This window comes from Microbacterium maritypicum MF109 (genome assembly GCF_000455825.1).
Classification (GTDB): Bacteria; Actinomycetota; Actinomycetes; order Actinomycetales; family Microbacteriaceae; genus Microbacterium; species Microbacterium maritypicum_A.
The window spans coordinates 56562-105820 of sequence record NZ_ATAO01000181.1 but is presented as its reverse complement, the minus strand read 5'-3'; the positions used below and the strand labels follow the sequence as shown (position 1 = coordinate 105820).

Below are 49259 nucleotides of genomic sequence, written 5' to 3'. Positions count from 1 at the left end.
GGTGGGTGCGGAGGGGCGTCAGTGCCGCACGTACTCCTTGATCGCGTCCTCGTCGACGGTCACGCCGAGGCCGGGACCGGTCGGGACCAGGAACCCGCCGTCGGCACGCACCTCGAGCGGTGTCGTGAGCAGGCGGTTGGCGACCGGGAGCGTGAACGGCTGGTACTCGAACGCGAGGAGCGAGGCGGCGCTCGCCGCGACGTGCACACCGGCGGCCATCGCGATGCCGAAGGCCGCGGAGTGGTGAGGCGCGACCTGCACGTGGAACGCATCGGCGACAGCCGCGATCGCGAGGCCCTCGGTGATGCCCGTGCGGCCGATGTCGGGCTGCGTGAGGCCGACAGCGCGGCGGGTGAGCCAGTCGGTGAACTCGAAGCGGCTGCGCATCGCCTCGCCGACCGCGATCGGCGTGGCGAGCGCGGTCGCGAGGTCGCGGTGCCCCTCCACGTCTTCGGGAGCCAACGGTGCTTCGAAGAACCACGCCCTCCGGTCGTCGAGCTCCCGACCGAGGGCCCGCGCCTCGCCGAGCCGGTAGGTCCAGTGCGCGTCGAGCGCGACGTCGAGGTCGGGGTGCACACCCCGGACCGCGTCGTAGGTGGCGAGGTCGGTGCGGATGTCGACGCCGAGGTGCAGCTTGATGCGGCGCACGCCGCCCTCGACGAGCTCGGCCGCCTTCTCCGCCCGCTCGACGTCGTCGACACCGCGGATCCCGGAGACATAAGTCGGCAGCACTTCGTGGAAGCGTCCCCCGGCGAGCTCGGAGACCGAGAGGCCGGTCGCATGGCCCCAGAGATCCCACAGGGCGATGTCGACGGCTGCCATGGCGTCGGCCTGGTGGCCGGTGAGGTGCCCGCGCTCGCGCATCGACTCGGTCATGCGGTGCCAGAGCGTGCGCACCGAGCGTGGGTCCTCACCGAGGATGAGGGGGGTGAGCAGGTTGTCGACGATCGCCGCGGCGACGACGGGAGCGACCGGTGCCAGCGCCTCGCCCCAACCCACGAGACCCTCGTCGGTCTCGATCTTCACCAGCAGGGTCTCGTAGCCGGGGGAGTAGAGGCTCCGCCACGGCGGGCGGATCACGTAGCCGCGGTGGTCGACTGCGGTGTCGCCGGCGTAGGAGTTGTTCGCCTCCTCCTTCGACAGGTAGAGGGGGAAGGTCTGGACGCGCGTGATTCTCACAGGGGTCTCCAAAGACATCGAGGGGCGAGCGGCCGGCGGCTGGTGCCGCGGTCAGGGATCAGGATCGGATCAGGGGGCCGCGTCGCGGCGGAGGAGTCAGAGCGCGGCGAAGGCCGACGCGGTGCGGGACGGGCTGTAGCCGAGAGCCACGGAGATCTCGTCGGCGGCTTCGATCAGCTGCAGCGCGAGTTCCTGGTGCGGGGCGTGCAGGTCGAGCACCGAGAGGGGACCGCTCGCGGAGAGCCCGGCGACGATCTCACCCGCGCGGTTGCGGATGGGGGCGGCGATGCACGCGCGTCCGAAGGCGAGCTCCTCGATCTCGGTCGCATAGCCCCGGCTGCGGGTCTCGTCGAGGGCGAGCTGCATGGCTGCACGGTCGACGATCGTATGAGGGGTGAAGCGCTGAGGCGTCTGGGCGAAGTACTCGTCCACCTGCTCATCGGTCATGCCGGAGAGCAGGGCCTTGCCGAGGCCGGTGGCGTGCAGAGGGCCGGTGCGTCCGGCCATCGCGAAGGACTTGGGCGCGAGCGCGCCTTCGAAGTTGCAGAGGTAGGTGAAGGTGAAGCCGCTGAGCTCGGCGACGTTCACGCCGATCTCGATCTTGCGGGCGAGATTCTGGGCGATCTGCCGCGACGCGCGGAAGATCGGGGAGCCGTTGAGGGCGATCGTGCCGAGCGCCACGGCTGCCGGTCCCAGGCGGTAGAGGCCGGTGCGGGCGTCCTGCACCACGAACTTCATGCGGTCGAGTGCCGACATCATGCGCGAGACGGTGGACTGGCCGAGCCCGGTGAGGGTGCACAGCTCGGAGACCCTCAGCTCGCCGGACTCCTCGGTGAAGCATGCGAGCAACGACATCGCCCGTTCGACGGTCTGGGTGCCGCCCACCGATTCCGATGCCATGGTCACTCCTCCTCAGTACTGCCGCCGCGGATGCGACGCTGCGGCTGGTCGCCGCTGCCAGTCATCTTATGCAGTGAAATGGCTTCGAGCAACACAAATGTGGGTGTCTTATGCATTTTGTGGATTTCGCATCCGCATTGTGGTTAACTGGCCGCACGTCGACGTTGACGACTGTGACGACGACGCGCAGGGCCCCCGGGGGTCGTCTCTACTGGAAAGTGACTGCAATGCAACAAGCCATACTCGAGCGGCCCGCGGAGAGCGAGCAGAAGGCCGTCGAGCCACGCTCCGGGCGACGCTCCACGCTGGGCGCGAAGGATCGCACCTTCGGTTTCATGATCGCACTTCCTGCGGTCCTTCTGTTCCTCGTGATCGCGATCTTCCCCCTCGTGTCGAGCATCTTCACGAGCCTGTTCGATCAATCGCTCCTGCGTCCCGAGCGCACCTTCGTGGGTCTGGACAACTATGCGGCCGTGTGGGAGGAGTTCTTCGCCCGGCTCGGCACGACCCTCGTGTTCGCGTCGCTCTCCACGGTCTTCCCCCTCGTGCTCGGTGTGGCCCTCGCCCTGTTGCTGAACGCCCGCATGCGCGGACGCAACATCCTGCGCGGCGCTCTCATGCTGCCCTGGCTGCTCCCCGGCGTGGTCGTCTCCTTCCTCTGGGCCTGGATCTTCAACGACAGCTACGGCGTCGTCAACCACGTGCTCTCGGTCTTCGGCCTGCCGGAGGTCAGCATGCTCGGCACCCCGACCGGCGCGATGGCCGCCGTGGTCATCGCCAAGACCTGGCACTCGTTCCCGTGGATCATGGTCGTCGCCCTCGCGGTGCTCCAGACCCTCCCGAGCGAGCAGATCGAGGCGGCCACGATCGACGGTGCGACGCGTGCGCAGCGGTTCCGCCACATCTCGCTGCCGCACATCGCCGGCCCGGTCACCCTCGTCGCGGTGCTCGAGTTCATCTACAACTTCGGCAACTTCGACACGATCTTCGTCATGACCGGCGGCGGGCCCGGCAATTCGACCACGACGCTCGCGGTCAGCCTCTACGACCTGGCCTTCGGCAGCTACGAGCTCGGCAAGGCCTCGGCCATGGGCACGCTCTGGCTCGTCCTGCTCGCGATCATCACGACCGGATACCTGTTCCTCAACCGACGGCTGGAGAAGTGATGCGCCGTAGTCGCGATGTGGGGGAGTCGATCATCCGCCCCCACCTGTCCATCCCGGGGCGCGTGCTGCTCCTGCTCCTCGCTCTGTTCGGCCTGCTGCCGGTGTACTGGCTCACGGCGACTGCCTTCACGAAGAAGGAGGACGTCTTCTCCCTGGACCGTCCGTTCTTCCCGGTCGACCCGACTTTCGAGAACTTCGTCGGCTTCTTCCAGAACGACCTGCTGCTGAAGAACCTCATGAACAGCATCATCGTCTCCACCGGAACCGCCCTGCTCGCGGTCCTGGTCGGCGGCCTGATGGCGTACTCGCTGTCGAAATTCCGCTACCGCGGCCGGAACGCCGTCATGTTCATGTTCCTCATCGGCCAGCTGATCCCCGGCGCCCTTCTGCTCATCTCGCTGTACCTGATGCTGAGCTCGGCCGGGCTGCTGTACACCTACACTGCGCTGATCATCTCGTTCACGACGTTCACACTGCCGCTCGCGGTGTTCCTGTTGAAGGGCATCATCGACGCCCTCCCCGACGACATCATCGAGGCGGCGAAGGTCGATGGCCTGTCGCGCACGGGCACGATGTTCCGCATCGTGTTCCCGCTCGTGGTCCCCGGTCTCATCACCGCGGGCATGTTCGCGTTCATGCGCGGCTGGAGCGATCTGCTCTTCGCCCTCACGCTCGCCGGCCCCGACAAGCAGACTCTGCCCGCCGGACTCACCCAGGCGTTCATCCGCGAGGGCACGGCCGACTGGCCGGCACTCATGGCGGCGTCCCTCATCACCTCCCTCCCGCTCGTCATCATCTTCATCCTCCTGCAGCGCTACTTCGTCTCCGGCCTCGCCGCCGGAGCGGTCAAGGGCTAGCGATGCACCGCAGAACAGCTCGTCCCCCTCATCCCGAAGGAGCAGTCTCATGAACATCTCGAACTCGCAGCTGAGCCGCCGAGCCTTCCTCGGAGGCGGCACGGTCCTCGCCGCGTTCGGCGCTCTCGCGCTCGCCGGCTGTGCCACTCCCGCCGCCCCCGGCACCGGTGCCGGAGCCACGGCCGCCGGGGCCACGAAGGCCAAGACCATCAACTTCTACGGCAACTCGCTCGGCGAGGAGGCCCTGAAGTCGGCATGGCAGGGCATCCTCGACGGATTCTCGAAGCAGGAGGGCGTCAAGGTCGCCCCCGTGATCTACCCGTACGATCAGGCGGCCACCCAGCTGGCGCTGACCGGACGCTCCGGCAACCTCATGGGCGTCGGACAGTCGGGCGGGTGGCAGGTGCTCACCCCCATGAACGTGCTCGCCGACCTCTCCGACCTCGCGAAGGGGCTCGGCATCCCGCAGGGTGTGCTCGACTCGTACACGATGGACGGCAAGCTGCTCGTGCTGCCCCTGACGGCCGCCGGCATCGGCATCATCACCAACGGAGAGATCGCGAAGAGCGTCGGCATCAAGTCGGGCATGACCGTGGAGCAGTTCGCCACGGCGCTCGAGAAGATCAAGAAGCAGGACTCCTCGCTGATCCCGTACGCCGCCGTCACCAAGAACCCCGACCTCAAGGACGCCGTCCCGTGGATGTGGGGCTTCGGCAGCGACGTCGTCACCGACGATCTGAAGTGCACCCTGGGCGACGCCGAGAGCGTCAAGGCCGTCACCTGGTACAAGTCCCTGCAGGACGCAGGGCTGACGCAGACGAACGTGGCGCGCAGCGATGCCCGCATCCTGTTCGCGAGCGGACGGGCGGCCCTGTACGACGACGCCCCGCTCGCATCGACCTTCGTCAAGACGAACGGTGCCGCCCAGAACATCATCGACAACATCGGCGCGATCTCGCGTCCGACCGCCGGGGGCAAGGATTCGTTCAACCGGGCCTGGGGCAGCGGTGTCTTCGCGACGGCGGGCGAGGGAGAGCTCACGAGCCGTGACTTCATCCTCTACGCCGCGACCAATGTCGAAGCGGCGACCGCGCTGTATGAGAACTCCGCGGTGGCACCTGCCGCCAAGAGCGTCGCCGACAAGATCCCGGCCCTCGCGGCAGACAAGTTCCAGGGCGCGTTCCGCACCGAGGTCTCCGAGCACGCCCGTGGCGCCGCCTGGGACCGCGTCGCGGTCACCGCGCAGATCGATGCGGCCATCGGAGCGGGGGTCGCGACGATCCTCGCCGGTCAGGTCGAGGTGCAGGCCGGCCTCAACGCGCTGAAGAAGGAAGTGCAGGGTCTGCTCGACGCGAACGCCTGAGCGGATCGCAGAGTCAGAAGGCCGCGTCCCGATGGGGACGCGGCCTTCTTCGTGGGAACGAGCGGCTCAGAGCCAGCGTTCCCGCAGCACCGGCTTCAGCCAGGCGGCGGGCGAGGAGATCGACAGACCGCCGTCGACGGCGATCGAGGTGCCGGTGACGAAGGATGCGGCGTCGGAGGCGAGGAACGCCACGACCGAAGCCACCTCCTCCGGGCGCCCGATGCGCCCGAGCGGGTAGCCCTCGCTCTCTCCGGTGTCGACGGCCGAGATGCTGCCAGGCTGCACGGCGTTGACGCGGATGCCGCGGGGGCCGTAGTCGAGAGCGAGCTGGCGGATGAGGCCGTCCACACCGGCCTTCGCGGCCGCGTAGGCCGGGAGGGCAGGAGCGGCGAGGGACGAGTTGACCGAGGTCACCGCGACGACCGACGACCCCGATGCGAGGCGGGGGAGAGCGGCTCGTGCCACGAAGAACGCCGAGTCGAGCGTGGCGCCGAGCGCGCCGCGCCAGTCTTCGTCGCTCGTCGCCTCCGCGCGGGCGATCGGCATGCGGCCGGCCGCGAGCACGACGACGTCGAGTCGGCCGAGCGCCTGCTCCGCGTCCGCGACGGCGCGGTCGGCGGCCTCCGGTCGGCTGCAGTCCGCGACGAGGTACCGCTCGAAGACGGGATCGTCGGAGTCTTCGAGCCCCACCCCGACGACGGCGTCTCCACCGTCGACGAAGGCGCGGGCGATCGCGAGACCGATGTCGGAACTGCCGCCGATCAGCAGCACGCCGCGGCGGGTCACACGCGCACCGTGGTGGGGATGGGCGGAAGGGCGAGCTCGTCGATGACCAGCTTGACCGATGCACGGCTGCCGGCATCCAGGCGCGAAGCCGGATAGCGCACCGTCGCGTGGTCGATCGCGCCGCGCGCGACGAGGACCTCCTTGTGCACCGCCCACGCGATGCCGCCCTGCAGACCGATCAGCACGAGAGGGAGCATACGACGGAACTCGGCACGGGCTTCGTCGACGCGCCCCTCCGTGAACTGCGCGAGCACCGGACCGAGGAGGTCGGGGAACTCGCAGGCCGGCATCGTGCCGACGGCGCCCCTGGCATACTCCTCCAGGCAGAATTGCGCATTCTGTCCACCGAGCACCGCGAAGTCCGGATCGTCGATCGCCGAGACGACCGCGCCCACCTTGGGCGCGGTCGGCGGGGCTTCGACCTTGACGGAGTCGACGCCCTCGAGGCGGGCGATCTCGGCGATCAGCGCAGGGGCCATCACGACGCCGGTGACGCCGGGGGCATCCTGCACCATGACCGAGAGGGAGGTGGCGTCGGCGACATCTCCGTAGAAGTCGACGAGCGTCCCGGCGGGCGGCTTCACCATGAACGGAGGAAGCACCATGAGGGCATCAGCGCCCCCTTCCTCCGCGAGGAGGGCCTGCTCGATCGAGGTCGCCGTGGACGTGCCGTTGACGCCGGCGATCACGGGCACCCGGCCCTCGACCACACGGACGACATCGTCCAGGATCGTGCGGCGCTCCTCGGTGGTGAGCGCGAAGCCCTCGCTCGCCATTCCGAAGACGGCGACGCCGTCGACTCCGGACGCGAGCTGGAACTCGACCAGTCGGCGCAGGCTCTCGCGGTCGAGGGCACCCGACTCGTCGAAAGGCGTCGCCAGGATGGGCATCAAGCCGTGGAGTGTCGGAGCCATCAGCTGTTTCCCCGCTTCATCATCGTGTATCCACATTTCTCGCAAGTGTTATGCATATTGTGAGATAGTCTGCCACATAACGGTTATGACCTACCAGAGAAGGATGACCCTGATGTCGCACCCTCAGGCCGCCCGCACCGTCGAGATCCTCTCCGACGCCCGCTACGTCCAGGCCGAATCTCCACGCTGGGATGCCCGTGACGGCAGCCTCCTCTGGATCGACATGGCGACGGGTTCGCTGCACCGCGGACGCATCGAGGGCATCACGGTCGTTCCCGAGGCCGCGGTCGTCGTCGGCGCGCAGATCGGTGCCCCGATCCCGCTCGCGCAGCCGGGCACGGGGTGGCTGGTCGGCGTCGACCGCCGCGTCGTCCACGTGAGCGACGATGGCGTCGTCTCGCCGATCACCGACGACATCGCGGGACCCGGCGACTACATGAACGATGGCGGGGGCGATCCGTCCGGGCGCTTCTGGGTGGGGAGCCAGGCCATGCCCCGCGACCCGCACTGCACACTGTGGAGCCTCGGTCCCGACGGGGAGCCCGTCGCGCGCCTCGGCGGCATCACCGTGTCGAACGGCCTCGCCTTCGACCGCACCGGTGCCACGCTCTACTACATCGACACGCTCCCGCATCGCCGCATCGAGGCGTTCGATGTGGCGCCGGACGGAGAGCTCTCGAACCGCCGCACGGTGTGCCGGGTCGAAGGAGGCAACCCCGACGGCATGACGATCGACCTCGACGGCATGCTCTGGGTCGCGGTCTGGGACGCGTCCGAGGTGCGCCGCTACTCGCCGGCCGGGGAGCTCCTGGAGACGATCGTCCTTCCGGCGAAGCGGCCGACAGCCGTGGCTCTGGTCGACCGGCTGCTGGTGATCACCACCGCGAGCATCGGACTGACCGATCCCGCCGACGCCGACGGGGCACTGCTCGGCGTGGAGGTGGAGGTCGGCGGCGCACCCGCGTTCCCATGGCGAGGCGCGGTGCCGGCGACGACGGCGGCCGGTTCGATCGAGGAGGGGGCCTCGTGAGCACCGTGGACAACGCGCAGCTGCAGGAACGCCTGCGCCGCACCCGACTCGTCGCGATCCTGCGGGGGACGGATGTCGACGCCACGGTCGGCGCGGCGCGGACGCTGCTCGCGGCGGGCGTGCTCACCCTCGAGATCGCACTCACCCTGCCTGACGCGGAGGAGGCGATCGCCCAGGTCGTGCATGATGCCCCGGCCGAGGCTCTGATCGGCGCCGGTACCGTCCTCGACGAGGCCGACGTGGAGAGGGCCCTCGCCGCCGGCGCGCAGTTCATGGTGACGCCCACGCTCAGCGCTTCTGTCGCCCATGCGGTCAGCCTGGGCATCGGCGTGCTCCCGGGCGTCTACACGCCCACCGAGATCCAGCGCGGCCACGACCTCGGCAGCGCAGCGGTGAAGCTGTTCCCCGCATCGGCGCTCGGGTCCAGTTTCATCCGCGCCGTCCGCGATCCTTTCCCGCAGGCGCGGATCATCCCCGTGGGAGGGGTGCGCGTCGACACTGTCGCCGAGTACCTCGCCGCCGGGGCGTTCGGCATCGGGGTGGGCGGGCCTCTCGTCGGCGATGCGGCGAGTCCCGGCGGCGATCTCGACGCGCTCGCCGTCCGCGCCGGGGCATTCATGCAGGCCGTGCGCGCGGGGTGACCGGCGCACTCCATAGGTTCCTCATCATCGGCCCCTCGATCTCGCATATGCGCGATTCCTAACGTCGATCTCGCCCCGCGATGGCCGCGGCGGAAGGAGAGAGATGTACGGAACGTATCTGCGGCGCGAACTCGCCGGCCGCAAGAAGCAGACGATGATCGTCGCGATCGGGCTGGCGATCGCGATCGCCCTCGTGATCGTCGTCAACGCCCTCACGGCGGGAGTGCGGGACGCGCAGGCGCAGGCCCTCGCCTCCGTCTACGGCGTCGGCACCGATCTCACCGTGACGGGCGAGCCCGCCGAACCCGGCCAAGGCGAAGGGCCGCGCTTCGACTTCGACGCGGATGCAGGTCAGAGCGACGGCGAGACCACCACGCTCGCGCAGTCCACACTGCGGACCGATTTCCTGCGCGGCACGCTCGACTCATCGGTACTCGACACCGTCACCGCCACGGACGGGGTCGCCGCGGCATCCGGGGCGCTCAGCCTCACGAACGCCACCTTCTCCGGTGAGGTGCCCAGCGGTGGATTCGCTCCGCAGGACGGCGAGCAGCCGGCCGCGCCCGAGGAGGGGCAGACCGCACCGGACGCCGGACAGGGCGGCGGAGGAGGATCCTTCGGAGTCGACTCCTTCTCCGTGCTCGGCATCGACCCCGCAGCGACCTCGGTCGGTCCGCTCGCGTCGGCCGAGGTGACGGACGGACGCGGGTTCGACGCCGATGATGCCGAGGCGCTCGTCGCCCTCGTCGACAGCACCTACGCGGGTACCGACGAGATCGCGGTGGGAGACACGATCGATGTCGCCGGCTCCGATGTGGAGGTCGTCGGCATCCTCGGTTCGACCTCGGACAGCGCGGATACCGCCGCGAACGTCTATCTGCCGCTGCGCACCGCGCAGACGCTCGCCGGAGTGGACGACGTCATCTCCACCGTCTACGTGCAGGCGGATTCGGCCGATTCGATCGAGGCCGTGCAGTCCGCGTTGGCCGACGCGCTCCCCGATGCGACCGTCACCTCGCAGTCCGAGCTCGCCGCGACCGTCTCCGGTTCGCTCTCCAGCGCGACCGCACTGATCACGAACCTCGGCACCTGGCTCTCGATCATCGTGCTCGCCGTCGCCGTGCTGCTCTCGGTGCTGCTCACCCTGTCGGGCGTCGGGCGTCGCACCAGGGAGTTCGGAACGCTCAAGGCGATCGGCTGGTCGAACGGCAGGGTCGTCCGTCAGGTCGCCGGAGAGTCCATGGTGCAGGGGCTGATCGGGGGAGCGGTCGGCCTCGTCCTGGGTATCGCCGGCATCGTGCTGATCAACGTCCTGAGGCCCACGGTCGCTGCGAGCGGTGCGAGCCAGGGCGCGGGTCCCGGTGCCATCGGCGGGGGCATGGGCGGGGGACCGACCGGAGGTGGAGGGATGCTCCAGACCGCCGCGGCGGATGTCGTGCTCCAGGCGCCGTTCACCCCCGGGGTGCTGGTCGCCGCCGTCGGTCTCGCGGTGCTCGGCGGACTCGTCGCCGGAGCGTTCGGCGGCTGGCGCGCCGCGCGTCTCAGCCCGGCGGAAGCCCTGCGGTCGGTCGCATGATCACCGCACGCGCGGGCGACGTCCGGCACGACCCGCCACCCCCGATCCGAACAACCCGGAAGCCGACGACCCACGAGCAGGAGACGCACATGACCATCGCAGACCTCGATCAGACGGCGCCCCGAGGCGGGCACGAGCAGCCGATCTACCGCGTCACGGGCGTGACCCGGACGTACACGCAGAAGGGGCGCATCGTGAAAGCGCTGACCGGTGTGGACCTCGACATCATGCCCGGCGAGTTCGTCACGATCCAGGGCCCCACCGGCGGCGGCAAGTCCACGCTCCTGCAACTGCTCGGTGCGCTCGACACGCCGACGACGGGTTCCCTCCTGCTCGACGGCCGCGAACTCGCGTCGGCCTCGGCGAAGGAACTCGGACGCCTCAGGGCGGAGGAGCTCGGATTCGTGTTCCAGGGGTTCAATCTGATCCCCACGCTCACGGCCACGGAGAACGTCGACATGGCGCTCGAGCCCCTCGATCTCGACAAGGGAGAGCGGCGCATGAGGGTCGCTGAGGCTCTCGCCCACGTCGGTCTCGACGACAGAGGCGACCATCGGCCCGCTGAGCTCTCCGGAGGTCAGCAGCAACGCGTCGCGATCGCGCGCGCCCTCGTCAAGAGGCCGCGGGTGCTCCTGGCCGACGAGCCGACGGGCAACCTCGATGAGAGCATGCGCGACGAGATCCTGACGCTTCTCGAATCGCTGTGCGCCGAGGGGATCACGATCATCGTGGTGACGCACGACTCGGCGGTGGCGCGACGCGCGACACGGCGTCTGCGCCTCACGAAGGGTGTCGTCCAGGACATCACGAGGTAGGCGGTGGGATGGCACCACCATGGTGCACGAAGGGCCGGGTACCTCGCGGTATCCGGCCCTTCGACGACGGGACGTCAGTGCGTGTCTTCCGCCTCGATCTCGGTGCGGTCGCCCGACCACAGCGTGTGGAACGTGCCCGGCTTGTCGATGCGCTTGTAGGTGTGCGCACCGAAGAAGTCGCGCTGTCCCTGCACGAGCGCGGCGGGGAGGCGGTCGGCGCGGATGCCGTCGTAGTACGACAGCGACGACGAGAACGCCGGAGCCGGGATGCCCGCCTGGGCCGCGGTCACGACGACGCGACGCCACGATGCCTGGCCACGCGTGAGCGCCTCGGCGAAGTACGGTGCGGTCATCAGCACGGGCAGGTCGGGGGTCGCCGCGTAGGCGTCGGCGATCCGGTTGAGGAACTGGGCGCGGATGATGCAACCGCCGCGCCAGATCTTCGAGATCGCGCCGAGGTCGATGTTCCAGCCGTACTCGGCCGCCCCCGCCCGGATCTCGTCGAAGCCCTGCGAGTAGGCCACGATCTTGGAGGCGTAGAGCGCCAGGCGCACATCCTCGATGAACTGCTCGGTGTCCTCGGTCGAGACCGTGAACTCCTCGTCGGGGCCGGGGAGGCCGCCGGCGACGGCGCGCTGCTCGGGGTGCGACGAGAGCGAGCGGGCGAAGGTCGCCTCGGCGATGCCGGAGACGGGGACACCGAGCGAGAGCGCGGTCTGCACGGTCCAGGCTCCGGTGCCCTTGGCGCCGGCCTGGTCGAGGATCACGTCGACGAGCGGCTTGCCGGTCTCGGCGTCGACCTGGCGGAGCACCTCTGCGGTGATCTCGATCAGGTACGACTCGAGCTCGCCCTTGTTCCACTCGGCGAAGATCTCGGCGATCTCGGCCGGCGACTTGCCCGTGCCGCGGCGGATGAGGTCGTAGGCCTCGGCGATGAGCTGCATGTCGGCGTACTCGATGCCGTTGTGCACCATCTTGACGAAGTGCCCGGCGCCGTCGTGGCCGACGTGCGTGACGCACGGCTCGCCCTCGGCGATCGCGGCGATCGACTTCAGGATCGGTCCGAGCGTGACCCACGACTCGTCAGAGCCGCCGGGCATGATAGAGGGGCCGGTGAGGGCACCCTCCTCGCCGCCGGAGATGCCGGCGCCGACGAAGTTGATGCCGGTCTCGCGGACCGCCTTCTCGCGACGGATGGTGTCGGGGAAGTACGCGTTGCCGCCGTCGACGATGATGTCGCCCGGCTCGAACACCTCGACCAGCGCGTCGATCACCGCATCGGTCGGGCCGCCGGCCTTGACCATGATGATCGCGGTGCGCGGCTTCTGGAGCGAGTCGGCGAACTCCTGGTAGGTGTGGGCTGGGACGAATCCGGCCTCGGGGTGCTCGTCGAGGAGCGTCTGGGTCTTCTCGTAGCTGCGGTTGAAGATCGCCACCGTGTTTCCCTCGCGGCTGGCGAGGTTGCGGGCGAGGTTCGATCCCATGACGGCGAGTCCGACGACTCCGATGTTCGCTGATGCTTCGGGCACAGAAGGCTCCTCGATCGTGAAGAAGGGGTGGTTTCAGCGTATCGCTGTACGGGAGGTCAGTGGCCACCTGTGTCACGAGAGGCGATGAAGCGTCGTGACACCGCGATGTCGCGGTCTCCGAGCCCGGCGGCGACCAGTTCGTCGAAGGCCGCACGCAGGGTGGGCAGCAGGACGGGCGAGGTGCCGGTGGCTTCGGCGATGTCGGCCGCGAAGCCGAGGTCCTTCACCATGTACTGCGCGATGCCGCTGGGGGAGTCGTCGCCGGTGACGAGCTTCTCGCGACGACTGTCGAGCAGGCGCGAGCCGGCGTAGCCGCCCGAGAGCAGCGACCAGAGCGCATCGAGGTCGAGTCCGGAGCGCTCGGCGAGCACGGTGGCCTCGCCGAGCGCCATGATCGTCGCCGACACCACGAGCTGGTTGCAGGCCTTGGCGACCTCGCCGGCCCCGAGTGGTCCGAGCAGCACAGGGGTTCCGCAGGGCGCGAGCACCTCGGCGGCGACGGCGGCATCGTCCGGGTCGCCGCCGAGCATGATCGAGAGGGTCCCGGCGACCGCTCCGTCTTCCCCACCCGAGACCGGGCAGTCCACGATCCTGACCCTGCCGCCCGTCTGCGCTCCGACGCGGTCAGCGAGCGCACGGACGGCGGGAGCAGACGAGGTGGACCCGATGAGGATGAGCAGGTCTCCGGCGTCGGCGAGCAGCCCGTCGGGACCGTCGAGCATGGCTTCGAACGGGGGGAGGTCGGGCAGCATCATGAGCAGGACGTCTACTCTGGAGGCGAGCTCGCGTGGTGTCGGCGCCCACGAGGCGCCGGCGGCCAGCAGTTCCGGCTGCGGGCGGCGCGCATGGATGACGAGCCCCCCGTGGGCGGCGAGCAGGCGGTCGGCCATGGGGCGGCCCATGGCGCCGAGGCCTACGACGCCGACGGTGACGGGTGAGATGCTCATGCGCACACGGTAGCAACAATCCAACAGATAGAACAGTGTCCAACAGGATGGAACTGGGCTAAGGTGAGGGATCCAGACTTCCCGAGGGAGGGGACCAGTATGACGGGGACCGAGAAGAAACTGCGCGCCGTCGTGGCGGTGCCGCTGCCGGAACGCCTGTGTCGACTGATCGAGGAACTCGAGCCTCGCCTCGAGGTGGTCCGCGATCACACGCTCGTGCCGCCGATGCGCGGACCGGCCGACTGGTCCGGCGACCCGGAGTACGTACGCACGCCGAGCGCGCAGCAGGCGTTCGATGAAATGATCGACTCCGCCGACGTGCTGTTCGGGATCCCCGACGTGGACGCGGCGGCGCTGGCCCGCACCGTGGCCGCGAACCCGCGTCTGCGCTGGGTCATGACGACTGCCGCCGGTGGCGGGGCCTCGGTCAAGGCCGCGGGTCTCGAACGGGCGCAGCTCGACCGCGTCGTGTTCACCACCAGTGCCGGTGTGCACGGGGGCCCGCTCGCGGAGTTCGCGGTGTTCGGTGTGATGGCGGGCGCGAAGAACCTCCCGCGCCTGCTCGCCGATCAGGGGACGCGTACCTGGCCGGACCGCTGGGAGATGCGTCAGCTCGACGAGATGACGGTGCTGGTCGTCGGTCTGGGCGGCATCGGCACGGAGTGCGCGCGACGCTTCCATGCGCTCGGCGCACGGGTGTGGGGGACGACGCGCTCCGGGCAGCCGGTGGCGGGAGTGGATCGCCTGGTGCCGCTGGACGAGCTGACCGACGCGGTGGCCCACGTCGACGCGATCGTCGTCACCCTTCCGGGCACGGCGCAGACGCACCATCTGATCGGCGCCGACGTGTTCGATGCGGTCAAACCCGGTGCGATCATCACCAACGTCGGCCGCGGCACCGTGATCGACGAGAGCGCTCTGCTCGGTGCGCTCGACGACGGCCGCGTGGCCTTCGCCGCGCTCGACGTCTTCGAGCAGGAGCCCCTCGACGGTGCGTCGCCGCTGTGGTCGCATCCGAACGTGCTCGTGAGCCCGCACACCGCCGCCCTCAGCTCCAAGGAGGAGGAGCGGATCGCCCGTCGCTTCGCGGAGAACGCGGCGCGCCTGCTCGATGGCGAGCCGCTGACCGCCGTGGTCGATACGGTCGAGTTCTACTGATCGGCCCACAGGTGATCGAGCGCCTGTGGCTCCCCGCTGTCGGAAGGTGCGGCCATGGATGATGACACCCGCGAAGGGCGCGACCCCGCACCTGCCGTGACCCGCAGCATCCGCCTGCTCGGCATCCTCGCCGAGTCCGGGGGTCCACGAACGCTCACCGAGCTCGCGGGGGAACTCGGGCTGGCGAAGTCGTCGACGGCGAACCTCTGCCTGGCGCTCGAGGCCGGGGGCATGATCGATCGCACCCCGCAGGGCTATCGTCTCGGGGTGCGCACGGCCGAGCTCGGTGGTGCGTTCGCTGCCCAGTTCAACCAGGTGCGGGAGTTCTACAGCGTGTGCGAGGCCTCGCCGCAGCTCGCCTCCGAGCTGGTCCAGGTCGCGATGCTCGATGGCACCGATGCGCTGTATCTCGCGCGACATGAGGGGTCGCGCTCGCTCCGGCTGGGCACCCCGCTCGGCTCGCGGCTTCCGGCGCCGCTGTCGGCCACGGGGCGCGCGCTCCTGGCGGCGATGAGTGACGCGGAAGTAGTCGAGCTCCTGGGTGAGGATGCCGTCTTCCCGCAGCTCACCGAGCGGAGCGCGACGACCATGCCGGGGCTGCTGGAGGTGCTGGCGACCGCCCGTCGACGGGGCTGGGCGCTCGATGCCGAGGAGTCCTTCCGCGGCATCGTCGGCGTCGCGGTGCCTCTGGAAGGCTGGGCGCCGACGGACCCGCCGCTCGCGCTCGGTGTTGCGATCCGTGCCGCCGAGGCCGACTACGAGCGCATCGAGCGGGTGGGTGAGGCGCTGCGGGAAGCCGCCGCCGCGCTGACGAACCCCTTCAGCTCAGCCGTTCGGCACTGACGCCCTCCTGTGCCCCATCGCGCTCGCAGGGCGCGGTGGTCTTTTTGCGTGCCTGCATCGGGACGCGAAGTCGGTCCAAAGGGTTGAACACAATCCAACGGGCTGGTACAGTCGGGGAACGCCGCAGGCGAAGCCGATCGAAGGAGATGGCCGTGACAGACCCCCGCACCTCACCCCGAGCAGCGTCCGATGACCCGGAATACGCGGCGAACCTGCGCCGCGCGACCCTCGCGTCGAGCATCGGCAGCGCGCTGGAGTACTTCGATTTCGCGCTCTACGGCCTCTCCACGGCGCTGATCTTCAATGTGCTGTTCTTCCCGCAGGATGACCCGGCGATGGCGACGGTCGCCGCGTTCGCGACCTTCGGCGTCGGATTCCTCGCGCGTCCGTTCGGCGGCCTGTTCTTCGGCGTCCTGGGTGACAAGCTCGGGCGCAAGTGGGTCCTGGTCGCGACCATCGTGCTGATGGGCGGCGCCTCCACCGCGATCGGACTGCTGCCCACCTACGCGGCGATCGGCGTGTGGGCACCGATCCTGCTGGTGCTGATGCGGCTGCTGCAGGGTTTCGGAGCGGGTGCCGAGCAGGCGGGGGCGACGGTGCTGATGGCCGAGTACGCGCCGGTGAAGCGCCGGGGCTTCTTCTCGGCACTCCCGTTCGTCGGCATCCAGGCGGGCACACTGCTCGCCGCGGTGGTGTTCGGCCTGATCACGCTGCTCCCCGAGGACCAGCTGCTGAGCTGGGGATGGCGCGTGCCCTTCCTCGCCTCTTTCGCACTGATCCTGCTCGCGCTGTTCATCCGGATGCGGCTGCGCGAGACGCCGACGTTCATCGAGCTCGAGAAGCACGAGCAGATCGCCGACCGCCCCATCAAGGAGATCTTCACCCACGGCCTGCCCGGCGTGATCGTCGGTGTGGGGCTGCGGATGGCCGAGAACGGCGGCTCGTACATGTTCCAGACGCTCGGTCTCGCCTTCTTCGTCACGGTCGTCGGCGACAACGCCGACAAGAGTCTGCTCACCTGGGGCGTCACCCTCGGGTCGCTGATCGGCGTCTTCTCCGTGCCGTTCACCGGCCACCTCTCCGACCGCTTCGGGCGCCGTACCGTCTACCGCTTCGGAGCGGTCTTCATGCTGATCTACACGTTCCCCGCGTGGTGGCTGCTGTCGCTCGGGAACTACGCCGTGGCCATCGGTGTGATCGCGATCGGCATCGGCGTCGCCGTGAACAGCATGCTCGGACCGCAGTGCGCCATGCTTCCCGAGCTCTTCGGAAACCGTCACCGCTACCTGGGCGTGGCGATGGCCCGCGAGATCTCGGCCGTGCTCGCCGGTGGCCTCGCCGGTGTCCTCGGTGCTTACCTGATCGCGGTGAGCGACGGCAACTGGGTGCTCCTGGCCATCTACATGGCTGTGCTGGCCCTCATCACCACCGCGTCGACATTCCTCGCTCCCGAGACGCTCCGCCGTGACCTCACCCGTGTCGACGACGCGATCAAGGTCTCGCGCGGGGAGGGCGGCGACGACGTGTTCGCCACCACGGTGTCGATCAAGGCCGTCGGACGATGACGGCGCTGCCGGCGGGACTCGCCGCTTTCGATCTGACCGGGCGCACGGCGCTCGTCACCGGGTCGAGCCAGGGGATCGGCAGGACTCTGGCCGAGGGGCTCGCAGGCGCGGGCGCGACCGTCGTCGTGCACGGGCGGGATGCCGCGAAGGCGCAGGCGGCGGCGGGAGTGATCGCACAGGGCACGGGAGCCGTCGTGCACAGCGTCGTCTTCGACGTGACCGAGGCGGCGGCGGTGGATGCCGGCATGGGCGAGGTGGAGCATCTGGTCGGCACTCCCGACATCCTCGTGAACAACGCCGGTGTCCAGCGCCGTGCGCCGATCGCCGAGTTCGCCGACGAGGATTGGGATGCCCTCGTGCAGACCAACCTCTCCAGCGTCTTCCACCTGTCGCGACGGGTCTCCGCCGGGATGATCGCGCGTGGCTCGGGCAAGATCATCCAGATCGGCAGCGTGCAGTCGCAGCTCGCCCGCCCGTCGATCGCGGCGTATGCGGCGACCAAGGGCGCGATCGTGATGTTCACGAAGGGGCTGTGCGCCGATCTCGCCCCGCACGGTATCCAGGCCAATGCGATCGCGCCCGGATACTTCGCCACCGAGCTCACGAAGGCTCTCGTCGCAGACGAGCAGTTCTCCGAGTGGGTCCGCGCGCGCACACCCGCCGGGCGCTGGGGTGACACCGCGGACCTCGTCGGGGCCCTGCTGTTCCTCGCCAGCGGCGCGAGCGACTTCGTCAATGGACAGACGCTGTTCGTCGACGGCGGTATGACGGCGGTCGTCTGATGCGCCTCGGACGCGTCGCCACCACGGGAGGCCCCCGGTGGGTGCGGCAGGCGGCCGACGGCTTGATCCCGGTGACGGATCCGTTCGTCGCCTTCGCCGAGGGGCAGGAGCCGGAGGATGCCGGGCCGCGCATCGAAGGCACGGTCATCGCGCCGGTGGATCCGCTGGTGATCGTCGGCATAGCCCAGAACGGACCCGCCCACGTCTCTCCCGTGCAGGCGTGGCTCAAGAGCCCGCGGACGGTGACCGCCGGCGGTGTCGACGTCGTCCTGCGCCGCGATGCGGGCGGCCAGGTCGCCGAGGGGGAGATCGCGGTCGTGATCGGCCGCCCGACCCGGGGGCTGACCGCGCAGACCGCGCACGAGTACGTGCTCGGGGTCACCGCGGTAAACGACCTCTCGAGTCCGGAGCGCGCGGCGTTCGATCCGCGAAATTTCGAATCGAAGTCGGGGGAGGGGTACACGCCGCTCGGCCCCTGGATCGACACCGCAGCCGGGATCGACGATGTGCGCCTCCAGGTGGAGGTCGACGGACGCCCGGTCGCCGAGACCGGAAGCCGGCAGTTGCCGATGTCGATCCGCGACTGCCTCGCCTACGTGGCCGCGTGGTCGCGGCTCGGCCCGGGCGATGTCGTCATGACGGGTGCTCCGCACTCGCAGGCGCCCGTGGGGCCGGGGCAGATCGTGACCGTCAGAGTGGCGGGGATCGAGTTGGTCACGGCTTTCGTGTGACCGAGGAAGGAGCGCGGTGAACAACCTCGCCGTGGTGGCGCACGCCGCCGAAGACCTGCGGATCGAAGACATCGGCGCCCCGGCGCCCCGATCGGACGAGGCCGTCGTGGGCATCGCCTACGGGGGCATCTGCGGATCCGACCTCCACTACTGGCAGCACGGCGCGGCCGGTGCATCCGTGCTGCGCGAGCCGATGATCCTCGGGCACGAGGTGTCCGGGGTCGTGGCCGTCGCTGCGGCCGACGGCACGGGACCGGCCGTCGGCACCCCCGTGGCCGTCCATCCGCTCACCGCGCACGGCGACGGTCGCACGCCCTGGCCCCCCGAGCATCCGAATCTCGCACCGGCCTCGACGTATCTCGGGTCGGCGATGCACCTGCCGCACACGCAGGGAGCCTTCGCGCGGCGCGTGGCGCTCCCTGCGCGCATGCTGTATCCGCTTCCTTCCGGCCTCGACCTGCAGACGGCGGCGCTGGCAGAGCCCGCAGCCGTCGCCTGGCACGGGGTGCAGAGGGCGGGGGATGTGCGCGACCGGCGAGTGGTCGTGATCGGCGCCGGACCCATCGGTCAGCTCGTCGCCGCCGTCGCCCAGCGTGCCGGCGCGTCCTCCGTGACCGTCACCGACCTGCAGCAGCGGCCGAGGGAGATCGCCGAGGCGCGCGGGATCCGAGCGATCGATGCGCGGGCCGCGACCGAGATCTCCGAGCTGTATGCCGATGTCGTGATCGAGTCGAGCGGAACGGTTTCGGGGCTCGACGCCGCCGTCTCCGCTGCTGTCCGCGGGGGCACGGTGGTGATGCTGGGGCTCCAGCGCGGGGGCGCGGTTTCCGCGCCGATGGCCACGGCGATCACTCGCGAGCTCACGCTGCGGGGGTCCTTCCGCTTCGGCGCGGAGTTCGGCGAGGTCATCGCCGCCCTCGCCGATGGCAGCCTCGACGTGCGCGGTATCATCAGCCAGGTGGTGCCTGTGGACGACGCGCTCGACGCGTTCGCACTGGCCGCCGACCCCGCGAGTTCCTGCAAGGTGCTCGTCGACCTCGGCCGGGAGGCATGAGTGTGCGCGTCGTCGTGATGGGCCCGAGCGGTTCGGGCAAGTCGACCGTGGGTGCGTTCCTCGCCGAGAGCCTCGGTGCGCGCTTCATCGACGGCGATGATCTGCATCCGGCCGCGAACGTCCGCAAGATGGCGGCCGGGGTGCCTCTGGACGACACGGATCGGCTGCCCTGGCTCCGTCTGGTCGGCGAGACGCTGCAGAGTGAGGACCGCGTCGTCGTGGCGTGCTCGGCGCTCAAGCGCGTCTATCGCGACGTCATCCGGACCGGAGCGCCCGAGACGTTCTTCGCCGAACTCGCTATCGGTCGCGCGGTGCTCGAGGAGCGGATGCGGCTGCGGGCCGATCACTTCATGCCGGCGGCGCTCCTGGACTCGCAGCTCCAGACGCTCGAATCGCTCGAGGCCGATGAGGCTGGAATCCGGGTGGACGAGTCGGCGGACGTCCGGACCGCGGCCGCCGTCATCGCCGAAGCGGCACAGCGGCGCTGAGAGTTCGGGGCAGAGCGTGCGGAAACGGCTCTGCGGCCGGCGGTCAGTCCTTGCGGTATCCCGAGCGTCCCATCGCGAACAGCGCGATGAACGAGGTGACGGCTGCGCACACGGTCATGGCGCCGATCAGCCAGAGGAGTGCGTGCGAGAGGAAGGCGCCGTCGAGCATGGGGTTCTCCGTGTTCTGCAGAAAAAGGACCGGTGTCCTCAGCCTATCGGGTCATCCGGTACCATTGAGGCTGTACCTCGGCGAGGGATGCTTCTGCGCGTGCGCGAACATCCGTTATCGACGCGGCGAAGCAAGCCCGGTGGCTTTCCTCCTGCGTCAGCGAGTTCGAAAATTCCAAGACCACCGCGCGGCGCCTTCGCTGCGTGTCCCGAAGGAGAACCCATGTCTGAAGACACCAAGGTCCAGGCCGAGCTCCGCGAGAGCTTCGGCAAGGGCTTCGCCCGCCGCCTCCGCGCCGCCGGCAAGATCCCCGCCGTCATCTACGGCCACGGCACCGAGCCGGTGCACGTCGCGCTGCCGGGCCACCAGGTCTCGCTCATCATCCGTCGCGCCAACGCGCTTCTCGAGCTCGACATCGAGGGCAAGGGCCAGCTCGCCCTCGTCAAGGACGTCCAGCGCGACCCGGTGCACCAGATCATCGAGCACATCGACCTGCTCGTCGTGAAGAAGGGCGAGAAGGTCGCCATCGACGTCCCGATCGTCGTCACGGGCGAGTCCGCTGCCGGCACCATCGTCAACCTCGACGCGACCACGCTGTCGATCGAGGCCGAGGCCACGCACATCCCGCAGAACATCGAGGTCTCCGTCGAGGGCCTGGAAGAGGGCGCGCACATCACCGGCGCCGACGTGAAGCTCCCCAAGGGCTCCACGCTGCTCTCCGACCCCGAGGTCCTCGTCGTGGCGATCTCGGTCCCGGCTGCACCCACCGAGGATGACGAAGAGGCCGCCGAGGCCGGCGAGGCCACCGAGGCTGCCGAAGAGGCCGCCGCGGAGTGACCTCCGACTGATTCATCACAGAGGGGACGCGATCCGATCGCGTCCCCTCTGTCGTATCCTGACCGGGGCTGCGCACCCGGCGGGGAGAGGACGACGACATGGCATCGACCTGGCTCGTGGTGGGGCTCGGCAACCCCGGCCCGCGATACGAGGCCACGCGACACAACATCGGGCAGATGGTGGTCGATGAGCTGGCATCGCGGCGCGGCGAAGCCTTCCGTGAGCACAAGGGCGGAGCCCGCGTCGTCGAGACGTGGGTGCGCCCCGGCGCGGACAAGCTCGTGCTGGCCAAGCCGAACACCTTCATGAACGTCTCGGGGACCCCGGTGGCGGCGCTGGCCCGGTTCTACTCGGTGCCGCCAGAGCAGGTGATCGTGGTACACGATGAACTCGACATCCCGTTCGACACGGTCAAGCTCAAGACCGGGGGAGGACACGGCGGACACAACGGTGTCCGTGATGTCGCACGGGCGCTGAGCACTGCCGACTTTCCGCGTGTGCGGGTGGGCATCGGCCGTCCGGTCGGGCGTCAGGATCCCGCGGACTGGGTGCTCGCCCCGTTCGGCAAGGAAGAGCGGCCGAACCTGCCGATCCTCATCGCGGACGCCGCCGACGCGGTCGAGCTGCTGGTCGACGAAGGCCTTCTCGCGGCACAGCAGAAGCACCACGCGCCGCGCTGAGACGGCCGCTGCGGGGTCGTGGCGCGGTCAGGCCGTATAGGTCGACAGGCCCGTCGCAGCGCCCGCGGTCAGCGCGACGACCAGGGCGATGAAGAAGATCACCGACGCCAGGACGGCGACCACGACAGCGGCGATTCCCGCGCCGCGGCCACGCTTCTTGGCGATCGCGACGATACCGAGCACGATCGCTGCGATGCCGACGACGGTCCCGATCCAGAAGGAGAGCTCCGCCCAGAGCACCTGATCCCGCACCGGGGTGAGCACGCGGAGGTCGTCGGCGGTGACCGATGCGCCGTTCGGGAGGAACCGACCGATCTCGAACGCGCTGATGCCCACGACGATCGCCGGCACCACGGCCGCGACGAGCGCGAGAACCAGCGCAAGTGTTCCGAAGAGTCCGGAGGTGGACGGTGTCGCGGCGTCGGGCACCTGATAGGCGCCGGCCGGGGTGGCGTAGCCGCCGACAGGCACCTGGTAGGCCCCGGGAGGGGCTGCCGGATACCCGGGCGCGGGCGCTGCCGGGTAGCCGGAGGGCGTTGCCGGAGGATACGGGGCACCCGCCGGGGGATACGCGGGAGCTGCAGGGGGATACGCGGGAGCTGCCGGAGGGTACCCGGGGGCGGTCGGCGGCGGGAACGCGCCGGTCGCGGGGGACGCAGACGGGTCGGAGGGCACGGCACCGGGCGGGGGAGGCAGCTGCGGATCAGTCACGCCCCCATCCTAAGGCGAGGCTCAGACGCGCCGGAGCAGACCCACCCGGTCGTACACGTCGGAGAGGGTCGCGTCGGCGACGGCGTCAGCGCGCGCGGCGTTCTCCGCCAGGATGCGATCGAGCTCGGCAGGATCGTCGAGCAGCTCGAGGGCCCTGGCACGCACCGGCTCGAACTCGTTCACGATGACCTCGGCAAGACCCTTCTTGAAATCGCCGTAACCGCGACCCGCGTATTCGTCCTCGATCGCGGCGACCTGGCGCCCGGTGAGGGCCGCGTAGATCGTGAGCAGGTTCGAGACGCCGGGCTTGTTCTCGCGGTCGAACCGCACCGATCCCTCGTTGTCGGTCACCGCACGCATGATCTTCTTCGCCGACTTCGCCGGGTCGTCGAGCATCCACAGCACGCCGGCATCGCTTTCGGCCGACTTCGACATCTTCGACGTCGGGTTCTGCAGGTCGTAGATGCGCGCGGTCTCCTTCTGGATGACCGGCATCGGCACGGTGAAGGTCTCGCCGAAGCGCGAGTTGAAGCGCTCGGCGAGGTCGCGCGTGAGCTCGACGTGCTGCTTCTGGTCGTCACCCACCGGCACCACGTCGGTCTGGTACAGCAGAATGTCGGCGGCCATCAGCACCGGGTAGGTGAACAGTCCGACGCTGGTCGAGTCCGCGCCGTACCGCGAGGACTTGTCCTTGAACTGGGTCATCCGGCCGGCCTCGCCGAAGCCCGTGATGGTGCTGAGGATCCACGCGAGCTCGGCGTGTGCTCGCACATGCGACTGCACGTACAGCGTCGACAGCGACGGCTCGATGCCGGCCGCGATGTACTGGGCGGCCGTGCGACGCGTCTTCTCGCGGAGCTCGGCCGGATCCTGGGCGACCGTGATCGCGTGCAGGTCGACGACGGAGAAGAACGCGTCGTAGGAGCTCTGCAGGTCCCGCCACTGGAGCAGCGCGCCGATGTAGTTGCCGATCTGGAGGGAGTCGGCGGAGGGCTGCATTCCGGAGTAAAGGCGAGGTTTCGTCACGGAGTCAATCCTATGGGGTGCACGCCGTGCCCCTACGATGGGCGCATGGCCTCCGTATCCCCGCGTTCACGGTCGCGAGGGGATCGGGCCCTCTATGTCGAGATCCTCATCGTCGCGCCCCTGGACGAGGTGTGGCGGCTGACGCAGGATCCGGCCTCGCACGTGCGCTGGGATGCGCGTTTCAGCGACATCGTGCCGCAGCGCACCCGAGCAGACGGTGCGCAGGACTTCCGCTACGAGCTCGATCTCGTGGTGCACACGATCCGCGGGACCGGCGTATCGTACGCCACGAAGGAGAGCCCCTCGGGAGAGCGCACCTCCGCGCTGCTCTTCGACACCGACGATGCGCTCTCGCCGCTCGGAACCGGGCGCGGCTACTGGCGCTACGTGCCGACGGAGAAGGGCGTGCGATTCCTCACCGGCTACGACTACGCACCGGGATGGGGATGGCTGGGACGCGTTCTCGATCCGCTGGTGACCCGACGGTTCGTCTGGTGGCTCACCGCCCGCAGCTTCGATCGTCTCCGGTTGTGGGCCGAGCTGGGCATACCTCCGGAGGAGACCAGCGGCTGGCGGTCGCTCCGGCGCGGGTACCGACCACGCGCACGCAACTGCCTCTCGCGCCCCCGGCGCACCGGGCGGACCATCATGGAGGACGCACCGGTATCCCTCGAGGAGATCGCATGACGACCGGGACCGGGATCTTCGAGCGCGCACTGGGAGCCGACTTCGCGCGCCTCCATCCGCAGCTGCAGCGCCGCTTCGGGGTCGGCGTGGACGCCGGATACGGCTGCATCGGACGCGGGGTGATGTCCGAGGTCCGGCGAGGCCCGTGGTGGACCCTGCCTTTCCTGCTCATCGGCACGTTCCGCAACATCCTGTTCCCCGAGCGGGGGCGGGATGTGCCGTTCCGGATCGACAACCTGGCCTACGTCGACGACTTCGGTCGCGAGACCGTGACCTTCGTGCGGACGATGGACGTGCGCCCCGGCCGCCGCCGCCGATTCGACGCGACCATGATCTACAGCGACGCACGTCGACGGGTGGTCGACTATCTGGGTACGCACCAGCACCTGGCCGTCGACCTCGATCTGGCCGTCACCGACGACGGCGGGCTCCTGCTCACCTCGGGCGCACAGCGCTTCTACGAGGGGCCCATCGCTTTCCGCTTCCCGATGCTCTTCAGCGGGCGTGCTCGGCTCATCGAGCGCTACGACGACGAGCAGGAGCGGTATCTGATCGACCTCGAGATCCACAACGATGTCTTCGGGTTCCTGTTCGGCTACCGCGGTGCCTTCACCTGCGAGTTCGTCGGCGGACCGGCTCCGGAGACCGTCAAGCCGTACCGCGAGGAGATCCGCGAGTGACCGCGCGCGGAGCCGCCTTTCTCGAAGCGCTGGGGGAGGAGGCGGAGAGGCTTCATCCCGAGATCCTGGCGCAGATGCGCGTCGAGGCGAGGAACGACGGAGCCGAGGGGGTCTTCGCGGTCGCCGGCAGCCGGTTCGGGCGCCTCGCCGCCCTCGCGTCGCCCCTCGTCGGGCCGCGGCTGCTCGTCACGCGGTTCGGCCGCGACGTGCCCTTCCGGATCGATACCGTGTCCGGTCGATCGCCCTCGGGGCGGCCGACGCTCGACACGGTCCGGGAGTTCCGTTTCGCCGACACGACACAGCACGTCGTCGACCGGCTCTTCGCCACGGGACATCCCGGCCTCGTCCAGAATGCGCTGGGGTCGAGGGGCCGGGTCGAGATGCTCGAGGAGTGCTCGGTGACCGACGACGGTGCGCTGCGTATGCGCACTCGGGCCGTCGCGCTGCGTCTCGGCCGATGCCGGATCGCGCTACGCGGGATTCTCCGCATCGACGTCGATCTCGTGGACGGCTGGGACGACACTCACGACCGACGCACCATCGAGATGCGCGCGACGAGTCCCGTGCTCGGGACCGTCCTGGAGTACCGGGGATGGTACCGCTACGCGGATGCCACCCCCGGCGCCGCTCAATAGCGGTAGTCGACGACGACGGGCGCGTGGTCGCTCCAGCGCTGGTCATAGGCCGCAGCGCGCGCGACGTGGTAGGTCTCCACACGCTCGGCGAGTGCAGGCGTCGCCAGGTGGTAGTCGATGCGCCACCCGGAGTCGTTGTCGAACGCCTGCCCGCGCATCGACCACCAGGTGTAGGGTCCGTCGACCTCGCCGTGGAACTTCCGCCCCACGTCGATCCAGCCGAGGCCGGTGCCCACGGTGCCGTCGACACCGGAGACCTCCGCGCCGGCCTCGCCGAGGAACCGATCGAAGTACGCGCGCTCGCGGGGAAGGAAACCGGCCTTCTTGCGGTTGCCTCGCCAGTTCTTGATGTCGAGCTCGCGGTGTCCGACGTTCAGGTCGCCGGTCACGAGGGCGAGGGCGCCGTCGGCGCCGAGTTCAGCGAGCCGCGTGCCGAACGCGTCGAGGAACTTCCACTTCTCATCCTGCTTCGGGGTGTCGGCCTCGCCGGAGTGCACGTAGGCGCTCACCACGGTCAGCGGACGGTCGCCGATCAGGTAGTCGGCCTCGATCCATCGCCCCTTGGAGTCGAAGTCGTCGGGTCCGAAGGCGGTGCGCGAGGCCAGCGCAGGCGTGCGGCTGGCGATGGCGACGCCGGCACGTCCCTTCGCGGTGGCCTCGTCATGGACGAGCGACCAGCCAGGGAGCGCGGCCTCGAGATGCTCGTCCTGCCCGCGCACCTCTTGCAGCGTGAGGATGTCGACTCCGGCGTCGTCGAGCCAGGAGCTCATCCCGTTGCGAGCCGCCGCTCGGATTCCGTTGACATTGACCGTGGCGATACGCAGATGAGGCATGGTCACAAGCCTAACGAGCGCTGCCGACATCCCGTCCCGGTCGGTGCAGTTCGGAGAGCAGACGCTGGGCGAGCGGCGTGCTCGGATCGGGCGGCGGGGGAGGAGAGGCCTCGAGGTCGGCGAGCTCCTGCTCCGCGTCGCGCACGGCCTTCGCCGCGCTCCACGCGCGGTACCAGGGCGCGGCTTCACGTGCGGCATGGGCTTCGCGCACGCGGATGCGCGCAGCCGTCAGCAGGGCCTGATACTCCGCCATGCGGCGCTCGGCCTCGGTCAGCGTGAGGAGGGGCAGGTCGCGGTCCTGCGCAGCGACCGCGATCCAGGAGGAGGCCACCAGCATCACCACGCCGTTGATGCGGAACCAGAGCAGCAGACCGATGAAGATCGCGAACGTGGCGAGCAGCGGGTTGGACGGGGTGTAGCTGAGGAGGAACCCCGCACCGAACTGCAGGATCGTCATCGCGCCGCCGCCCAGGAGAGCGCCGGGCCAGATCGTCTGCCAGTGCAGGGAGGTCCCGGTGAGGAATCGGACCATAGCCGCCAGGGCGCCCGACATCAGCGCGAAGGAGACGATGACGGCACCGATGCGGATGAGGATCACCCCGTTCGAGCTGGAGTCCCAGCCGAGCAGACCGAGGAGCCAGCTCAGGATCGCGGCGCTCGCCGAGCTGAGGACCGAACCAGCCACCAGGGAAGCTCCGAAGATCACCGCCGCGAGCAGGTCGCGCGCCTTCAGGATCACGTAGCTGCGACGATCGGGCGGCAGACCGAAGATGTCTCTGGTCGCACGACGAGAGAACGTGACCCAGCCGATCGCGGTCCAGATCACGGTGCCGAGCGCGATCAGACCGGTGACGCTCAGCACTCCGGTGGTGCTCGCCGCGATGTCCTTCACCTGATCGGGCGTGACCACACCGCCCTCGGGAAGGATCAGATTGGGGATGTAGCTGTTGATCATCGCGATGAGGGCGTCGACGGCTTCATCGCTGCCTCCGAGCCAGAGTCCGGCGATCGCGAAGGCCAGGTAGATCGCGGCGAAGATCGCGAAGAGGGCCTGGTAGCTCACGCCCGCGGCGAGGAGGAATCCGTTGTGCTGCAGGAAGTGGCGCCAGACGCGCACGGGGAACAGTCCGAGGGTGCGCTGCGTCAGCGCGGTCGCGCGCTCGACGGCCGCATCGAGGCGACCGGGGTCGGTCGCAGAGCCATCGGGTTCGGACACCTCCCCACCCTATCCAAGAGCGGAACGGGCGTGAGCAGGGCAGGAACGCAGAACAGGCGGCCCCGGAAGGGGACCGCCTGTTCTCGCGTTGTTGCCTGTCGCGGCGTCAGGGGCGACCGCGGAGCACGGCCTGCTTGACCTCGGCGATCGCCTTGGTCACCTCGATGCCACGGGGGCAGGCCTCGGAGCAGTTGAAGGTGGTGCGGCAGCGCCACACGCCTTCCTTGTCGTTGAGGATGTCGAGGCGGACAGCCGCGTTGTCGTCACGGGAGTCGAAGATGAAGCGGTGCGCGTTGACGATCGCCGCCGGCCCGAAGTACTGGCCGTCGGTCCAGAACACGGGGCACGACGAGGTGCACGCGGCGCACAGGATGCACTTGGTGGTGTCGTCGAAGATCTCGCGGTCGGCGATGGACTGGACGCGCTCCTTGCCCTTCTCCGGAACGGAGCTGGCGACGAGGAACGGCTGCACCTCGCGGTACGACGCGAAGAACGGCTCCATGTCGACGACGAGGTCCTTCTCGAGCGGCAGACCCTTGATCGCCTCGACGTAGATCGGCTTCGAGATGTCGAGGTCCTTGATCAGCGTCTTGCAGGCCAGGCGGTTGCGGCCGTTGATGCGCATGGCGTCGGAGCCGCAGATGCCGTGGGCACACGAGCGCCGGAAGGTGAGCGAGCCGTCGACCTCCCACTTGATCTTGTGCAGGGCGTCGAGCACGCGGTCGGTGGAGTAGAGCTCCACGTCGTAGTCGACCCAGTGCGGCTCGGAGTCGACCTCCGGGTTGAACCGGCGGATGTTGAACGTGACGATGAAGGACTGGATGCCGGTCTCTTCGGTCGTGTCGGCAGGTGCCTCTGCGATGGCGGTCGACATGCTCAGTACTTCCTCTCCATCGGCGGGTAGTTGAACTCGCCCTGATCGTTCTTCGTGAAGACGACCGGTTTCCAGTCGAGCTTGATGTGGTCGCTCGGCGTGGAGGAGTGCGGATCACCGGTCAGGTAAGCCATGGTGTGCTTCATGTACTTCTCGTCGTTGCGCTTCGGGAAGTCGTCGCGCATGTGGCCGCCGCGGCTCTCCTCGCGGTTCTGCGCGGCGTAGACGACGACCTCGGCGATGTCGAGGAGGAAGCCCAGCTCGACGGCTTCGAGCAGGTCGGTGTTGAACCGCTGACCCTTGTCGTCGACGTGCACGTTCTTGTAGCGCTCACGCAGCTCGGCGATGACGCCGAGCACGTGCTGGAGGGAGTCGTGCGTGCGGAACACCTGCGCGCCCTTGTCCATCTCGTCCTGCAGCGTCTTGCGCAGGACGGCGATGCGCTCGGTGCCCTGGTTGTTGCGCAGGTCCTCGAGCATGCCCGACACGAAGCCGGCGGGGTTCTCGGGGAGGGGGACGAACTCGGCGGTCTTGACGTACTCGACGGCGTTGCGGCCGGCGCGCTTGCCGAAGACGTTGATGTCGAGCAGCGAGTTGGTGCCGAGGCGGTTGGCGCCGTGCACCGAGACGCATGCGCACTCGCCCGCGGCGTAGAGGCCGGGGACGACGGTGGTGTTGTCCGCGAGGACCTCGCCGTCGTTGTTGGTCGGGATGCCGCCCATCGCGTAGTGCGCGGTGGGCATCACGGGCACGGGCTCGACGACCGGGTCGACACCGAGGTACGTGCGGGCGAACTCGGTGATGTCGGGGAGCTTGGTCTCGAGCACCTCGGCGCCCAGGTGCGTGCAGTCGAGCAGCACGTAGTCCTTGTGGGGGCCGGCGCCGCGCCCGTCCAGGACCTCCTGCACCATGCAGCGCGCGACGATGTCACGCGGGGCGAGGTCCTTGATGGTGGGGGCGTAGCGCTCCATGAAGCGCTCACCGGAGGCGTTGCGCAGGATCGCGCCTTCGCCTCGTGCGCCCTCGGTGAGGAGGATGCCGAGACCGGCGAGCCCGGTCGGGTGGAACTGGAAGAACTCCAGGTCCTCGAGGGGGAGTCCCTTGCGCCACACGATGCCGACGCCGTCACCCGTGAGGGTGTGCGCGTTCGAGGTGGTCTTGAAGATCTTGCCGAAACCGCCGGTCGCGAAGATCACGGCCTTGGCCTGGAAGACGTGCAGCTCGCCGGTGGCCAGGTCATATGCGACGACGCCGGAGACCTGGGTCTTGCCGTCGGCGTCCTTCACCGTGAGCAGGTCGAGCACGTAGAACTCGTTGAAGAAGTTGATGCCGAGCTTGACGCAGTTCTGGAACAGCGTCTGCAGGATCATGTGGCCGGTGCGGTCGGCGGCGTAGCAGGCCCGGCGGACCGGGGTCTTGCCGTGCTCGGCCGTGTGACCGCCGAAGCGACGCTGGTCGATCTTTCCCTCGGGCGTGCGGTTGAACGGGAGGCCCATGTTCTCGAGGTCGATGACCGCGTCGATGGCCTCCTTCGCGAGGATCTCGGCAGCGTCCTGGTCGACGAGGTAGTCGCCGCCCTTCACGGTGTCGAAGGTGTGCCACTCCCAGGAGTCCTCTTCGACGTTCGCGAGGGCTGCCGCCATGCCGCCCTGCGCCGCACCGGTGTGCGAGCGCGTGGGGTACAGCTTGGAGATCACCGCGGTCTTCGCGCCAGGGCCCGCTTCGATGGCGGCACGCATGCCCGCTCCACCGGCTCCCACGATCACGATGTCGAACTGGTGGTAGTGCACGCCGTCACGGACGACGGAATCCTGCGTCTCGGTAGTCACTTCTCGTATGCCTTCTTCTAGTTCCCGACGATCGCGGCGCATTCGGACCAGAGGACGCTGTCCTCGGTCACACCCAGGCACGGGTCGAACGTGAAGACCACGAGTGTGCCGAGGATGATGAGCAGGCCGGCGGCCAGCCCGAGCGCCCAGACCAGCGCCTTGCGCGCCGTGCTGTTCGTCACGTAGTCGTTCACGATGGTGCGCATGCCGTTGGCGCCGTGGATGAGTGCGAGCCACAGCATCAGCACATCCCACCACTGCCAGAACGGCGTGGCGAACTTGCCCGCGATGAACGCGAAGTCGAGGGCGTGGATGCCTTCGCCGACCATGAGGTTGACGAACAGGTGACCGAAGATCAGCACGACGAGCACGACGCCCGAGACGCGCATGAAGATCCAGCCCCACTTCTCGAGGTTGACGCCGCGGCGGCGACGAGTCGGGGCGGCGGCGATGGTCTGTGCAGACATCAGTGTCCCCCTCCGAATCCGGCGAACGCGAGCATCAGGTGGCGGGGCACGAAGCCGGCCATGATGATGCCCCACACCAGCAGGACGCCCCAGAACAGCTGGCGCTGGTACTTGGCGCCCTTCGACCAGAAGTCGACGGCGATGATGCGCAGGCCGTTCATCGCGTGGAACACGATGCCGGCGACGAGCACGACCTCACCGAGGGCCATGATCGGGTTCTTGTATGTCCCGATGACGGCGTTGTACGCCTCCGGTGACACCCTGATCAGCGCCGTGTCGAGCACGTGCACCAACAGGAAGAAGAAGATGGCGACTCCGGTGATGCGGTGAAGCACCCACGACCACATGCCTTCGCGACCCCGGTAGAGGGTGCCGCGGGGGGTCTTGGACGTGGTTTCCGAAATCGACGGTGTCAAGCGGGCGCTTGTGGACACGGTCGTCCTCCCTGGATCGATGTGACTCGGTCGCGTGCGCTGCGCTTGTCCAAGTGTGAGCCTGTCGAAGTGTCAGGCACGCCCGATCGCTGTCCATCCTATTCCTGTCAGATCACTGGGAGCGACGAAGGGGAGCCTAAGTGTCTCGATGTCGAGATGATCGCTGCGGCTACCCTGGGCAGGGTGAGCACACCCATCGAGGACTTTTACGCAGTGATCCCCGCCGGCGGCATCGGCAGCAGGCTGTGGCCGCTCTCTCGTGCGGATGCACCGAAGTTCCTGCATGACCTGACGGGATCCGGACACTCCTTGCTGCGCGACACCTGGGATCGGCTCGTGCCGCTCGCCGGTGCGGATCGGATCGCCGTGGTCACCGGCCGGGCTCACCGGGCGGCCGTCGAGGCGGAGTTGCCGGGGATCCCCGACCTGAACGTGTTCCTCGAGTCGGAGCCGCGCGAGTCGGCGGCCGCGATCGGGCTCGCCGCGGCCATCCTGCACCGTCGCAATCCCGACGTGATCATCGGCTCCTTCAGCGCGGACCACGTGATCCGCGGCACCCGGGTGTTCGAGTTCGCCGTGCGCGATGCGGTCGAGGTGGCGCGTGAGGGCTACATCTGCACGATCGGCATCACGCCGACCGAGCCGGCGATCGGCTTCGGCTACATCAAGATGGGACCCGAGCTCGTCGTCGACGGTGCGCGTGAGGCCGCGCTGGTGGCGAGCTTCGTGGAGAAGCCCGACCTCGAGACCGCCAAGGCGTACATCGCCGACCGCGGCTACCTCTGGAACGCGGGCATGTTCATCGCCAAGGCCGGTGTGCTGCTGGAAGAGCTGGCCGTGAACGAGCCTGAGCTGCACGCGGGACTGCTCGAACTCGCCGAGGCCTGGGACGATCGCGACCGTCGTGGCCCCGCGGTCGATCGGATCTGGCCGCGACTGAAGAAGATCGCCATCGACTACGCCGTCGCCGAGCCCGCCGCCCGACGGGGACGCCTCGCCGTGGTCCCCGGTCACTTCGACTGGGACGACGTGGGGGACTTCGCGTCGCTGACGAAGCTCATCACCAACGGTCGCAAGAACGACCTCGCCGTGCTCGGCCCGAACGCGCGGGTGCTCACGGATGGTGCGAGTGGGATCCTCGTCAGCCAGACGTCCCGCGTCATCAGCCTGGTGGGGGTGCAGGACATCGTCGTGGTCGACACCCCCGACGCGCTGCTGGTCACGACGGTGCAGAATGCGCAGCGGGTGAAGAGCGTCGTCGAGTCGCTCAAGCTCACCGGTCGCGGGGACGTGCTCTGACGTCTGCTCCGATGAGCAGGCGGAGACGCTCATCGGCTGTCTTGATTTCAGCTTGGTAACCATTGGCCAGCACGTGCGGCACGGGCGTGCACAAAAGCCGAAACAGTAGGTAACTTTGATCGATCCGCGATGGCCGCGGTTTCGTTGAGGGAGGCATCAGTTGACCATCTCCACCACCAAGAAGCTGCTCGGCGTCACCGTCGCCGCTGGCGTCGTCTTCGCACTCGCCGGTTGCGGCCAGGCTCCGACAGACAAGCCCGCCGGCTCCGGCGAGCCGGTTGCCTCCGACTTCCTTCCCTGCCTCGTCTCCGACGCCGGCGGATGGAACGACAAGTCGTTCAACCAGTCCGCCAAGGAGGGCATGGACAGCGCCGCCAAGGAGCTGGACATCAAGCCGCTCGAGTTCGAGTCGGCCAATGACAACGACTACGCGCCGAACCTCGAGACCGCGGTCTCGGAGGGCTGCTCGCTCATCGTCTCGGTCGGCTTCAAGCTGTCCGCCGCGACGGTCGAGTCGGCTCTCGCGAACCCCGACATCGACTACGCGATCATCGACGACTGGGCCGACAACGACTTCGACGGCAACGTCGATGCTCCCAACATCAAGCCCCTGGTCTTCGACACGGCTCAGGCCGCATACCTCGGTGGTTACGCCGCCGCGTCCTGGTCCGCGCAGAGCGGCGTGAACAAGGTCGGCACCTTCGGTGGAATGCAGATTCCGTCGGTCGCCGTGTTCATGGACGGCTACCAGCTCGGTGTCGAGAAGTACAACGAGGACAAGTCCGCTGCGGTCGAGGTCTTCGGCTGGGACGAGGCCACGCAGAAGGGCTCGTTCACGGGCGGCTTCGACGCGAACGACACCGCCAAGCAGACCGCACAGGGTGTGCTCGACCAGGGCGTCGACGTCATCCTCCCGGTCGGCGGCCCCGTCTACCAGAGCGCGGCTGCGGCGATCGCCGACAGCGGCAAGGACACCCTGATGCTCGGTGTCGACAGCGACCTCGCCGTCGCCGACCCGAGTGTCGCCGGCATCACGCTCGTCTCGATCATGAAGGCGATCGACGTCGCCGTGAAGGACGCGACCATGGCCGCGGCCCAGGGCGAGTTCGACCCGGCCCCGTACGTGGGCACGCTCGAGAACGAGGGCGTCAAGCTCTCCGGCTTCGGTGACTTCGAGTCGAAGCTCCCGGAAGGTCTGACCGACGAGCTCAAGACTCTGCAGGAGCAGATCATCTCGGGCGACATCAAGGTGGAGTCCCCGAACTCCCCGACCTCCAAGTAAATCCGTCGCAGTTCCCGCACGGGGCGAGTGGTGAGCAGGATGCCACTCGCCCCGTGTCGTGGACGCACGATGATCCCCCTGGAAGACTCGTCTGGATGGCTCTTCTGGATGACTCTTCTGGATAAGGTGCAGATATGAAGCTCGAACTTCGCGGCATCACCAAGCGATTCGGCACCCTCGTTGCCAACGACCACATCGATCTGGTGGTCGAACCGGGTGAGATCCACGCGCTGCTCGGTGAGAACGGCGCAGGCAAGTCCACCCTCATGAATGTCCTCTACGGCCTGTATCAGGCCGACGAGGGCGAGATCCTCCTCGACGACGAGGTGCAGCGCTTCCGCGGTCCCGGTGACGCGATGGCTGCGGGGATCGGCATGGTCCACCAGCACTTCATGCTCGTCCCGGTGTTCACCGTGGCCGAGAACGTCATGCTCGGACATGAGCAGACCAAGGCCCTCGGCACGCTCGACATCGCGAAGGCGCGAGAGCACGTGCGATCGGTCGCGGCCCGCTTCGGCTTCGACATCGACCCCGACGCGCTGGTCGGAGATCTTCCCGTCGGCGTGCAGCAGCGCGTCGAGATCATCAAGGCGCTGTCGCGTGACGCGAAGGTGCTCGTGTTCGACGAGCCCACCGCGGTGCTCACTCCGCAGGAGACGGATGAGCTGATGGGCATCATGCGTCAACTGCGTGACGAGGGCACGGCGATCGTGTTCATCACGCACAAGCTCCGTGAGGTCCGCGAGGTCGCGGACAAGATCACGATCGTGCGCCTCGGCAAGGTCGTGGGTGAGGCTTCGCCCACTGCGACGAACTCCGAGCTGGCATCGCTCATGGTCGGCCGCGCGGTCGAACTCACCGTGCACAAGGAGCCGCCGCGCCTGGGTGAAGGCGGCTTCGAGGTCACGGGTCTGCGCGTTCTGACGCCCACCGGCGCCATCGTCGTCGACGGGGTCGATTTCGCCGTCCGGCCGGGGGAGGTGCTCGCGATCGCGGGCGTCCAGGGCAACGGTCAGACCGAGCTGGTGGAGGCCATCGTCGGTCTCGCCGCCCGTGTCGAAGGCAGCATCCGACTCGACGGCAACGAACTCGTAGGCAAGAGCGTGCGGGCGATCCTCGACGCCGGCGTCGGCTTCGTGCCGGAAGACCGGACGGAAGACGGCCTGGTGGCCGGGTTCTCCGTCGCGGAGAACCTGATCCTCGACCGTTCGGACGACCCGGCGTTCAGCCGCGCCGGCACGCTGCGGCGTGGAGCGCTCGACGAGTTCGCCCGTGCGCGCATCAAGGAGTACGACATCCGCACGCAGGGTCCCGAGACCCCCGCCGGCACGCTGTCCGGCGGAAACCAGCAGAAGGTCGTCATCGCCAGGGAGATGAGCCGCGATCTGCGCCTTCTCGTCGCGGCGCAGCCCACCCGCGGCGTGGACGTCGGCTCGATCGAGTTCATCCACAAGCGGATCATCGAGACGCGTGACGCGGGTGTGCCCGTGATCGTGGTCTCCACGGAGCTCGACGAGGTCGCAGCTCTCGCCGATCGGATCGCGGTCATGTACCGCGGCACGATCGTCGGCATCGTCCCCGGCGACACGCCTCGGGAGACGCTCGGACTCATGATGGCCGGAGCGGCCGAAGGGGAGGTGGCCGCGTGAGCGGAGCGACGCCCGGCGCAGGAGATGTGACCAAGGGGATCCCGCCGCAGGAGCTCGCAACGAGCACCGGCACGGTCCCGCGCGACCCTTCCGACGTGCCGCCGCCCCCGCGCGGCAACGTCATCCTCAAGGAGATCCTCCGCGGCAGTGCCGTGACCACGATCCTCGCGATCGTGCTGGCGCTCATCGTCGGCGGCATCCTCATCGCGCTGACGAACGAAGACGTCCAGGCGGCATCCGTCTACTTCTTCGCGCAGCCCGGTGACACGTTCGTCGCCGCCTGGAACGCCGTCTACAACGGATACGAGGCGCTGTTCCGCGGGGCGATCTTCAACGCCCGTGGCGCGGACTTCGCGGCGCAGATCCGACCCCTCACCAACACGCTCGGCTTCGCGGCACCGCTCATCGCGGCCGGCCTCGGCGTCGCGCTGGCGTTCCGCGTCGGGCTGTTCAACATCGGCGCTCGCGGTCAGATGCTGATCGGCGTCGCCGTCGCCGCGCTGCTGACGTTCTCGCTCGACCTGCCGATCTGGCTGCACATCCCGGTCACGCTCATCGCCGGTATCGCGGGCGGTGCGCTCTGGGGTGCGATCGCGGGACTCATCAAGGCCCGCACCGGTGCGCATGAGGTGATCCTCACGATCATGCTCAACTACATCGCGTACTACCTGCTGCTCTGGATGATCCGCACCCCGGGTCTGCTGCAGAAGCCGGGCACCAACCAGGCCCTCGGATCGGCGACGCCGGAGAGCGCACAGTTCCCGACGCTGCTCGGACCGCAGTTCCCCCTTCTCGACCTCGGCTTCGTGATCGTGATCGTGGCGACACTGTTCGTCTGGTGGCTCATCGAGCGCTCGTCGCTCGGCATGCGGATGCGCGCCGTGGGCGAGAACCCGCACGCCGCGCGGGCCGCGGGCATCAGCGTGCAGCGCATCTACGTGTACGCCATGCTCTTCGCGGGCGGCCTCGCGGGCCTCGCGGGCATGAATCAGATCCAGGGAGCGGTGACCACGGGTGTCACCGAGACGATCGACGCCGGCATCGGCTTCGACGCCATCACCGTCGCCCTCCTCGGGCGCAGTCGTGCCTGGGGCACGTTCGCCGCCGGCATCCTGTTCGGCGCGCTCAAGGCGGGGTCGTTCTCGATGCAGGCGCAGGACATCCCGGTCGACATCGTGCTCGTCGTGCAGTCGCTCGTCGTGCTGTTCATCGCCGCGCCGCCGCTGCTGCGCACGGTGTTCTTCCTCCCCAAGACCGATATCGAGAAGGCGGCACGGCTCAGAGCCAAGGCCGCGAAGAAGGCGGTGGCGGCATGATGTCCCTCGTGCAGACCCAGGCCGCCGACGGCACGGTGCAGCTCGCGACCGTGAAGGAGCGGCACCTCAAGGCGCCGATCGTGCTGGCCGGAGCGACCGTGCTCCTGGCCCTGCTGTTCCTGCTCGTGCCGCGCGACGGCATCAGCACGTTCCGCCTTTCCGACCAGTCCTCGGCGCTCGCGCTGCCGGATGTGGCGCTGCCGACGGCCTCGACCTTCTGGGTCGTGTTCGGCATCCTCGTGGTGCTCACGGTGGGGGCGTTCCTGCGGGCATGGACCTACCGTCCGCCGTCCCTGTGGCTCGTGATCGCCTTCAGCGTGCTGGCCGTCTTCGCGTTCCTCGTCTGGGCCTCCGCCGGCGGACTCGTGCCGGTCACGAGCCTGCTGTTCGGCGCGGTCTCGCTCTCGGTGCCCCTGGTGTTCGGTGCCCTGGGCGGTGTCATCGGCGAGCGTGCCGGCGTCGTGAACGTCGCGATCGAGGGGCAGCTGCTTCTCGGTGCCTTCTCGGCAGCGCTCCTGTCGAGCATCACCGGGAACCCGTTCGTCGGCCTGGTCGGGGCGATGATCGGCGGCGTCCTGGTGGCTAGTGTCCTCGCCGCGTTCGCGATCAAGTATCTGGTCGAGCAGGTCATCGTCGGTGTCGTCCTCAACGTGCTCGTCACCGGTCTCACCGGCTTCCTCTACGGCGCACTCCTCGCTCCGAACGAGGCGACCCTGAACACGCCCGTGCGATTCCCGCGCGTCGAGATCCCGGTCCTCAGCGACATCCCGATCATCGGGCCGGTGCTGTTCAACCAGACCTTCATCGGGTACCTGATGTTCATCACGGTCGCCGTGGTGGCCTGGGGCCTCTACCGCACCCGGTGGGGTCTGCGGCTGCGTGCCGTCGGGGAGCACCCGCAGGCGGCCGACACCGTGGGCATCAAGGTGAACCCGACCCGGTTCTGGAACGTGCTGCTCGCCGGCGCGATCGCCGGCATGGGAGGCGCGTACTTCACCCTCGTCTCGGTGCCGCAGTTCGGCAAGGACATGACGGCCGGGCTCGGCTTCATCGCCCTCGCCGCTGTGATCTTCGGCCGATGGGATCCCATCCGTGCGACCCTCGCGGCGCTGCTGTTCGGTTTCGCGACCAACCTGCAGAACCTGCTGTCGATCCTGAAGACGCCCATCCCGGGCGAGTTCATGCTGATGCTGCCGTATGTCGTGACGCTGCTCGCGGTCGCCGGATTCGCCGGGCAGATCAAGGCCCCTGCCGCAGACGGCAAGCCCTACATCAAGTCGTAGCCCTGCCGGAAGAGAGAAACATCGCAATGACCGACATCGACTGGGATGAACTGCGCCAGGTCGCCACGGATGCCATGACGAAGGCGTACGCGCCGTACTCGCGCTACCGCGTGGGTGCGGCCGCCCTCGTCGGCGACGGCCGCATCGTGGCCGGCTGCAACGTGGAGAACGCGTCGTACGGTGTGACGCTGTGCGCGGAGTGCGCCCTGGTCGGTGACCTGCACATGTCCGGCGGCGGCCAGCTCGTCGCGTTCGTGTGCGTCAACAACGAGGGGCAGACGATCATGCCGTGCGGACGCTGTCGCCAGCTGCTGTTCGAGCATGCGATGCCCGGGATGCTCCTGGAGACCGTCTCCGGCATCCGCACGATCGACGAGGTGCTGCCCGATGCGTTCGGGCCGCGCGACCTGGAGGAAGCACGATGACCGCTGGACAGGCTCAGGGAGCCATCGAACCGTTCGACGCGATCGATGTGATCCGCGCCAAGCGCGACGGGGGCGCCGTGCCCGAGGCGGAGCTGCGGTGGATGGTCGATGCCTACACCCGCGGCTATGTCTCGGACGCGCAGATGGCGTCGTTCGCGATGGCGATCTTCCAGCGCGGCATGGAGCGCGACGAGATCCGCGTGCTGACCGACGCGATGATCGCGTCGGGGGAGCGGATGAGCTTCGCCTCCCTCGGCAAGCGCACGGTCGACAAGCACTCCACGGGTGGCGTCGGCGACAAGATCACGCTGCCGCTCGCCCCGCTGGTCGCCTCGTTCGGCGTGGCCGTGCCGCAGCTGAGCGGTCGCGGGCTCGGTCACACGGGCGGCACGCTCGACAAGCTCGAGTCGATCCCCGGATGGCGCGCTGCTCTGAGCAACGAGGAGATGTTCGCGCAGATGCAGGGAGACGTGGGCGCGGTCATCTGCGCCGCCGGCTCCGGCCTCGCCCCCGCGGACAAGAAGCTGTATGCGCTCCGCGACGTCACCGGCACCGTCGAGGCGATCCCGCTGATCGCGTCGAGCATCATGTCGAAGAAGATCGCCGAGGGCACGGACGCTCTCGTGCTCGATGTGAAGTTCGGCTCCGGTGCGTTCATGCAGGACATCGATCGCGCCCGCGAGCTCGCCCGCACCATGGTCGCTCTCGGCACCGACTCCGGGGTCGCGACGACCGCCCTGCTGACCGACATGAACGTCCCGCTCGGCCTTGCGATCGGCAACGCGAACGAGGTCCGTGAATCCGTCGAGATCCTCGCCGGTGGCGGACCCTCCGATGTGCGCGAGCTCACGATCGCCCTGGCACGCGAGATGCTCGCCCTCGCAGGACAGCCGGACGCCGACGTGGAGGCCGCTCTCGACGACGGCCGCGCCATGGACACCTGGAAGGCGATGATCCGCGCTCAGGACGGAGATCCGGATGCCGCGCTCCCGACGGCGCGCGAGACCCACCAGGTGCTCGCCCCCACCGACGGAATCATCACGCGCATGGATGCCCTCCCGTTCGGGGTCGCTGCCTGGCGTCTCGGCGCGGGGCGCGCCAGGGCGCAGGACCCGGTGGTCTTCGAGGCAGGCATCGATCTGCATGCGAAGCCGGGCGATCGCGTCGTCGCCGGCCAGCCGCTCTTCACCCTCTCAGCCGCCGACGATGCCCGGTTCGGCAGGGCTCTCGACGCCCTCGATGGTTCGTGGGAGATCGGGGATGAGGCGCCGGTGACCGGCCCCATCGTCCGTGAGCGCATCACGGCGTGACGGCGGACCGCTAGCCTGAACTGAGCACATCCGCGACCGAGAGGATCACCATGTCGATCGATGCGAACGGCGACGTCACACTTCAGGGGGTCTCCCTGCGGAGCCTTCCCAAGGTGTCGCTGCACGACCACCTCGACGGCGCGCTGCGGCCCGCCACGATCATCGAGCTCGCGGACGCGATCGGCCTGGAGATTCCGGAGTCCGACCCGAAGGCGCTGGGATCGTGGTTCGCGAAGCAGAGCGATTCCGGTTCGCTGGTCGAGTACCTCAAGACGTTCGACCTCACGACCGCCGTGATGCAGACGCAGGAGGGCCTCACCCGTGTCGCACGGGAGTTCGTCCAAGACCTCGCCGCCGACGGCGTGATCTACGGCGAGGTGCGCTGGGCGCCCGAGCAGCACCTGGCTCGCGGCCTCACGCTCGAACAGACGGTGGAGGCGGTGCAGCAGGGCATCGAAGAGGGTGAGGACGCCGCGGACCGCTCGGGACGCAGCATCCGCGTCGGGCAGCTGATCACGGCGATGCGGCACACCGATCGCGCCCTCGAGATCGCCGAACTCGCGGTCGACTTCCGCGGACGCGGTGCCGTGGGCTTCGACATCGCCGGTCCTGAGGATGGCTTCCCGCCGTCGAACCACCGCAAGGCGTTCGACTACCTCGCCGAGAACTTCTTCCCCGTCACCGTGCACGCGGGAGAGGCGGCGGGTCCCGCCTCCATCCGCTCGGCTCTGCTGGACGGACGCGCGCTGCGGCTCGGCCACGGTGTGCGCATCGCCGAAGACCTCGAGGTCATCACCCAGGAGGGCGACGAGGTGCAGGTGCAGTTCGGCGACCTCGCGCGCTGGGTCCGCGACCGCGAGATCCCGCTCGAGCTCTCGCCTTCGTCGAACCTGCAGACCGGGGCCATCGCCGCGTGGGGCAACACCATGGTGGACCACCCCTTCGACCTGCTCTACCAGCTCGGGTTCGCGGTGACCGTGAACGTCGACAACCGCACCATGAGCGCCACGTCTCTCACGCGTGAGCTCGCCCTGCTCGTCGAGGCGTTCGAGTACGATCTCGACGACCTCGAGACCTTCCAGTTCAACGCCGCCGCCGCGGCGTTCCTCCCCGTCGAGGAGCGCGAGGAGCTCGTGGAGATGATCGCCGAAGGCTTCGACGCCTGACCATGGCTTCCGGGGGGAAGAAGCGCCGCACGCGCGCCGCGATCATCGTCACCGCCGTCGTGGCCGCCGTCGTCGTCGGAGGTGGCGCTGCCGCCTTCGTCTGGCTGAACCGTGCGCAGGAGAACACGATTCCGAAGGCGCAGTCCGCCACGATCGAGCATCCGCTGACGCCGGCGGAGCAGATCGTGGCGGATGCGAACGATCCGCGCGCCTGTGCGGTGACCTTCTCGGGCGACGGGGCTCCTGCCGACCCGATGCTGCAGTTCCAGGACGCCCTGTACCAGGGCCTTCCGATCCCGCAGCTGGAGGGTCGGGTGTTCGCCGGCTGGTACGCGACGGCAGCGGACGCCGGAGCGTTGACGGTCGCGGCCCGCGTGAACGGCGCCGATCCCGTGGTGTGCACGGACCAGCAGGTCGAGCTCTTCGCCGCCTGGAAGACGCCGGAGGAGAACGCCGCGGAGAACGTGCGAGTGCCCATCCTCATGTATCACCAGTTCACGGCGAACCCCGAGGGGGAGAAGGGCTGGCTGCGCGGCAACTACGCCTACATCGGCGACTTCGATGCGCAGATGAACCACATCGCGACGACGGGCTTCTACCTGCCCACCTGGGACGAGCTCAGCGCCTTCATCGACGGGCGCCTCTCGCTTCCTGCGAAGAGCGTGATCATCACCGATGACGATGCCGACCAGTCGTGGTTCGATCTCGCGGTGCCGGTCGTGGACAGGTACAAGCTGCTCAGCACGTCGTTCATGATCACGGCCGCTCGGCAGGACCCGGCGCCGTCCGTCTATGTGCAGCGCCGCTCGCACACGCATGACATGCACCAGGCAGGCGACAACGGCAAGGGCCGGATGGTCAACTGGACGGCCGATCAGATCGCGGCAGACCTGACGACGTCGGCTCAGATCCTCGGCGTGGGTCAGGTCGTGGCGTATCCGTACGGGCACTACAACGACACCACCAAGCAGGGCGTCGCCCAGGCCGGCTACGAGATGGGACGTACCATCGAGCCCGGATATGTGAAGATCGGCACCGACAAGCTCGCCCTTCCCGTCGTGCGCATCGACTACGGCATGGGGCTGGACGCGCTGGTCTCGCGCATCGGCTGAACGAGACGGCCGAGACGAGGCACGACAGGATGGTCCCATGCCCTCCTCCTCAGAGTCCGCAGCGGAATCCGCCTCCGTCGTCATCGTCGGGCCGGCATCGTGGAACACGATCATCGTGCTGGATCGGCTTCCCGAGCCGGTGCCGCACATGCAGTTCGCCGAGGACACCTGGGAGACGGTCGGAGGGACCAGCGCGGGCAAGGCGCTCAGCCTGACCGCGCTGGGCCGGACCACACGGCTGCATGCCATCTCTGGGACGGATATGGAGGGCGGACGCGTGCGCGACGCATTGCGCGCCGCCGGCGTGCAGACCTCCTGGGACGACGGGGTCACCGAACGACATCTGAACCTGATGACGCGTGAAGGCGGTCGCGTCTCGCTGTACCTGTCGACCCCGAGCACGGCCGAGGGCACGCGCGACGACCGGATGCGCGACCGGATGGTCGCTGCCGATGCGGTCGTGCTCGACCTCGCCGCGGAGCCCCTGCGCCTGCTGCCTCTCGCCCGATCGACCGGCACACCGATCTGGGTGGATGTGCACGACTACGACGGCAGGGCGCACTACCACCGGCCGTTCCTCGACGCCGCTGATGCGGTGTTCTGCAACGCCGACCGGCTGGACGACCCGGTCGTGTTCCTGCAGTCCCGCATCGCGGCGGGAGCGCGCCTGGCCGTGTGCACCCTGGGAGCGGAGGGGGCCGTGGCGGTCGACGAGCACGGCGTGGTGCATCGGGTTCCTGCGGTGCCCGTCGAGGTCGTCGACACGAACGGCGCGGGTGATGCGTTCCTCGCGGGCGTGCTCGACGCGCGGCTCGACGGGGCGGGCGTCACCACTGCGCTCGAGGCGGGGGCGCGTTCGGCGGCGGCGGTCCTGCGCACCCGGCACCTCCATCCGCTGCTCGACCCGGTCCTCGGGGCCGTGGGGAGGTGACGCTCAGGGCGAGAGCGGTGCGAGGAACTCGTCGGTCAGACGCGTGACCTCCGCGTGCATCTCGTCGCGGGAGATCGTCGGAGTGCCGTCGCCGTCCTGCGGTCCGTAGTCGCCGAAGGACGCGTGCGACGCCCCTTCGATCTCGACCATGTCGGCATCGGCGGGCAGCTGATCGCGCGCATCGGCGATCTTCTCGGGGGTGGACAGCCCGTCTTCGCTGCCGGACAGGCTGAGGACGGGAAGCCCAGTGCCGGAGAGATCGTTCGCGCAGTAGGAGGCGAACAGGACGAGCGCATCGGCGTCGTCCGCGAGCTGGCATGCACGCACGCCGCCCAGGGAGTGCCCGCCGACGCCCCAGACATCGACGTCGGGGGCCGCCGAGGTGAAGGCGTCGAGTCCGCGCGGGTCGAAGAACGCCAGGTTCAGCCACGGGCGTGTGATCACGACCGTGACGCCCTCTTCGGCCAGCCCCTGCAGGATCGCGGCATACGCCCACGGATCCACCTTGGCCCCGGGGATGAAGACGAGGCCGAGGTCCGATCTCCCGTCGGCGGGGGCGAGCACGATGCCCTGGTCGGCATCGGTCACGGTGATGGCCGGGTTCTCCCGCACCGAGGCGAGCGGCTCCGGCTCCGCGGCCATGACGCCGATCTGGGTCCAGGCGAGCACCCCGCCGACGGCGACGACCAGCACGATCGCGACGCTCCACAGCACGCGCTTCAGGATCCGGCGGGGCTTCTTCTGCACGAGACAACGCTACTCCGCCCGGTCGACGGTCGCTCGTCACCGAGGGGTGCTACGCCCGTGACTCCAGAATGCGCTTCTCGTTCCGGACGGCACCGCGGTAGGCGTCCTTGTTGACGTAGTAGGCCATCCGATCCAGGCCCAGGTAGCGGTAGCCGCCGGTCACATCGGGCCAGGGGCTTCCGGTCACACGATCGCGGAATCGCGACGCGCGCTCCGGATCCTGCTCGACCGCGTTCAGGTAGGCCGCGAGCAGCTCCGCCTGCTCGTAGCGGCCCTGCCAGCCGATGCCCGAGGCCTCGATCATGCCCATCACGTAGAGGCCGTTGAACGAGGCGGGGAAGACGTTCAGGAACAGCCGCGGCGCGGCACCGCGCCAGTGCAGGTGCTCGCGGTCGACGAACGGATAGTCGAGGGTGTAGCCGGTGGCGAGCAGCACGAGGTCGTAGTCGTCGGCGCTGCCGTCACGGAAGTGCACGCTCGCGCCGTCGAAGCGCGAGACGTCGGGACGGATGCGCAGATCGCCCTGCCCGAGGTGGTTCAGGACCATGGTGTTCACGATCGGGTGCGACTCGTAGATGCGGTAGTCGGGCTTCGGGAACCCGAACCGCACGGGGTCGCCGGTGAAGGCCCGCAGCACACGACTGTCGATGGCCTGCTTGATGCGCGCGGGGAGCGGTCGCCCCTGGTTGAGAGTGTCGCTCGGCCTGCCGAACAGATACCGCGGAACGAAGTAGTACCCGCGGCGGACGCTCATGTCGACGGATACCGCATGATGCACGGCGTCGACCGCGATATCGCAGCCGGAGTTGCCCGCGCCGATCAGCAGCACGCGCCGGTCCTTCAGCTGCTCGGGCGACTTGTAGGCGTGCGTATGCAGCAGCTCGCCTGTGAACTCACCAGGGAATGCCGGGATGTTCGGCTCGGCGAGCGTCCCGTTCGCGAGAACGACGCCCGCGTACCAGTGCGTCTCGTCTCCCCTGGGGCCGGAACTGGTCAGATCCCAGCCGCCGTCGCGCGGCTCGAGACGCACGACCCGCGTGTCGAAGCGGAAGAGGTCGGTGAGCCCGAAGTGACGGGCATAGTCGTCGAAGTAGTCCCTGAGTGCCCGGTGTCCGGGGTAGTCGACCCGGGACCGCATGGGGAACTCGGTGAACTCGGTCGTCGTGCGGGAGGAGATGAGATGCGCGGACTCGTACATCGTGCTGCGGGGATTGCTGATGTCCCACAGCCCGCCGACGCCGTGCGAGGCCTCGTATCCGTCCACGGAGATCCCGCGCTTCTGCAGGGCGCGCGCTGCGGCGAGGCCGGACGGACCAGCGCCGATCACGGCATATCTGTTCATGTGGCTCCCGGATACCTGTGTGTTCTCGCACCTCGTCGTGCGCGAAACGCCCCCGCCCACCGATCGTATCGGCAGGCGAGGGCGTCGACGGGTCGCGGCTCAGGCCCTCTCGATGTGCTGCTGGCGGGCGGCGACGGCATCCCGGATCAGCGGGAACAGCGGATGCTCGGGGTCGAGGCCCGTCGTCCGCGTGGTGAACCCTGCGGCCTCCTCCGCGCGCAGCAGCTGCTGCAGCTCGACCGACTGCTCGTCGGCCGGGTCGTCGAACTCGAGCGCTGCCGAGACGGCGGCGACCAGGGCCTCGGTGGACAGTCCGCGCTCCGCGGCCATGGCTGCGGGGCCCACGAACCGCTCGTGACGCGAGATCTTGCGCAGCGGCTGACGTCCGACCCGCTGCACGGTGTCGACGAGTGCGGGGTTGCGGAACCGGTCGAGGATCTTCGCGCGATAGGCGGCGAGATCCTCCGGGTCCAAGCCGTGCTCGGCGACCAGCACGGCCGACGTCTCTTCGAGGGCAGCCGAGACGCTCGCGGCGATCGTCGGATCGGCGAGGGCATCCGAGATGCGCTCGATGCCCGCACGGGCCCCGAAGTATGCCGTTGCCGCATGCCCCGTGTTCACGGTGAACAGCTTGCGCTCGATGTACGGCGCCAGGTCGTCGACGAAGTGCGCGCCGGGGATTCTCGGCAGCTCTCCGCCGAACGGTCCCGACTCGATCGCCCATTCGAAGTAGGGCTCGACCGTCACGTCGACGCCCGATCCCTCCGGCTGCGCCGGCACGATGCGATCCACGGCGGTGTTCGCGAAGACCGCTCTGGTCAGCAGCGTCTCGGCATCGGCTCCTGCTGCGGCGACGATCTCGCGGCGCAGCAGGTCGGTGGCGCCGATCGCGTTCTCGCATGCCATCACCTGCAGCGGTGCGGCGGCGGGGGAGCGCAGGGCCAGTCCCGCGACGATCGACGGGGCCACGAACCGCAGCACCGTCGGTCCGACGGCGGTGGTGACGACGTCGGCCGACGCGACCTCTTCCGCCACTGCGGCGGGGTCCGTCCGGCTGTTCACGGCACGGAATCCGGTGACGACGTGATCGGTCCCTCCGGGGCCGGCCTCGTGCACGGTGTACGAGTCGACCGCGTTGATCGCGTCGACCAGCGCGTCGGCGACGTCCGAGAAGACGACCTCGTACCCGCCCTCGCGCAGCAGCAGACCGACGAATCCGCGCCCGATGTTGCCCGCCCCGAAGTGGACCGCCTTCATCCCTCGTTCACCTCCGAGAGGAGGGCGTAGAGCTCCTCCGGGGTCTGCGCAGCGGAGAGCCGGGCCACGTCGTCCTCCTCGGAGAACAGGATCGCGATCCGGGAGAGGATCTCCAGATGCTCGTCACCCACGCCGGCGATGCCGATCACGAACGTGGCCGGGTCACCGGACCAGTCGACACCGCCGTCGTAGCGGACCACCGACAGGGCCGATGCGAGGATCGTGTCCTTCGCGTCGTTGGTGCCATGCGGAATCGCCAGCCCGTTCCCCATGAAGGTCGAGACGGTCTCCTCGCGCTGCCGCATCGCGTCGACGTAGGCCGGGGTGACGGCTCCGGCCGCGACCAGGATGTCGGTCGCCTCCTGGAGGGCCTCGTCGCGCGACGCCCCTCCGGGGTGGATGCGGACCTGTTCGGGGCTGAGAACACTCATTCGTTTTCCTTTCGCTGTTCACGCACCATCTCGACGACCTCTTCGTACTTGGGCGAGTTCATGAAGTTGTCGACCGACACATGGACCGAGTTCGGCGACTTCGCCTCTGCGCGCTCGGTGAGCTGCTGCTGCGTGATCACCACGTCGGCTGTTCCGTCGAGGTTCGCGATCGCCTGGTTGGTGACCGTGATGTCCTCGATGCCGGCCTTTTTGAGCTTGTTGCGCAGCACGCTGGCGCCCATGGCGGACGAGCCCATGCCGGCGTCGCAGGCGAACACGATGCGCTCGATCGGCGCGGCGGCGATCACTGTCGTGCTCGCGGCGGCAGCGGCCTCGGGGGACGAGGTCGCGGTCGACGTGCGCAGCGCGTCCATCGCGGCCGACGACTTGCCCTTGTTCGCCTCGGTCTGGGCGATCGCGTCACCGAAGGCGTCACCCTCGGCCTCCAGATCTCGCTTGCGGGAGGCACGCAGGATCACACCGGTGATGAGGAAGGTGACGGTGGCGGCGATGATCACCGACAGGTACACGACCAGCAGGTTGCCGACGCCCGGTCCGATGGCAGCCGCGGTCACGGCGATGATACTTCCCGGTGCGGCCGGGAATGCCAGGCCGCCGCCGAGGACCATGTTCGTGGTGACACCGGCCGCGCCACCCGCGATGAGGGCCAGGATCGTGGTCGGCTTGCTCAGCGCGTACGGGAAGTAGATCTCGTGGATGCCACCGAAGAACTGGATGATCGCCGCACCCGGTGCGGAGGCCTTCGCCGCGCCGACGCCGAAGAACGTGAAGGCGAGCAGCAGGCCGAGGCCGGGGCCGGGGTTCGCCTCGATGAGGAAGAGGATCGACTTGCCGGTCTCCGCCGCCTGCTCGATCCCGAGCGGGGTGAAGACGCCGTGGTTGATGGCGTTGTTCAGGAACAGCACCTTCGCCGGCTCGACGATGATCGACACCAGCGGCAGCAGGTTCAGCGAGACGAGCCAGTCGACAGCGCCGCCGAGGACGGTGCTGATGCCGAGCATGACGGGACCGAACGCGAAGAAGCCGACGATCGCGAGGAGCATGCCGAGGATGCCGGCGGAGAAGTTGTTCACCAGCATCTCGAAACCGGGACGGATCTTGCCCTCCCACAGCCGGTCCATCTGCTTGGTGATCCACGCGGCGACCGGGCCCATGATCATGGCGCCCAGGAACATCGGGATGTTGGTGCCGACGATCACGCCGACGGTGGCGATGGTGGCCACCACGCCGCCGCGCTCGCCGTAGACCATGCGGCCGGCCGTGTTCGCGATGAGCAGTGGAAGCAGGTACGTGACCATCGGTCCGACGAGGCCGACGTAGGCGAGGATGTTCCCGTTGTCGCCCTCGGCGACCGCGGTCATGGCACCCTGCCACCCGATGATGGCGGAGTCGCCGCCCCCTCCGATGATCTCGGACACGCCGACCCAGTGCCAGCCGAACGGGCTGTCCGCGCCGAAGAACCCGGCCGGGATGAAGAGCATCGTGATGAAGCCCCAGGCGATGAAGGCCGCGATGTTGGGCATGATCATGCCCGAGAGGAATGTGCCGAAGCGTTGCACTCCTACGCGGAGGCCGCCGGGTTTCGTGGCGGCAGGTGACGTCGTCGTCATGATGTCGTCTCTTTCTTGTGGAGGGGGAGTTCCGCGGCGAGCGTCGCCACGGCGGTTCGGGCGGAGGAGGCATCGTCGGCAGCCAGGGCGGCCTGGGCGAGGCTCCGCGCCTCGGACGGGGTGCGCTCGGACAGCGCGTGTCGTACGTCGGCGAGGGCCGACGGTGCCATCGAGAGGCTGGTCGCGCCGAGCCCGACCAGCACCACGGCGAGGAGAGGGTCGGCCGCGGCCTCGCCGCAGATCCCGACGGGCTTGCCGAGACGTGCGCCCGCATCGCCGACCTCGCGCACCAGGCGCAGGACGGCGGGGTGCCAGGGGTCCTGGAAGCCGGCGACCGAGCCGAGCATGCGGTCGGCAGCCATCGTGTACTGCGTGAGGTCGTTGGTACCGATCGACGCGAAGTCCGCATGGGCGAGCACGCGGTCGGCGAGCAGGGCGCTCGCCGGGATCTCGACCATGACGCCGGCGGTCTTCAGCCCGTATTCCCGAGCGAGGCCGGTGAAGTAGATCGTCTCCTCGACCGTCGCCACCATGGGGGCCATCACCCAGAGGTCCGCCTCCGTCTGGGCATCGGCTTCCGCAAGCGCGGTGAGCTGCTCGCGCAGGATGTCCTCGCTCGCGCGCAGCGCTCGCAGGCCCCGAAGACCGAGAGCCGGGTTCTCCTCATGCGCGTCGT

At 68.8% G+C, this 49259-nt stretch carries 50 protein-coding genes (1 of these 50 only partly in view); 29 read left to right on the top strand and 21 right to left on the bottom strand.

All coding sequences use genetic code 11. The features are described from left to right. Positions 1–18: 18 nt before the first annotated feature. Both L687_RS31250 and L687_RS31245 read right to left on the bottom strand, forming a co-directional pair. A complete protein-coding gene (locus L687_RS31250; protein ID WP_021199742.1) occupies positions 19–1179 on the bottom strand; it encodes a mandelate racemase/muconate lactonizing enzyme family protein in 1161 nt (386 codons plus the stop codon). A gap of 96 nt (positions 1180–1275) precedes the next feature. Then, positions 1276–2079 carry an IclR family transcriptional regulator gene (locus tag L687_RS31245; protein ID WP_021199741.1) on the bottom strand — a complete coding sequence of 268 codons (804 nt, stop codon included), beginning with the start codon at positions 2077–2079 and terminating at the stop codon, positions 1276–1278. Between the two features lie 227 nt (positions 2080–2306). Between L687_RS31245 and L687_RS31240 the strand changes: the two genes are divergently transcribed. From L687_RS31240 to L687_RS31230, 3 genes are read left to right on the top strand one after another with little or no spacing between them, the layout of a single operon-like run. Next, a complete protein-coding gene (locus L687_RS31240) occupies positions 2307–3245 on the top strand; it encodes a carbohydrate ABC transporter permease (RefSeq protein ID WP_021199740.1) in 939 nt (312 codons plus the stop codon). After that, positions 3245–4102 carry a carbohydrate ABC transporter permease gene (locus L687_RS31235; protein ID WP_021199739.1) on the top strand — a complete coding sequence of 286 codons (858 nt, stop codon included), beginning with the start codon at positions 3245–3247 and terminating at the stop codon, positions 4100–4102. The genes L687_RS31240 and L687_RS31235 overlap by 1 nt, the downstream gene beginning before the upstream one ends. Before the next feature lie 49 nt (positions 4103–4151). Continuing rightward, on the top strand, positions 4152–5465 hold the full coding sequence (locus L687_RS31230) for an extracellular solute-binding protein (RefSeq protein ID WP_021199738.1): 1314 nt from the start codon (positions 4152–4154) through the stop codon (positions 5463–5465). Positions 5466–5531: 66 nt separating this feature from the next. Here L687_RS31230 and L687_RS31225 read toward each other — a convergent pair whose 3' ends face one another. Both L687_RS31225 and L687_RS31220 read right to left on the bottom strand, forming a co-directional pair. Continuing rightward, entirely contained in the window at positions 5532–6251 is a 720-nt protein-coding gene (locus tag L687_RS31225) for an SDR family NAD(P)-dependent oxidoreductase (RefSeq protein ID WP_021199737.1), read from the bottom strand. Next, positions 6248–7165, bottom strand: a complete 918-nt coding sequence (locus L687_RS31220) for a dihydrodipicolinate synthase family protein (protein ID WP_021199736.1) — start codon at positions 7163–7165, stop codon at positions 6248–6250. The genes L687_RS31225 and L687_RS31220 overlap by 4 nt, the downstream gene beginning before the upstream one ends. A gap of 112 nt (positions 7166–7277) precedes the next feature. Here L687_RS31220 and L687_RS31215 point away from each other — a divergent pair, with 112 nt between their 5' ends. From L687_RS31215 to L687_RS31200, 4 genes are all read left to right on the top strand, one after another. Then, positions 7278–8195: an SMP-30/gluconolactonase/LRE family protein gene (locus tag L687_RS31215; RefSeq protein WP_021199735.1), complete on the top strand. Its 918-nt coding sequence runs from the start codon at positions 7278–7280 to the stop codon at positions 8193–8195. After that, positions 8192–8836, top strand: coding sequence for a bifunctional 4-hydroxy-2-oxoglutarate aldolase/2-dehydro-3-deoxy-phosphogluconate aldolase (locus tag L687_RS31210; RefSeq protein ID WP_235045225.1), 645 nt, complete (start codon positions 8192–8194; stop codon positions 8834–8836). Before L687_RS31215 ends, L687_RS31210 begins: the two co-directional genes overlap by 4 nt. A 103-nt stretch (positions 8837–8939) precedes the next feature. Beyond that, positions 8940–10412 (top strand): ABC transporter permease, encoded by a 1473-nt coding sequence (locus L687_RS31205; protein ID WP_021199733.1) that lies wholly within the window; start codon positions 8940–8942, stop codon positions 10410–10412. An 89-nt stretch (positions 10413–10501) separates the two neighbouring features. Further along, positions 10502–11227, top strand: a complete 726-nt coding sequence (locus L687_RS31200) for an ABC transporter ATP-binding protein (RefSeq protein WP_200861065.1) — start codon at positions 10502–10504, stop codon at positions 11225–11227. A 74-nt stretch (positions 11228–11301) separates the two neighbouring features. Here L687_RS31200 and gndA read toward each other — a convergent pair whose 3' ends face one another. Both gndA and L687_RS31190 read right to left on the bottom strand, forming a co-directional pair. Next, positions 11302–12756: an NADP-dependent phosphogluconate dehydrogenase gene (gene gndA / locus L687_RS31195; RefSeq protein WP_021199731.1), complete on the bottom strand. Its 1455-nt coding sequence runs from the start codon at positions 12754–12756 to the stop codon at positions 11302–11304. A gap of 56 nt (positions 12757–12812) precedes the next feature. Continuing rightward, entirely contained in the window at positions 12813–13703 is an 891-nt protein-coding gene (locus tag L687_RS31190; protein WP_021199730.1) for an NAD(P)-dependent oxidoreductase, read from the bottom strand. Positions 13704–13802: 99 nt separating this feature from the next. On the opposite strand from L687_RS31190, the gene L687_RS31185 reads away from it, so the two are divergent. From L687_RS31185 to L687_RS31155, 7 genes are all read left to right on the top strand, one after another. Further along, positions 13803–14861 (top strand): D-2-hydroxyacid dehydrogenase, encoded by a 1059-nt coding sequence (locus tag L687_RS31185; RefSeq protein WP_021199729.1) that lies wholly within the window; start codon positions 13803–13805, stop codon positions 14859–14861. A 54-nt stretch (positions 14862–14915) separates the two neighbouring features. Further along, complete coding sequence (locus tag L687_RS31180) at positions 14916–15704, top strand: IclR family transcriptional regulator (protein ID WP_021199728.1); 789 nt, start codon at positions 14916–14918, stop codon at positions 15702–15704. 146 nt (positions 15705–15850) lie between these two features. After that, positions 15851–17269, top strand: a complete 1419-nt coding sequence (locus L687_RS31175; RefSeq protein ID WP_021199727.1) for an MFS transporter — start codon at positions 15851–15853, stop codon at positions 17267–17269. Next, positions 17266–18051: an SDR family oxidoreductase gene (locus L687_RS31170; protein ID WP_021199726.1), complete on the top strand. Its 786-nt coding sequence runs from the start codon at positions 17266–17268 to the stop codon at positions 18049–18051. The genes L687_RS31175 and L687_RS31170 overlap by 4 nt, the downstream gene beginning before the upstream one ends. Beyond that, the gene (locus L687_RS31165) at positions 18051–18782 is read left to right on the top strand and encodes a fumarylacetoacetate hydrolase family protein (protein WP_021199725.1); all 732 of its coding nucleotides are present in this window, start codon (positions 18051–18053) and stop codon (positions 18780–18782) included. The genes L687_RS31170 and L687_RS31165 overlap by 1 nt, the downstream gene beginning before the upstream one ends. Before the next feature lie 16 nt (positions 18783–18798). Beyond that, positions 18799–19836 carry an alcohol dehydrogenase catalytic domain-containing protein gene (locus L687_RS31160; protein WP_021199724.1) on the top strand — a complete coding sequence of 346 codons (1038 nt, stop codon included), beginning with the start codon at positions 18799–18801 and terminating at the stop codon, positions 19834–19836. Beyond that, positions 19833–20324: a gluconokinase gene (locus L687_RS31155; RefSeq protein ID WP_021199723.1), complete on the top strand. Its 492-nt coding sequence runs from the start codon at positions 19833–19835 to the stop codon at positions 20322–20324. Before L687_RS31160 ends, L687_RS31155 begins: the two co-directional genes overlap by 4 nt. Positions 20325–20367: 43 nt before the next feature. Here the strand turns inward: L687_RS31155 and L687_RS43260 are convergent, their stop codons facing one another. Beyond that, positions 20368–20493, bottom strand: coding sequence for a hypothetical protein (locus L687_RS43260; protein ID WP_017828452.1), 126 nt, complete (start codon positions 20491–20493; stop codon positions 20368–20370). Between the two features lie 222 nt (positions 20494–20715). On the opposite strand from L687_RS43260, the gene L687_RS31150 reads away from it, so the two are divergent. Together L687_RS31150 and pth are read left to right on the top strand one after the other, a co-directional pair. Then, complete coding sequence (locus L687_RS31150) at positions 20716–21330, top strand: 50S ribosomal protein L25/general stress protein Ctc (RefSeq protein WP_021199722.1); 615 nt, start codon at positions 20716–20718, stop codon at positions 21328–21330. Between the two features lie 98 nt (positions 21331–21428). Then, positions 21429–22010, top strand: a complete 582-nt coding sequence (gene pth / locus L687_RS31145) for an aminoacyl-tRNA hydrolase (protein ID WP_021199721.1) — start codon at positions 21429–21431, stop codon at positions 22008–22010. A gap of 27 nt (positions 22011–22037) precedes the next feature. Here pth and L687_RS43115 read toward each other — a convergent pair whose 3' ends face one another. After that, positions 22038–22721 carry a hypothetical protein gene (locus L687_RS43115; RefSeq protein ID WP_208323476.1) on the bottom strand — a complete coding sequence of 228 codons (684 nt, stop codon included), beginning with the start codon at positions 22719–22721 and terminating at the stop codon, positions 22038–22040. 21 nt (positions 22722–22742) lie between these two features. Continuing rightward, entirely contained in the window at positions 22743–23747 is a 1005-nt protein-coding gene (gene trpS / locus L687_RS31135; protein ID WP_084487313.1) for a tryptophan--tRNA ligase, read from the bottom strand. Positions 23748–23792: 45 nt separating this feature from the next. Here trpS and L687_RS31130 point away from each other — a divergent pair, with 45 nt between their 5' ends. The 3 genes from L687_RS31130 to L687_RS31120 are packed head-to-tail and all read left to right on the top strand — an operon-like array spanning position 23793 to position 25749. Then, complete coding sequence (locus L687_RS31130) at positions 23793–24434, top strand: hypothetical protein (protein WP_021199718.1); 642 nt, start codon at positions 23793–23795, stop codon at positions 24432–24434. Then, positions 24431–25114 (top strand): DUF4166 domain-containing protein, encoded by a 684-nt coding sequence (locus L687_RS31125; RefSeq protein WP_021199717.1) that lies wholly within the window; start codon positions 24431–24433, stop codon positions 25112–25114. Before L687_RS31130 ends, L687_RS31125 begins: the two co-directional genes overlap by 4 nt. After that, entirely contained in the window at positions 25111–25749 is a 639-nt protein-coding gene (locus tag L687_RS31120) for a DUF4166 domain-containing protein (RefSeq protein WP_021199716.1), read from the top strand. The genes L687_RS31125 and L687_RS31120 overlap by 4 nt, the downstream gene beginning before the upstream one ends. On the opposite strand, the gene L687_RS31115 is transcribed toward L687_RS31120, so the two are convergent. From L687_RS31115 to sdhC, 6 genes are all read right to left on the bottom strand, one after another. Next, positions 25743–26582: an exodeoxyribonuclease III gene (locus L687_RS31115; RefSeq protein ID WP_029265719.1), complete on the bottom strand. Its 840-nt coding sequence runs from the start codon at positions 26580–26582 to the stop codon at positions 25743–25745. The genes L687_RS31120 and L687_RS31115 overlap by 7 nt on opposite strands. A gap of 10 nt (positions 26583–26592) precedes the next feature. Then, entirely contained in the window at positions 26593–27798 is a 1206-nt protein-coding gene (locus L687_RS31110; protein ID WP_021199714.1) for a YihY/virulence factor BrkB family protein, read from the bottom strand. Positions 27799–27904: 106 nt separating this feature from the next. Beyond that, positions 27905–28672, bottom strand: coding sequence for a succinate dehydrogenase iron-sulfur subunit (locus L687_RS31105; RefSeq protein WP_021199713.1), 768 nt, complete (start codon positions 28670–28672; stop codon positions 27905–27907). A gap of 2 nt (positions 28673–28674) precedes the next feature. Continuing rightward, the gene (gene sdhA / locus L687_RS31100) at positions 28675–30501 is read right to left on the bottom strand and encodes a succinate dehydrogenase flavoprotein subunit (protein ID WP_021199712.1); all 1827 of its coding nucleotides are present in this window, start codon (positions 30499–30501) and stop codon (positions 28675–28677) included. Positions 30502–30518: 17 nt separating this feature from the next. Then, the gene (locus L687_RS31095) at positions 30519–30968 is read right to left on the bottom strand and encodes a succinate dehydrogenase hydrophobic membrane anchor subunit (RefSeq protein WP_021199711.1); all 450 of its coding nucleotides are present in this window, start codon (positions 30966–30968) and stop codon (positions 30519–30521) included. Further along, positions 30968–31402 (bottom strand): succinate dehydrogenase, cytochrome b556 subunit, encoded by a 435-nt coding sequence (gene sdhC, locus L687_RS31090; protein ID WP_072591539.1) that lies wholly within the window; start codon positions 31400–31402, stop codon positions 30968–30970. Before sdhC ends, L687_RS31095 begins: the two co-directional genes overlap by 1 nt. A 183-nt stretch (positions 31403–31585) precedes the next feature. Here sdhC and L687_RS31085 point away from each other — a divergent pair, with 183 nt between their 5' ends. From L687_RS31085 to L687_RS31040, 10 genes are all read left to right on the top strand, one after another. Continuing rightward, entirely contained in the window at positions 31586–32701 is a 1116-nt protein-coding gene (locus L687_RS31085; protein WP_029265715.1) for a mannose-1-phosphate guanylyltransferase, read from the top strand. Positions 32702–32861: 160 nt separating this feature from the next. Beyond that, positions 32862–33983: a BMP family lipoprotein gene (locus L687_RS31080; RefSeq protein ID WP_021199708.1), complete on the top strand. Its 1122-nt coding sequence runs from the start codon at positions 32862–32864 to the stop codon at positions 33981–33983. 134 nt (positions 33984–34117) lie between these two features. Further along, a complete protein-coding gene (locus L687_RS31075; RefSeq protein ID WP_021199707.1) occupies positions 34118–35632 on the top strand; it encodes an ABC transporter ATP-binding protein in 1515 nt (504 codons plus the stop codon). Further along, a complete protein-coding gene (locus L687_RS31070) occupies positions 35629–36948 on the top strand; it encodes an ABC transporter permease (RefSeq protein WP_029260564.1) in 1320 nt (439 codons plus the stop codon). Before L687_RS31075 ends, L687_RS31070 begins: the two co-directional genes overlap by 4 nt. Continuing rightward, positions 36948–38231, top strand: a complete 1284-nt coding sequence (locus tag L687_RS31065) for an ABC transporter permease (RefSeq protein ID WP_029260565.1) — start codon at positions 36948–36950, stop codon at positions 38229–38231. The genes L687_RS31070 and L687_RS31065 overlap by 1 nt, the downstream gene beginning before the upstream one ends. Further along, positions 38174–38656 (top strand): cytidine deaminase, encoded by a 483-nt coding sequence (locus L687_RS31060; RefSeq protein ID WP_268741824.1) that lies wholly within the window; start codon positions 38174–38176, stop codon positions 38654–38656. Before L687_RS31065 ends, L687_RS31060 begins: the two co-directional genes overlap by 58 nt. After that, complete coding sequence (locus L687_RS31055) at positions 38653–39966, top strand: thymidine phosphorylase (protein ID WP_021199704.1); 1314 nt, start codon at positions 38653–38655, stop codon at positions 39964–39966. Before L687_RS31060 ends, L687_RS31055 begins: the two co-directional genes overlap by 4 nt. Positions 39967–40016: 50 nt before the next feature. Then, entirely contained in the window at positions 40017–41132 is a 1116-nt protein-coding gene (locus L687_RS31050; protein ID WP_021199703.1) for an adenosine deaminase, read from the top strand. A gap of 2 nt (positions 41133–41134) precedes the next feature. Continuing rightward, positions 41135–42244 (top strand): polysaccharide deacetylase family protein, encoded by a 1110-nt coding sequence (locus L687_RS31045; protein WP_021199702.1) that lies wholly within the window; start codon positions 41135–41137, stop codon positions 42242–42244. Between the two features lie 37 nt (positions 42245–42281). Continuing rightward, positions 42282–43175 (top strand): carbohydrate kinase family protein, encoded by an 894-nt coding sequence (locus L687_RS31040; RefSeq protein ID WP_021199701.1) that lies wholly within the window; start codon positions 42282–42284, stop codon positions 43173–43175. Between the two features lie 3 nt (positions 43176–43178). Here the strand turns inward: L687_RS31040 and L687_RS31035 are convergent, their stop codons facing one another. The 6 genes from L687_RS31035 to ptsP all read right to left on the bottom strand — a co-directional run. Continuing rightward, entirely contained in the window at positions 43179–43922 is a 744-nt protein-coding gene (locus L687_RS31035) for an alpha/beta hydrolase (protein WP_021199700.1), read from the bottom strand. A 49-nt stretch (positions 43923–43971) separates the two neighbouring features. Continuing rightward, positions 43972–45264, bottom strand: a complete 1293-nt coding sequence (locus tag L687_RS31030; RefSeq protein WP_021199699.1) for a flavin-containing monooxygenase — start codon at positions 45262–45264, stop codon at positions 43972–43974. Positions 45265–45363: 99 nt separating this feature from the next. Further along, on the bottom strand, positions 45364–46521 hold the full coding sequence (locus L687_RS31025; RefSeq protein WP_021199698.1) for a mannitol-1-phosphate 5-dehydrogenase: 1158 nt from the start codon (positions 46519–46521) through the stop codon (positions 45364–45366). Further along, positions 46518–46952: a PTS sugar transporter subunit IIA gene (locus tag L687_RS31020; protein ID WP_021199697.1), complete on the bottom strand. Its 435-nt coding sequence runs from the start codon at positions 46950–46952 to the stop codon at positions 46518–46520. The genes L687_RS31025 and L687_RS31020 overlap by 4 nt, the downstream gene beginning before the upstream one ends. Continuing rightward, positions 46949–48583, bottom strand: coding sequence for a PTS mannitol transporter subunit IICB (locus tag L687_RS31015; protein WP_029260571.1), 1635 nt, complete (start codon positions 48581–48583; stop codon positions 46949–46951). Before L687_RS31015 ends, L687_RS31020 begins: the two co-directional genes overlap by 4 nt. Then, on the bottom strand, positions 48580–49259 hold the final stretch of the coding sequence (ptsP, locus tag L687_RS31010) for a phosphoenolpyruvate--protein phosphotransferase (RefSeq protein WP_021199695.1). It continues 1006 nt past the right edge of the window; the window shows 680 of its 1686 coding nt (coding positions 1007–1686); its start codon lies beyond the right edge, outside the window; it ends in the stop codon at positions 48580–48582. Before ptsP ends, L687_RS31015 begins: the two co-directional genes overlap by 4 nt.

Excerpts from the sequence above, each read along its gene's own strand:
- L687_RS31245 (WP_021199741.1), bottom strand. The coding sequence starts at position 2,079 with ATGGCATCGGAATCGGTGGGCGGCACCCAGACCGTCGAACGGGCGATG.
- L687_RS31240 (WP_021199740.1), top strand. The coding sequence starts at position 2,307 with ATGCAACAAGCCATACTCGAGCGGCCCGCGGAGAGCGAGCAGAAGGCC.
- L687_RS31235 (WP_021199739.1), top strand. The coding sequence starts at position 3,245 with ATGCGCCGTAGTCGCGATGTGGGGGAGTCGATCATCCGCCCCCACCTG.
- L687_RS31230 (WP_021199738.1), top strand. The coding sequence starts at position 4,152 with ATGAACATCTCGAACTCGCAGCTGAGCCGCCGAGCCTTCCTCGGAGGC.
- L687_RS31220 (WP_021199736.1), bottom strand. The coding sequence starts at position 7,165 with ATGGCTCCGACACTCCACGGCTTGATGCCCATCCTGGCGACGCCTTTC.
- L687_RS31215 (WP_021199735.1), top strand. The coding sequence starts at position 7,278 with ATGTCGCACCCTCAGGCCGCCCGCACCGTCGAGATCCTCTCCGACGCC.
- L687_RS31205 (WP_021199733.1), top strand. The coding sequence starts at position 8,940 with ATGTACGGAACGTATCTGCGGCGCGAACTCGCCGGCCGCAAGAAGCAG.
- L687_RS31200 (WP_200861065.1), top strand. The coding sequence starts at position 10,502 with ATGACCATCGCAGACCTCGATCAGACGGCGCCCCGAGGCGGGCACGAG.
- L687_RS31190 (WP_021199730.1), bottom strand. The coding sequence starts at position 13,703 with ATGAGCATCTCACCCGTCACCGTCGGCGTCGTAGGCCTCGGCGCCATG.
- L687_RS31185 (WP_021199729.1), top strand. The coding sequence starts at position 13,803 with ATGACGGGGACCGAGAAGAAACTGCGCGCCGTCGTGGCGGTGCCGCTG.
- L687_RS31180 (WP_021199728.1), top strand. The coding sequence starts at position 14,916 with ATGGATGATGACACCCGCGAAGGGCGCGACCCCGCACCTGCCGTGACC.
- L687_RS31175 (WP_021199727.1), top strand. The coding sequence starts at position 15,851 with ATGGCCGTGACAGACCCCCGCACCTCACCCCGAGCAGCGTCCGATGAC.
- L687_RS31170 (WP_021199726.1), top strand. The coding sequence starts at position 17,266 with ATGACGGCGCTGCCGGCGGGACTCGCCGCTTTCGATCTGACCGGGCGC.
- L687_RS31165 (WP_021199725.1), top strand. The coding sequence starts at position 18,051 with ATGCGCCTCGGACGCGTCGCCACCACGGGAGGCCCCCGGTGGGTGCGG.
- L687_RS31155 (WP_021199723.1), top strand. The coding sequence starts at position 19,833 with ATGAGTGTGCGCGTCGTCGTGATGGGCCCGAGCGGTTCGGGCAAGTCG.
- L687_RS43260 (WP_017828452.1), bottom strand. The coding sequence starts at position 20,493 with ATGCTCGACGGCGCCTTCCTCTCGCACGCACTCCTCTGGCTGATCGGC.
- L687_RS31150 (WP_021199722.1), top strand. The coding sequence starts at position 20,716 with ATGTCTGAAGACACCAAGGTCCAGGCCGAGCTCCGCGAGAGCTTCGGC.
- pth (WP_021199721.1), top strand. The coding sequence starts at position 21,429 with ATGGCATCGACCTGGCTCGTGGTGGGGCTCGGCAACCCCGGCCCGCGA.
- L687_RS31130 (WP_021199718.1), top strand. The coding sequence starts at position 23,793 with ATGGCCTCCGTATCCCCGCGTTCACGGTCGCGAGGGGATCGGGCCCTC.
- L687_RS31125 (WP_021199717.1), top strand. The coding sequence starts at position 24,431 with ATGACGACCGGGACCGGGATCTTCGAGCGCGCACTGGGAGCCGACTTC.
- L687_RS31115 (WP_029265719.1), bottom strand. The coding sequence starts at position 26,582 with ATGCCTCATCTGCGTATCGCCACGGTCAATGTCAACGGAATCCGAGCG.
- L687_RS31105 (WP_021199713.1), bottom strand. The coding sequence starts at position 28,672 with ATGTCGACCGCCATCGCAGAGGCACCTGCCGACACGACCGAAGAGACC.
- L687_RS31095 (WP_021199711.1), bottom strand. The coding sequence starts at position 30,968 with ATGTCTGCACAGACCATCGCCGCCGCCCCGACTCGTCGCCGCCGCGGC.
- L687_RS31075 (WP_021199707.1), top strand. The coding sequence starts at position 34,118 with ATGAAGCTCGAACTTCGCGGCATCACCAAGCGATTCGGCACCCTCGTT.
- L687_RS31065 (WP_029260565.1), top strand. The coding sequence starts at position 36,948 with ATGTCCCTCGTGCAGACCCAGGCCGCCGACGGCACGGTGCAGCTCGCG.
- L687_RS31055 (WP_021199704.1), top strand. The coding sequence starts at position 38,653 with ATGACCGCTGGACAGGCTCAGGGAGCCATCGAACCGTTCGACGCGATC.
- L687_RS31050 (WP_021199703.1), top strand. The coding sequence starts at position 40,017 with ATGTCGATCGATGCGAACGGCGACGTCACACTTCAGGGGGTCTCCCTG.
- L687_RS31045 (WP_021199702.1), top strand. The coding sequence starts at position 41,135 with ATGGCTTCCGGGGGGAAGAAGCGCCGCACGCGCGCCGCGATCATCGTC.
- L687_RS31040 (WP_021199701.1), top strand. The coding sequence starts at position 42,282 with ATGCCCTCCTCCTCAGAGTCCGCAGCGGAATCCGCCTCCGTCGTCATC.
- L687_RS31030 (WP_021199699.1), bottom strand. The coding sequence starts at position 45,264 with ATGAACAGATATGCCGTGATCGGCGCTGGTCCGTCCGGCCTCGCCGCA.
- L687_RS31025 (WP_021199698.1), bottom strand. The coding sequence starts at position 46,521 with ATGAAGGCGGTCCACTTCGGGGCGGGCAACATCGGGCGCGGATTCGTC.
- L687_RS31020 (WP_021199697.1), bottom strand. The coding sequence starts at position 46,952 with ATGAGTGTTCTCAGCCCCGAACAGGTCCGCATCCACCCCGGAGGGGCG.
- L687_RS31015 (WP_029260571.1), bottom strand. The coding sequence starts at position 48,583 with ATGACGACGACGTCACCTGCCGCCACGAAACCCGGCGGCCTCCGCGTA.